General features: G+C 63.1%; 47 protein-coding genes, 1 other RNA gene and 1 riboswitch. Of the genes, 30 read left to right on the top strand and 18 right to left on the bottom strand.

Going from position 1 to position 46841, the window contains the following annotated elements:
* The 3 genes from PHX69_RS01645 to PHX69_RS01655 form a co-directional block, all read left to right on the top strand.
* Positions 1-870: efflux RND transporter periplasmic adaptor subunit (locus PHX69_RS01645; protein WP_288042061.1), on the top strand; the 870-nt coding region annotated here is incomplete at its 5' end.
* A gap of 29 nt (positions 871-899) precedes the next feature.
* Entirely contained in the window at positions 900-4037 is a 3138-nt protein-coding gene (locus PHX69_RS01650) for an efflux RND transporter permease subunit (protein ID WP_288042062.1), read from the top strand.
* Between the two features lie 34 nt (positions 4038-4071).
* Entirely contained in the window at positions 4072-4533 is a 462-nt protein-coding gene (locus tag PHX69_RS01655; RefSeq protein ID WP_119013290.1) for a LapA family protein, read from the top strand.
* 91 nt (positions 4534-4624) lie between these two features.
* On the opposite strand, the gene PHX69_RS01660 is transcribed toward PHX69_RS01655, so the two are convergent.
* Positions 4625-4930 carry a c-type cytochrome gene (locus PHX69_RS01660; protein WP_119013344.1) on the bottom strand — a complete coding sequence of 102 codons (306 nt, stop codon included), beginning with the start codon at positions 4928-4930 and terminating at the stop codon, positions 4625-4627.
* Between the two features lie 100 nt (positions 4931-5030).
* Here PHX69_RS01660 and PHX69_RS01665 point away from each other — a divergent pair, with 100 nt between their 5' ends.
* The 6 genes from PHX69_RS01665 (at position 5031) to PHX69_RS01690 (ending at position 12275) form a co-directional block, all read left to right on the top strand.
* Positions 5031-5273, top strand: coding sequence for a TIGR04438 family Trp-rich protein (locus PHX69_RS01665; RefSeq protein ID WP_119013291.1), 243 nt, complete (start codon positions 5031-5033; stop codon positions 5271-5273).
* A 96-nt stretch (positions 5274-5369) separates the two neighbouring features.
* Positions 5370-7229, top strand: a complete 1860-nt coding sequence (ilvD, locus tag PHX69_RS01670; protein WP_119013292.1) for a dihydroxy-acid dehydratase — start codon at positions 5370-5372, stop codon at positions 7227-7229.
* 199 nt (positions 7230-7428) lie between these two features.
* Complete coding sequence (lgt, locus tag PHX69_RS01675; RefSeq protein WP_288042064.1) at positions 7429-8244, top strand: prolipoprotein diacylglyceryl transferase; 816 nt, start codon at positions 7429-7431, stop codon at positions 8242-8244.
* Between the two features lie 151 nt (positions 8245-8395).
* Positions 8396-9850, top strand: coding sequence for a malonyl-CoA decarboxylase (locus PHX69_RS01680; protein WP_288042067.1), 1455 nt, complete (start codon positions 8396-8398; stop codon positions 9848-9850).
* Positions 9851-9894: 44 nt separating this feature from the next.
* Entirely contained in the window at positions 9895-10716 is an 822-nt protein-coding gene (locus PHX69_RS01685; RefSeq protein WP_288042069.1) for an enoyl-CoA hydratase/isomerase family protein, read from the top strand.
* Between the two features lie 5 nt (positions 10717-10721).
* On the top strand, positions 10722-12275 hold the full coding sequence (locus tag PHX69_RS01690) for a malonate--CoA ligase (protein ID WP_288042071.1): 1554 nt from the start codon (positions 10722-10724) through the stop codon (positions 12273-12275).
* A 145-nt stretch (positions 12276-12420) separates the two neighbouring features.
* On the opposite strand, the gene PHX69_RS01695 is transcribed toward PHX69_RS01690, so the two are convergent.
* Positions 12421-12864 carry a universal stress protein gene (locus PHX69_RS01695; RefSeq protein WP_119013297.1) on the bottom strand — a complete coding sequence of 148 codons (444 nt, stop codon included), beginning with the start codon at positions 12862-12864 and terminating at the stop codon, positions 12421-12423.
* 105 nt (positions 12865-12969) lie between these two features.
* On the opposite strand from PHX69_RS01695, the gene PHX69_RS01700 reads away from it, so the two are divergent.
* The 9 genes from PHX69_RS01700 (at position 12970) to rlmD (ending at position 22158) form a co-directional block, all read left to right on the top strand.
* Positions 12970-15372, top strand: a complete 2403-nt coding sequence (locus PHX69_RS01700; RefSeq protein WP_288042101.1) for a heavy metal translocating P-type ATPase — start codon at positions 12970-12972, stop codon at positions 15370-15372.
* A gap of 18 nt (positions 15373-15390) precedes the next feature.
* Entirely contained in the window at positions 15391-15528 is a 138-nt protein-coding gene (gene ccoS / locus PHX69_RS01705) for a cbb3-type cytochrome oxidase assembly protein CcoS (protein ID WP_119013299.1), read from the top strand.
* A gap of 62 nt (positions 15529-15590) precedes the next feature.
* Positions 15591-17033, top strand: a complete 1443-nt coding sequence (ccoN, locus tag PHX69_RS01710; protein WP_288042103.1) for a cytochrome-c oxidase, cbb3-type subunit I — start codon at positions 15591-15593, stop codon at positions 17031-17033.
* 20 nt (positions 17034-17053) lie between these two features.
* Positions 17054-17686, top strand: coding sequence for a cytochrome-c oxidase, cbb3-type subunit II (gene ccoO, locus PHX69_RS01715; protein WP_119013301.1), 633 nt, complete (start codon positions 17054-17056; stop codon positions 17684-17686).
* 14 nt (positions 17687-17700) lie between these two features.
* Entirely contained in the window at positions 17701-17838 is a 138-nt protein-coding gene (locus tag PHX69_RS01720) for a cbb3-type cytochrome oxidase subunit 3 (protein ID WP_119013302.1), read from the top strand.
* Between the two features lie 24 nt (positions 17839-17862).
* Entirely contained in the window at positions 17863-18777 is a 915-nt protein-coding gene (gene ccoP / locus PHX69_RS01725) for a cytochrome-c oxidase, cbb3-type subunit III (RefSeq protein WP_119013303.1), read from the top strand.
* 80 nt (positions 18778-18857) lie between these two features.
* On the top strand, positions 18858-20303 hold the full coding sequence (gene ccoG / locus PHX69_RS01730; protein ID WP_119013304.1) for a cytochrome c oxidase accessory protein CcoG: 1446 nt from the start codon (positions 18858-18860) through the stop codon (positions 20301-20303).
* Between the two features lie 54 nt (positions 20304-20357).
* Positions 20358-20627 (top strand): FixH family protein, encoded by a 270-nt coding sequence (locus PHX69_RS01735; protein WP_288042105.1) that lies wholly within the window; start codon positions 20358-20360, stop codon positions 20625-20627.
* Positions 20628-20727: 100 nt separating this feature from the next.
* The gene (gene rlmD / locus PHX69_RS01740; protein WP_288042076.1) at positions 20728-22158 is read left to right on the top strand and encodes a 23S rRNA (uracil(1939)-C(5))-methyltransferase RlmD; all 1431 of its coding nucleotides are present in this window, start codon (positions 20728-20730) and stop codon (positions 22156-22158) included.
* A gap of 53 nt (positions 22159-22211) precedes the next feature.
* Here rlmD and PHX69_RS01745 read toward each other — a convergent pair whose 3' ends face one another.
* The 12 genes from PHX69_RS01745 to fnr form a co-directional block, all read right to left on the bottom strand.
* Positions 22212-22577, bottom strand: coding sequence for a hypothetical protein (locus PHX69_RS01745; RefSeq protein ID WP_193552688.1), 366 nt, complete (start codon positions 22575-22577; stop codon positions 22212-22214).
* Between the two features lie 101 nt (positions 22578-22678).
* The gene (locus tag PHX69_RS01750; protein WP_119013308.1) at positions 22679-23380 is read right to left on the bottom strand and encodes a Bax inhibitor-1/YccA family protein; all 702 of its coding nucleotides are present in this window, start codon (positions 23378-23380) and stop codon (positions 22679-22681) included.
* Positions 23381-23624: 244 nt separating this feature from the next.
* Positions 23625-23774 carry a hemin uptake protein HemP gene (gene hemP, locus PHX69_RS01755; RefSeq protein ID WP_374761679.1) on the bottom strand — a complete coding sequence of 50 codons (150 nt, stop codon included), beginning with the start codon at positions 23772-23774 and terminating at the stop codon, positions 23625-23627.
* Between the two features lie 86 nt (positions 23775-23860).
* A complete protein-coding gene (locus PHX69_RS01760) occupies positions 23861-24271 on the bottom strand; it encodes an ExbD/TolR family protein (protein WP_119013309.1) in 411 nt (136 codons plus the stop codon).
* 2 nt (positions 24272-24273) lie between these two features.
* Positions 24274-24993, bottom strand: a complete 720-nt coding sequence (locus PHX69_RS01765) for a MotA/TolQ/ExbB proton channel family protein (protein WP_119013310.1) — start codon at positions 24991-24993, stop codon at positions 24274-24276.
* A 15-nt stretch (positions 24994-25008) separates the two neighbouring features.
* Complete coding sequence (locus PHX69_RS01770) at positions 25009-25722, bottom strand: energy transducer TonB (protein WP_288042077.1); 714 nt, start codon at positions 25720-25722, stop codon at positions 25009-25011.
* 137 nt (positions 25723-25859) lie between these two features.
* Positions 25860-26084 carry a (2Fe-2S)-binding protein gene (locus tag PHX69_RS01775; RefSeq protein ID WP_119013312.1) on the bottom strand — a complete coding sequence of 75 codons (225 nt, stop codon included), beginning with the start codon at positions 26082-26084 and terminating at the stop codon, positions 25860-25862.
* Positions 26085-26169: 85 nt separating this feature from the next.
* A complete protein-coding gene (locus PHX69_RS01780) occupies positions 26170-27315 on the bottom strand; it encodes an alpha-hydroxy acid oxidase (RefSeq protein WP_288042106.1) in 1146 nt (381 codons plus the stop codon).
* 77 nt (positions 27316-27392) lie between these two features.
* Positions 27393-28082, bottom strand: coding sequence for a Fe2+-dependent dioxygenase (locus tag PHX69_RS01785; protein ID WP_288042079.1), 690 nt, complete (start codon positions 28080-28082; stop codon positions 27393-27395).
* Positions 28083-28131: 49 nt separating this feature from the next.
* Positions 28132-30318 (bottom strand): TonB-dependent receptor, encoded by a 2187-nt coding sequence (locus tag PHX69_RS01790; protein WP_288042080.1) that lies wholly within the window; start codon positions 30316-30318, stop codon positions 28132-28134.
* 274 nt (positions 30319-30592) lie between these two features.
* Positions 30593-30928, bottom strand: a complete 336-nt coding sequence (locus tag PHX69_RS01795; RefSeq protein WP_119013314.1) for an SWIB/MDM2 domain-containing protein — start codon at positions 30926-30928, stop codon at positions 30593-30595.
* A gap of 167 nt (positions 30929-31095) precedes the next feature.
* Positions 31096-31818: a fumarate/nitrate reduction transcriptional regulator Fnr gene (gene fnr, locus PHX69_RS01800; RefSeq protein ID WP_119013315.1), complete on the bottom strand. Its 723-nt coding sequence runs from the start codon at positions 31816-31818 to the stop codon at positions 31096-31098.
* Between the two features lie 218 nt (positions 31819-32036).
* On the opposite strand from fnr, the gene hemN reads away from it, so the two are divergent.
* Entirely contained in the window at positions 32037-33419 is a 1383-nt protein-coding gene (gene hemN / locus PHX69_RS01805; RefSeq protein WP_288042082.1) for an oxygen-independent coproporphyrinogen III oxidase, read from the top strand.
* A 5-nt stretch (positions 33420-33424) separates the two neighbouring features.
* Positions 33425-34141, top strand: a complete 717-nt coding sequence (locus tag PHX69_RS01810) for a sulfite exporter TauE/SafE family protein (RefSeq protein WP_288042083.1) — start codon at positions 33425-33427, stop codon at positions 34139-34141.
* Between the two features lie 27 nt (positions 34142-34168).
* Here the strand turns inward: PHX69_RS01810 and PHX69_RS01815 are convergent, their stop codons facing one another.
* The 4 genes from PHX69_RS01815 to PHX69_RS01825 all read right to left on the bottom strand — a co-directional run bounded on the left by PHX69_RS01815 (position 34169) and on the right by PHX69_RS01825 (position 35875).
* Complete coding sequence (locus tag PHX69_RS01815) at positions 34169-34984, bottom strand: sulfite exporter TauE/SafE family protein (RefSeq protein ID WP_288042085.1); 816 nt, start codon at positions 34982-34984, stop codon at positions 34169-34171.
* A 99-nt stretch (positions 34985-35083) separates the two neighbouring features.
* A non-coding RNA gene (gene ssrS / locus PHX69_RS16185) (6S RNA) lies at positions 35084-35263 on the bottom strand.
* 49 nt (positions 35264-35312) lie between these two features.
* Positions 35313-35660 carry a cell division protein ZapA gene (locus PHX69_RS01820; protein WP_288042086.1) on the bottom strand — a complete coding sequence of 116 codons (348 nt, stop codon included), beginning with the start codon at positions 35658-35660 and terminating at the stop codon, positions 35313-35315.
* Positions 35657-35875: a DUF904 domain-containing protein gene (locus PHX69_RS01825; protein ID WP_119013320.1), complete on the bottom strand. Its 219-nt coding sequence runs from the start codon at positions 35873-35875 to the stop codon at positions 35657-35659. The genes PHX69_RS01820 and PHX69_RS01825 overlap by 4 nt, the downstream gene beginning before the upstream one ends.
* Positions 35876-35907: 32 nt before the next feature.
* Positions 35908-36158, top strand: a riboswitch (cobalamin riboswitch).
* 78 nt (positions 36159-36236) lie between these two features.
* On the opposite strand from PHX69_RS01825, the gene PHX69_RS01830 reads away from it, so the two are divergent.
* From PHX69_RS01830 to PHX69_RS01875, 10 genes are all read left to right on the top strand, one after another.
* The gene (locus tag PHX69_RS01830) at positions 36237-38105 is read left to right on the top strand and encodes a TonB-dependent receptor domain-containing protein (RefSeq protein ID WP_288042087.1); all 1869 of its coding nucleotides are present in this window, start codon (positions 36237-36239) and stop codon (positions 38103-38105) included.
* A gap of 27 nt (positions 38106-38132) precedes the next feature.
* Positions 38133-39488 carry a cobyrinic acid a,c-diamide synthase CobB gene (locus tag PHX69_RS01835; RefSeq protein WP_288042089.1) on the top strand — a complete coding sequence of 452 codons (1356 nt, stop codon included), beginning with the start codon at positions 38133-38135 and terminating at the stop codon, positions 39486-39488.
* Positions 39485-40102, top strand: coding sequence for a bifunctional adenosylcobinamide kinase/adenosylcobinamide-phosphate guanylyltransferase (locus PHX69_RS01840; protein ID WP_288042090.1), 618 nt, complete (start codon positions 39485-39487; stop codon positions 40100-40102). The genes PHX69_RS01835 and PHX69_RS01840 overlap by 4 nt, the downstream gene beginning before the upstream one ends.
* A 161-nt stretch (positions 40103-40263) precedes the next feature.
* A complete protein-coding gene (locus tag PHX69_RS01845) occupies positions 40264-41217 on the top strand; it encodes an ABC transporter substrate-binding protein (protein ID WP_288042107.1) in 954 nt (317 codons plus the stop codon).
* Positions 41214-42437, top strand: a complete 1224-nt coding sequence (locus tag PHX69_RS01850) for a FecCD family ABC transporter permease (protein ID WP_288042092.1) — start codon at positions 41214-41216, stop codon at positions 42435-42437. The genes PHX69_RS01845 and PHX69_RS01850 overlap by 4 nt, the downstream gene beginning before the upstream one ends.
* A gap of 106 nt (positions 42438-42543) precedes the next feature.
* Entirely contained in the window at positions 42544-43380 is an 837-nt protein-coding gene (locus PHX69_RS01855) for an ABC transporter ATP-binding protein (RefSeq protein ID WP_288042093.1), read from the top strand.
* 67 nt (positions 43381-43447) lie between these two features.
* Positions 43448-44017, top strand: a complete 570-nt coding sequence (cobO, locus tag PHX69_RS01860; RefSeq protein ID WP_288042095.1) for a cob(I)yrinic acid a,c-diamide adenosyltransferase — start codon at positions 43448-43450, stop codon at positions 44015-44017.
* Positions 44018-44020: 3 nt separating this feature from the next.
* The gene (gene bluB / locus PHX69_RS01865) at positions 44021-44731 is read left to right on the top strand and encodes a 5,6-dimethylbenzimidazole synthase (RefSeq protein WP_288042096.1); all 711 of its coding nucleotides are present in this window, start codon (positions 44021-44023) and stop codon (positions 44729-44731) included.
* Positions 44724-45821 carry an adenosylcobinamide-phosphate synthase CbiB gene (cbiB, locus tag PHX69_RS01870; protein ID WP_502958458.1) on the top strand — a complete coding sequence of 366 codons (1098 nt, stop codon included), beginning with the start codon at positions 44724-44726 and terminating at the stop codon, positions 45819-45821. The genes bluB and cbiB overlap by 8 nt, the downstream gene beginning before the upstream one ends.
* The coding region (locus PHX69_RS01875; RefSeq protein WP_288042098.1) for an aminotransferase class I/II-fold pyridoxal phosphate-dependent enzyme at positions 45814-46841 on the top strand (1028 nt) is incomplete at its 3' end. The genes cbiB and PHX69_RS01875, both read left to right, overlap by 8 nt.

A 46841-nucleotide genomic window follows, 5' to 3' on the forward strand; every position in this document is an offset into this window, starting at 1 on the left:
GCGCGGGTGCGCCAGGGCCAGTTGCTGGTGCAATTGGACGACCAGTTGCCGCGCGCACAGGTGCAGCAGGCGCAGGCAGAACTCTCGATTGCCCGCGCCAACCACCAGCGCAACCAGGAGCTGGTGGCGCAGGGCTTTATCAGCCAACGTTCGGTGGATGAAAGTGCGGCCAATCTGCAAGTGGCGCAGGCCAAACTGGCCCTGGCCCAGGCCACGGCAGCGCGGCTGAAGATCGTGGCGCCCTTTGATGGTATCGCGGGCATCGGCAATGTCCATGTGGGCGACTACCTCAAAGACGGCACCGACATCGTCAACATTGAAGACATTGACAGCGTGTGGGTGGATTTCCGCCTGCCTGAGCGTTACCAGACCCAGGTGCGTGTGGGCCAGGGCGCCCGGGTGGAGCTGGATGCGTTGCCGGGTGCGACGTTCAGTGCCGTGGTGCGCGCCATCGATCCGCAGATTGATGCCAACGGGCGCTCTGTGGCGGTGCGTGGCAGCATTGATAACCGCGATTTACAGTTGCGTCCGGGCATGTTTGCACGCGTCACGGCGGTGTTTGGTGCCCGTGCCGATGCCCGTGTGGTACCTGAGGAGGCCATCGTTCCCCAGGGCAGCAAGCCTTATGTACTCAAGGTGGTGCCGGGCGCAGCGCCGGATAGCCGCATCGCGCAGCGTGTACCAGTCCAACTGGGCCTGCGCCGCGCTGGTCAGGTGGAGGTGTTGCAAGGCCTGGAGCTGGGTGATACGGTCGTCACTGCCGGGCACCAGCGGGTGCAACAGGATGGTGCGCCGGTGCGGGTGGTGGTGCCAGCAGCGCCGGAGCCCGCCTCTGTGCCGACTTCTGCCCCTGCGCGCCAGCCGGCCTGAGTGCGCAGGCGCAACGCACTGTCTTTGCCATGCAAATTGCTGAAATATCCATCCGTCGCCCGGTGTTTGCCACCGTGCTATCGCTGCTGGTGCTGCTGATTGGTGCCGTCAGTTTCACGCGCCTGTCAGTGCGCGAGTACCCCAAGATCGACGAACCCGTGGTTACCGTGAGCGTGGCTTACGCGGGTGCCTCTGCCGAGGTGATTGAGTCCCAGGTGACCAAGCCGCTGGAGGACTCGATTGCCGGCATTGATGGTGTGGACGTCATCACCTCCATCAGCCGGGCTGAGCGCAGCCAGATATCGGTGCGCTTTCGCCTGGAGAAAGACGCCGACAACGCCGCCGCCGAGGTTCGCGACCGTACCGCGCGCGTGCGCAACCGCTTGCCCGATGCCGTCGATGAGCCTGTGATCGCCAAGGTCGAAGCCGACGCCTTCCCGGTGATGTGGCTGGCCTTCAGCAGCGACAGCAAAACGCCGCTGGAGATCAACGATTTGCTCAACCGCATCGTCAAGCCCCGCCTGCAAACCGTCACTGGCGTGGCCGATGTGCCTATTTACGGCGAACGCCGCTACGCCATGCGCGTCTGGCTCGATCCCCAGCGCATGGCCGGCTACCGGCTCACTACGCAGGACGTGGAAGACGCCATTCGCCGCAACAACCTGGAACTGCCCGCCGGGCGCATTGAGTCGCAGCAGCGTGAGTTCAGCGTGACATCGCAGACCAGCCTGCTCACGCCGCTCCAGTTTGCTGACATCGTGGTGCGCACGGTCAATGGCTTTCCGGTGCGCCTGCGCGACGTGGCACGGGTGGAAGAAGGCCCCGCCAGCGACCGCAGCAAGGTGCGCCTGAATGGCCGCGAGGCCATTTCAGTGGGTGTGATCCGCCAGGCTACGGCCAACCCATTGGAGCTGTCTGCCGGTGTGCGTGCCATGCTGCCCACGCTTCAGGCCGATTTGCCCGCCGACGTGGTGGTGGAGGTGGCCAACGACAACTCCATCTTCATCGACCGCTCGGTGAAAAGCGTTTACACCACCATTGCCGAGGCCGTGGTGCTGGTGGCGCTGGTGATTTTTGTGTTCTTGCGCACGTTGCGCGCGTCCATCATTCCCATCATCACCATCCCCGTCAGTCTGGTGGGTACGTTTGCGTTGATGCAGCTTGCCGGTTTTTCCATCAACACCCTGACTTTGCTGGCGCTGGTACTGGCCATTGGTTTGGTAGTGGACGATGCCATCGTCATGCTGGAGAACATTTACCGCCACATTGAAGAGGGGCTAGACCCGTTTTCAGCAGCCATCAAGGGTGCGCGTGAGATTGGTTTTGCCATCGTGGCCATGACCCTCACGTTGGTGGCGGTGTATGCGCCGCTGGCTTTCACGCCGGGGCGCACCGGGCGCCTGTTTGTCGAGTTTGCGCTGGCGCTGGCGGGAGCCGTGCTGGTGTCGGGATTTGTGGCGCTGACGTTATCACCCATGATGTGTTCGCTGCTGCTTAAGCACAATCCCAACCCGCACTGGTTCGATCGCTCCATGGAGCGCTGGCTGACGGCTTTGTCGGATGCGTATGGCCGGCTGCTGCGCTGGCTGGTGACGGCCCGTGCCGCCGGTGGCGGTGTGCGCGGTGCGCTGTTGCAGGCGCGCTGGCTGGTGGTGGGCACCATGGTGCTCAGTGGCGTGGGGCTGGTGATGGTGTACCCGACCATGAAGCAGGAACTATCGCCCCTGGAAGACCGGGGCACTATTTTGGCCAATATCACGGCCCCCGATGGCGCCACCCTGGACTTCACCAACCGCTATGCCCTGGAGCTGGAAAAGATAGGCCGTGACTACCCCGAGTTCGACCGCATTTTTGCCAATATCGGCAACCCCATGGTGTCGCAAGGCAGCGTGGTGTATCGCACCGTAGACTGGGAAAACCGCAGCCGCAGCACGCTCGACATTGCCCGTGAGCTGCAACCTCGGCTGGCCAGTCTGCCGGGGGTGAATGCGTTTCCGATCACGCCACCCTCGTTAGGCCAGGGCTTTCGTTCGCGGCCACTGAACTACGTCATTCAGACCTCCGACAGCTACGAAAATCTCAGTGCCGTGGCCGAGCAGATGCTGGCTGAAATGGCCAAAAACCCTGGCATCACGTCACCCGATGTGGATTTGCGCCTGAACAAGCCCGAGCTGCGTATCGATGTGAACCGCGAGCGCGCTGCCGATCTGGGGGTCAATGTGGATGTCGTCGCCAAAGCGATTGAAACCATGCTGGGCGGACGCACCGTGACCCGCTACAAGCGCGACGCCGAGCAGTACGACGTGATCGTGCAGACCGAGGCCACCGGACGCACTACGCCCGAGGACATTGATGGCATTTACGTCCGGGGGCGCAATGACGCCATGATTCCGCTGTCCAGCCTGGTCACCGTGCGCGAGAGCGTGAGTCCGCGCGAGTTGAATCACTTCGGTCAGCGCCGCTCGGCCACCATCACGGCCAATTTGTCGCCGGATTATTCGCTGGGCGAGGCATTGGTCTTTATGGATGCCACGGCTGCCAAAGTGCTCAAACCGGGTTACACCACCGATCTGAACGGCACCTCGCGCGAGTTCAAAAACTCGCAAGGCGCGCTGGGTATTGTGTTTGTGCTGGCGCTGGTGTTTATTTTTCTGGTGCTGGCGGCGCAGTTCGAGAGCTTCATTGATCCGCTGGTGATCATGCTGTCCGTGCCGCTGTCCATGATTGGTGCGCTATTGGCATTGAAGTGGAGTGGCGGTTCGCTCAATGTGTATTCACAAATTGGTCTGATCACGCTGGTGGGCCTGATCACCAAGCACGGAATTTTGATTGTGGAGTTCACCAACCAGCTGCGTGAGCAGGGGCTGGAGATGGTGGATGCGCTGGTCAAGGCATCGGCCCAGCGGCTGCGGCCCATCTTGATGACCACCGGCGCCATGGTGCTGGGTGCGGTGCCGCTGGCGCTGGCCCAGGGCGCGGGTGCTGAAACCCGCATGCAAATTGGCTGGGTGATTGTGGGTGGCATGAGCCTGGGCACCTTGCTGACCATCTTTGTGGTGCCCACCATGTATGCGCTGCTGGCGCGCAAGTCGGTGCCTGGGGCGCGCATGGAAGCAGAGCAGCCAGACCCGCACCCGGTGCCTCAGGGTTCACCCTTGTCGAAATGAGGCTGCAATTCAACGCTGAAAGGAACTGTGCCTGATGAATCCGAGAACCCTTGTTTTGTTGTTGACCGTAGCACTCATCACCGTGCTGGCCGTATTCAACTGGAATGCGCTGGCAACGCCGTCTGAAGTCTCGCTGGGCTTGCTGTCTTTCGAGGCACCCCTGGGCGTGTTGATGCTGGGCCTGACGGTGTTGTTAGGGATTTTCTTCGTGGCGTATGTGCTGTCATTGCAGGGCTCGGTGCTGCTGGAGACGCGGCGCCACGCCAAAGAAATGCAGGCGCAGCGCGAACTGGCCGACAAGGCCGAGGCTTCGCGCTTTACGGAACTGCGCGCTTTTGTGCAAAGCCAGCAGGTTCAATCCCAAGAGGCCTTTATGGCACGCCTGGACGCCCTGGAGACCCATCTGATGGCGCGTGCCCAAGAGTCAGACAACAGTGCCGCTGCCTACATCGGGCAACTGGAGCAGCAAATCGGCCGCGCTCCCAGGCAGGGTTGAACACCAGAGCCTGCCAGAAACAACTTCGGCCACGGCACAGGAGGAATGTGCGGTGGCCGAACGTACAGGGCGCTTGGGCGCCACTGCCGATTTACTTTTGCGTCAGAACCCAGGTAGCCAGTTTCTTGGCTTCTGCGTCGTTGACCTGGGCGTTGGCCGGCATGGGAACCGGGCCCCACACGCCAGCGCCGCCCTTGATGATTTTGGCAGCCAGCTTGTCCACCGCGTCTTTTTGGCCAGCGTACTTGGCTGCTACGTCTTTGTAAGAGGGGCCGACCAGTTTTTTGTCGATTGCGTGGCAGGCCATGCAGTTTTTGGCAGTGGCCAATGCCTGATCTGCCATGGCAGGGACAGCAGCCGACAGCGTCAGGGCAAGGATAGTCAGGGAGCGTTTCATCATGGTCTTTCCTCTTGGTTGGGGTACATTGCTTTTGATGCCATTGTAGTGATCCGGGTTGACTGCTGCTGGTGATTTGTTTTGTTCGTTGGGGGGCGCCATGTATATGCTGGTTTTGGGAATTGCACTGTCGTTGCTGAAGTATCTGGACATAGCGCCCGTGGCGCAGTGGTCGTGGTGGTGGGTGCTGACGCCTTTTGCCCTCACCATACTGTGGTGGGCCTGGGCTGATTCCACGGGCTACACCAAACGCAAGGCCATGGAAAAAATGGACCAACGCAAAAAAGACCGCCTCGACAAGCAAAAGCAAGCCTTGGGCATGCAACCACGCAAGCCGCGCTGAGCAGGCACGCGGCCATCTTCTGGCTGGCGCTGGGGTGGCAGATCGCTGGGGGATAATTCCTGCGCCCCCCAGTTAACCCCTTTACGAAAAATCACCATGCCTGTTTACCGCTCCAAAACCTCTACCGCCGGTCGCAATATGGCAGGTGCGCGCTCGCTCTGGCGCGCCACTGGCATGAAGGACGATGATTTTCAAAAGCCCATCATTGCCGTCGTCAACTCCTTCACCCAGTTCGTGCCTGGCCACGTTCACCTGAAGGATCTGGGCCAGCTGGTGGCCCGCGAGATTGAGGCCGCTGGCGGCGTGGCCAAAGAATTCAACACCATTGCCGTCGATGACGGCATCGCCATGGGCCATGACGGCATGCTGTATTCGCTGCCCAGCCGCGACATCATTGCCGACTCGGTCGAGTACATGGTGAACGCGCACTGCGCCGATGCCATGGTGTGCATCTCGAACTGCGACAAGATCACACCCGGCATGCTGATGGCTGCCATGCGCCTGAACATCCCGGTCATTTTTGTCTCGGGCGGGCCGATGGAGGCAGGCAAGGTGCGCCTGGCCAACCCGACCACGCAGACCATCGAATTCAAAAAGCTCGACCTGGTGGACGCCATGGTGATGGCCGTGGACAGCAGCGTCAGCGACGCCGATCTGGCCGAGGTCGAGCGCTCGGCCTGCCCCACCTGCGGCAGCTGCTCTGGCATGTTCACTGCCAACTCCATGAACTGCCTGACCGAGGCGCTGGGCCTGTCGCTGCCCGGCAACGGCACCGTGGTGGCTACGCACGCCGACCGCGAAGCCCTGTTCAAGCAGGCCGGGCGCACCATCGTGGAGCTGTGCCGCCGCCATTACGAGCAGGACGACATGGCCGTGCTGCCGCGCGCCATCGGCCTGAAGGCCTTTGAAAACGCCATCACCCTCGACATCGCCATGGGCGGCTCCACCAACACCATCCTGCACCTGCTGGCCATTGCCCAGGAGGCCGAGATCGACTTCACGATGAAGGACATCGACCGCCTCTCGCGCGTGGTGCCGCAGCTGTGCAAGGTGGCGCCCAACACCAACAAGTACCACATCGAAGACGTCCACCGCGCTGGCGGCATCATGGCCATCCTGGGAGAGCTGGATCGCGCTGGCAAGCTGCATACCGACGTGCCCACGGTACACGCCAAGACCATGAAGGATGCGCTCGACCAATGGGATATCGCGCGCAACCCGTCTGAAGCGGTCAAAACCTTCTACATGGCAGGCCCGGCTGGCATCCCCACGCAAGTGGCCTTCAGCCAGGCCACGCGCTGGCCCAGCCTGGATTTGGATCGCGCCGAGGGCTGCATCCGCTCGGCCACGCACGCTTTCTCGCAAGAAGGTGGCCTGGCGGTGTTGCACGGCAACATCGCGGTCGATGGCTGCGTGGTCAAGACGGCGGGTGTGGACGAGTCCATCCTGGTGTTCGAAGGCTCGGCCTTTGTGACCGAGTCGCAGGACGAAGCCGTGGCCGAAATCCTGGCCGACAACGTCAAGGCCGGTGACGTGGTCATCGTGCGCTACGAAGGCCCCAAGGGCGGCCCGGGCATGCAGGAAATGCTCTACCCCACGAGCTACATCAAGTCCAAGGGCCTGGGCAAAGCCTGCGCGCTGCTGACCGATGGGCGTTTTTCGGGCGGCACGTCGGGGCTGTCGATAGGCCACTGCTCGCCGGAGGCTGCTGCCGGTGGCGCCATCGGCCTGGTGCAGCAGGGCGACCGCATCCGCATCGACATCCCCAACCGCACGATCGATGTGCTGGTTTCGGACGAGGAGCTGGCCCGCCGCCGCGCCGAGCAGGATGCCAAAGGCTGGAAGCCGGTGAAGCCGCGTCCGCGCAAGGTGTCGGCTGCGCTCAAGGCCTACGCGCTGCTGGCCACCAGCGCCGACAAGGGCGCAGTGCGCGACCTGTCGCTGCTGGGCGACTGATGCCCCCACCGGGCGCGCAGGCGCCTGGTGCATAAACCCGCTGGACACCCTCCCCAGCGGGTTTTCTTTTAGTCGCTTTGTTTTTGATAGCTGCTAGCGCTTGCTGCGTAAGCGCTGGAGGCACTTTTTGCCTCAAATTCAGTCCATCCAGCCAACCCGGTTTCTTGCGCGGGATTGGGTGCCGGGCACAATCGCCGCCATGCTGATTTATCCCCACATTGATCCCGTTGCGTTGCAGATCGGCCCCTTGGCCATCCACTGGTATGGCCTGACGTATCTGGCGGCGTTTGGCCTGTTCATGTTTCTGGGCACGCGGCGCCTGCGCCATCCGCCCTTTGCGGCCATCACCGGGCCGGGTGCTTGGTCGCGCCGCGATGTGGAGGACATCTTGTTCCTGGGCGTGATGGGCGTCATCGTGGGAGGGCGGCTGGGTTACTGCCTGTTTTACAAGCCCGGTTATTACGCGACCCATCCGCTGGAGATTTTTGCCATCTGGCAGGGCGGCATGAGCTTTCATGGCGGCTTGCTGGGCGTCATCGCTGCGATGGTCTGGTTTGCCCGCTCGCGCCAGCGGCCCTGGTTGCAGGTGGCTGACTTTGTCGCGCCCTGCGTGCCCACCGGGCTGGCGGCAGGGCGTGTGGGCAACTTCATCAATGGCGAGCTGTGGGGCCGCTTTGCCAGCCCCGATTTGCCTTGGGGCATGGTGTTTGCGCACAGCGGCTCCATGCAGCCGCGCCACCCGTCGCAGGTGTACCAGTTTTTGCTCGAAGGGCTGTTGCTGTTCGTGCTGCTGTGGCTGTATGCGCGCCGTGAGCGCCGCCAGGGCCAGGTGGCGGCGGCCTTTTTGCTGGGCTACGGCGTGTTCCGCTTCATTGCCGAGTTCTTCCGCGAGCCCGACAGCTTCCTGGGCCTGTTGCCGCTGGGCATGAGCATGGGCCAGTGGCTGTGCCTGCCGATGGTGGCCGGTGGTGTGGGCCTGTGGCTGTGGGCCCAGCGCCAGCCGGTGCAAAAATAACAAGTCAAATTGGCTTCAAAGCCTTGCATGGCGAGCGCCATAAGCTATTGAATCAATAGCGTTTTGTGTTGCACACATGGCGTGCCATGCCCCACTTTTGGGGCTGTTTTCTGACGCCATGCCGTGGTTTTCCTCTGGTATGGTTAAGTCCATGAAAAACGCCCCCGACTGGATTGCCCGCAGCGTCTCTCGCCTGCGTTCTGCGCCGCCTGACGCGGCCGATAAAACCGTGCCCCCAGCGGCCAGCGCCAAGGCCGCTGCCGCACCGCGCACCACCCATGACCGCTTGCAGGCCACGCTGCGCCGGGGCCAGGAGGCACTGTCGCCGCGCGCACTGCGCCGCGTACTGACCGATCTGCAAGCCGTGATCCAGCCGCGCACCAGCGAGTTGGAGGGCGGACGCCGTGCGCAGGTGGTGGCTGACTGGTACGCCCAGGCCCAACCTGCCGAGCGCCACGACCTGTGGCTGCTGATGTGCGAGCAGTTCGCGCCCGATGCCACGCGTTTCCAATCTGCGCGCCAACGCTACGAGGCCGCCGCAGGCACCGAGGAAGAGGGCCAGGCCGAAATCACGCTGCGCCGCGCTCTGGTGTCGCCGCGCACGCGCCTGTTGCAGCGCTTTGCCGTGTTCCCCGAGGGCATGCGCTTTCTGGTGGACTTGCGCGCCGAGTTGCTACCCCACCTCAAGAGCGACAAGCGCCTGCTGGCGCTGGACGCCGAGCTGGAGCACCTGTTTTCCACCTGGTTTGACGTGGCTTTTCTGGAGCTGCGGCGCCTGTCCTGGGACTCGCCCGCCTCGCTGATCGAAAAGCTCATCAAATACGAGGCCGTGCACGACATCCGCAGCTGGGCCGACCTGAAAAACCGCCTCGACAGCGACCGCCGCTGCTACGGGTTCTTTCACCCGCGCCTGCCCAACGAGCCGCTCATTTTTGTGGAAGTGGCGCTGGTCGACAGCATCTCCAGCAGCATCACGCCGCTGCTGGACGAGGCGGCTGCGCCCACCGACATCAGCCGTGCCTCCACGGCCATTTTCTATTCGATCAGCAACACGCAAACTGGCCTGCGCGGCGTCAGCTTTGGCGATTCGCTCATCAAGCACGTGGTCGAGACGCTGTGCGCCGAGTTTCCGCGCCTGCGCACGTTTGCCACGCTCTCGCCCATTCCGGGCTTTCGCGCCTGGCTGGGCAAAAACGCACAGGCCATGCTGAATCGGTTCAGTGACAAGCAACGCGCCGAGCTGGCCCGCGAAGTGGGCGCCGAGCCGCTCCAGGCCCCCGCACTGCTGGCCGCTGCCGACAAGGCGCTGGCGCTGGAGCCCAAATCGGCGCTGCGCCAGTGGCTGCTGCAATGCGCCGCGCACTACCTGGCGCGCGAGCTGCCAGACGGCAAGCCCATCGACCCGGTGGCGCGCTTCCATTTGGGCAACGGCGCGCGCGTGGAGCGCCTGAACTGGGCGGGCGACCCGTCCTCCAAGGGGCAAAAACAGTCTTACGGGCTGATGGTCAATTACCTCTACGACCTCAAGCGCATCGACAAGCACCGCAGTTTGCTGGCACAAGGCAAGGTGCCCGCCTCCAAAGACATTGAAAGCCTGTGCCCGTGACCCCTCCCGGGGCGCGTTGAAATCCATCCAGAAAAGGGTATTGCATGTCAGGAGAAGTGATTGCTGCGCCGGTGGTCGGCGCAGCCCCGGCGGCGGCCGGTGTGGTGCGCGTCACGTTGCGCCACAGCGGCAGGCTCAACGCCATGTCGCGCGCCATGTGGCGCCAACTGCGCTCTGTTTTTGAGAGCATTCAGCGCAGCCAGGACGTGCGCTGCGTGCTGATTGAGGGCGATGGCGGCGCGTTTTGCGCGGGCGGCGATATTTCGGAATACCCGGCGTTTCGCTTTGATGCGGCGCAGCTGCGCGATTTTCACGAGGGCGATGTGTGGGGCGGCCTGCAAGCCATGCTCGATTGCGATGTGCCCATCGTGGCGCACATTGCGGGCGCCTGCATGGGCGCGGGCGTGGAGATTGCCAGCTGCTGCGATCTGCGCATTGCGGGCACGTCCGCGCGTTTTGGTGCGCCGATTGCCAAACTGGGCTTTCCGATGGCGCCGCGCGAGGCGCAACTGGTGGCTGGTGCGGTCGGTGAACTCACAGCGCGCCAAATGCTGCTGGAGGCGGCCACCTTCAGCGCCAGTGACATGCTGGCGCGTGGCTTTTTGAGCCGGGTGGTGGCAGACGAGCAGCTGGCCGTCGATGCCTTGGGCAGCGCCTGCCGCATCGCCGCGCTGGCGCCCCAAGCCGCACGCATGACCAAACAAACATTTCGGGCATTAAAAGTGCCTCCAGCCCTTGATGGGTGCGCGCTACTAGCTATCGAAACCATAGTAAACGGCAGCGCCGATCCCTACGCCTACGCCGACAGCGCCGAGCACCGCGAAGGCATTACGGCCTTTCTGGCCAAACGTCCCCCTGTTTTTTGAAACCTATGCGCTCACACAACCTGTTTGCCGCCTTGCGCGCGGCCTTTCCCTCTGACCTGGATCTGGTGGCCGTGGAAACCACCGCCCCCGACGGCACCGCGCTGAATTACACCTGGCGCGACCTGGACCACGCAAGCGCCCGCATGGCCAATTTGCTGGCCTCGCTGGCGCTGCCCGAGGGCAGCCGCGTGGCGGTGCAGGTCGAAAAATCCGTCGAGGCCATGGTGCTGTACCTGGCCACACTGCGCGCGGGCTGCGTGTTCTTGCCGCTCAACACCGCCTACCAGAGCAGCGAGATCGAATACTTCATCGGCAACGCCGAGCCTGCTGTGGTGGTGTGTACGCCGGGCAACTTTGGCTGGGTGTCCAAAATCGCCTTCACGGCGGGCACGCAGCATGTGTTCACGCTGGGCGACGACCGCACCGGCTCCTTGCTGGAGCGCGCAGCCCACCACGCCGACCAGCACCAGCCGGTGGCCCGCACGGCGGATGATTTGGCCGCCATCCTTTACACCAGCGGCACCACCGGGCGCAGCAAAGGGGCCATGCTGACGCACGGCAATCTGCTCTCCAACGCGGTCATGCTCAAGGACTACTGGGGCTGGGTGCCAGGCGATGTGCTCATCCACGCGCTGCCGATTTTTCATGTGCACGGGCTGTTTGTGGCCATCCATGCGGCGCTGCTCAATGGCAGCAAGATGATCTGGCTGGCCAAGTTCGAGCCCAAAGCCGCCATTTCCGCCATGGCCCGCGCCACGGTGTTCATGGGCGTGCCCACGCTGTACGTGCGCATGCTGGCCGAGCCCGGCCTGACCTGCGAGGCGGTGCAGAACATGCGCCTGTTCATCTCCGGGTCGGCGCCACTGCTGATCGAAACCTTTACCGCGTGGCAGCAGCGCACCGGCCACACCATCCTGGAGCGCTACGGCATGAGTGAAACCATCATGCTCACCTCCAACCCCTATGCCGCTGACGCTCGCTACGGTGGCCAAGACGAGCGCCGTGGCGCCACCGTCGGCTTTGCGCTGCCCGGCGTGGGCCTGCGCTTGGTCAGCGATGCCAACCAGCCGCTGCCCGTGGGCGAGATCGGCAACATCCAGGTGCAAGGCCCCAATGTGTTCAAAGGCTACTGGCGCATGCCGGAAAAAACCGCCGAAGAATTCACGCCCGATGGCTGGTTCAAGACCGGCGACGTGGGTCTGGTGGACGCGCGCGGTTACGTCAGCATCGTCGGGCGCAGCAAAGACCTGATCATCTCGGGCGGCTACAACGTCTATCCCGCCGAGGTGGAGGCTGCCATCAACGAGCTGTCCGGCGTGGCCGAGAGCGCCGTGGTGGGCGTGCCGCACCCCGATTTTGGCGAGGTGGGCGTGGCCGTGCTGGTGGCCCGGCCCGGTGCCCAGCCCGATGCCGAGGCCATCGTGGCCCAGCTCAAAACCCAGCTGGCCAATTTCAAGATTCCCAAGCGCTGCTTTGTGGTGGCAGAACTGCCGCGCAACACCATGGGCAAGGTGCAAAAGAACCTGTTGCGGGCGCAGTACCAGGGCTTGTTTGCCTGAGTCTGGACGCGGGTAGGGCGCAAAAAAGCGCCTCTGGCTGCGATGGCCGGAGGCGCTTTTTGCTTTTAAACTGATAGCTGCTTGCGCTTACTGCAAAAGGGCTGGAGCCTTATTTGGCTTGATATTGCTACGCTGCACGCAGCGTTCAGCGCAGCACCAGCACGGGGATGTGCGAGTGCGTCAAGACATGCTGTGTTTCGCTGCCCAGCAGCAGGCGCTTGATGCCCTTGCGCCCGTGCGACGCCATGACGATGAGATCGCACTTGTGCTTTTTGGCGGCAGCAATCACGGCTTCGGCCACCAGGTCGGATTTGGCCACCACCGCTTTGACGCTCACGCCCTGGGCGTCGCCTGCGGTCTTGACGCCATCGACCAGCGCCTGGGCGGCCTCGTCCCATTGTTTTTCAATGCGCTGGATGTCGCTGGCCTCAACGGGCATGCCGCCTTCAAAATAGCTGCGCGGGTAGCGCGGCACTACCTTCAGTGCCACCACCGAAGCGCCTGACAAAGCAGCCAGCGACAGGCCACTTTGAACGGCTTTATCGGACAGCTCGGAGCCGTCGGTGGCAATCAGGATGCGCTTGTACATGGGGGTCCTCTCTGGGGAAAAGATCAATGGGGTGGGCGGCATTGTCTGAAAAAAATGCACGCGGGTCAGTATGGCATGCAAAAGCGGTAAGCTTGCCGCATGTCAATGAATTCCACGGTCGATCAGGCCACGGGCCGTCCGGCGGATGCGGTGCCTGCCCCCGGGGCGCCAGAGCTGCTGGATGACCGCCAGGAGTGGGCGGCTTTTGGTCGGCCCTGTACGCCAAATGGTGCGTCTGCCGGGGGCGAGAGCGCCTGGGAGTCGCATGTGGTCATCGAGGGCATGCACTGCGCAGCCTGCGCACTGACCATTGAAGAGGCGCTGTGTGCAGTTCCCGGCGTGGCGCAGGCTGAGGTCAGTGCTGCTACCCAGCGTGCGCGCGTGGTCTGGCAGCCTGGGCTGGTGCTGCCGTCGCAATGGCTGGCGGCGGTGCGCAAAGCCGGTTATGGCGCTTTGCCCGCCATGGATGCCATGGCCCGCGAACAGCGCAAGCGCGAGCACCGGCGCGCGCTGTGGCGCTGGCTGGTAGCAGGCTTTTGCATGATGCAGGTCATGATGTATGCGTGGCCCGCTTACGTGGCCTTGCCCGGCGACCTCACCCCCGAAATGGAGCGCTTGCTGCGCTGGGCCTCGTGGGTTATCAGCTTGCCGGTAGTGCTGTTTGCCTGCGGGCCGTTTTTTTCCAGCGCCTTGCGCGATATCCGCCAGCGGCGGGTGAGCATGGATTTGCCAGTGGCGCTGGGCATGGTGATCACGTTCGTGGTCAGCACGGCGGGCACATTTGACCCCACCGGAATCTTTGGACGGGAGGTGTTTTTTGACTCCCTCACCATGTTTGTTTTCTTTTTGCTGACGGGCCGATGGCTGGAGTTGCGCCTGCGCGACCGCACGGCGGGTGCGCTGGAGTCTGTCATGAACCGACTGCCCGATAGCGTGGAGCGGCGTGCCCCCGACGGCACCTTCGAGCGCGTGGCCGTGCGCCGACTGGTCGCCGGTGACACCGTGCGGGTGCTGCCCGGTGAAGCTTTTCCGGCCGACGGCTGCATCGTCACTGGCCAGACGCTGGCCGATGAAGCACTGTTGACGGGCGAGTCCAAGCCGGTGCTGCGCACACCGGGAAGTCTGGTCACGGCAGGGAGCTACAACCTGCAGTCGTCTGTGGAGGTGCTGGTGCAAGGCACGGGGCCGGCCACCCGTTTTGGTCAGATCGTGGCGCTGATGGAGAGCGCATCGTTGCAAAAACCCCGATTGGCGCAAGTGGCTGATCGCGTAGCACGGCCTTTTTTGATCGCTGTTTTGCTGGCAGCCTTTCTGGCGGCGCTGTGGTGGTGGCCTACCGATCCGGCCCATGCGCTCATGGTGGCAGTGTCGGTATTGATCGTTACCTGCCCCTGCGCTTTGTCGCTGGCGACGCCCGTGGCCATGTTGTCCGCCGCGGGGACGCTGGCACGCCACGGCGTGCTGGTGCGCAACCTCCAGGGCCTGGAGGCGTTGGCTGAAGTGGATACAGTGGTTTTCGACAAAACCGGTACTTTGACCCGTGATGGCATGGTGGTCAGTGCCATCCATGCTGTGGGTGGCGTGCCCGCGCAAGATGCATTGGGTTTGGCGGCAGAGCTGGCGCGCCACTCTCTGCATCCGGTGTCACGCGCTGTGGTCATGGCTGCAGCACGCAACGCCAGCGGCCATGCGCCACGCTGGCAAGTGACGCAAGTGCAGGAGGAAGTGGGCCGTGGGTTGAGCGCCTGGGTGCAGGATTTGCAGGGCGCTTTGCCCGCTGGTCGTGTGCTGCTGGGCTCATCGCGGCATACCGGTGCCGTGCTTGACGAGAGCACCGAAGCGCAACAGGTGTTTCTGGTGCGAGAGGACGGGCATGCCGGACGGGTAGAGCTGGCACGGTTTGATCTGGCGGAAGACCTGCGGGCACAAGCAGCCGGCGCCGTGCGTGCCGTGACCCATGCCGGATTGCAGGTGCAGTTGCTGTCGGGCGACAGATCCAAGTCTGTGGCACGGGTGGCCGGGCAGGCCGGCATTGCCGATTGGCGTGCAGACTGCACACCGCAGGACAAATTGGAAGCGCTGCGGGCCATGCAGGCGCGCGGGCAGCGTGTTGCCATGGTGGGTGACGGGCTGAATGACGGGCCAGTGCTGGCGGGTGCCCACGTGTCGTTCGCTTTTGGCAAGTCGGTAGCGCTGGCACAATCGAAGGCTGATTTTGTAGTGTTGGGCGAAAGCCTGTGGTTGGTGCCGCAAGCGGTGCTGTTGGCGCGTCGCACGTTGCGCGTGGTGCGCCAGAACCTGTGGTGGGCCGCCGGGTACAACGCATTGAGCGTGCCGCTGGCCATCGCAGGCTATATGCCAGCTTGGCTGGCAGGGCTTGGCATGGCCCTGAGTTCGTTGCTGGTGGTGCTCAATGCGGCACGCCTTTCTTTGCCTTTGCCTGCGCTAGAAGGCGAACTGGGCGAGGCAGTCGCTGGTGCGTCTTCCGCTGAACCCGTGGCTGCATAAAAATACAGGAGTCCGCACATGGACATTCTTTATCTGTTGATTCCCTTGTCGGTTGTGCTCGTGCTGATGATTTTGCTGGGCTTGTGGTGGGCCGTCTACCGCGGTCAATTCGAGAACGTGGAGCAAGAAGGCGAGCGCATTCTTCGCGATAATTGACCACTGTCAAAAACACTACCCTTTCTACAGTTAATACTTTCGCTCAAATCAAGAGGTGCCCGATGGATATACCAAAACAAGCAGATGCTGCGCACTACAACGATACCGTTGTACGGCAGTTTTCTATCATGACCGTGGTGTGGGGGGTGGTTGGCATGCTGGTTGGCGTTTTCATCGCCGCCCAGCTGGCTTGGCCTGAACTCAGCTTCGGTATTCCCTGGCTGAGTTACGGCCGTTTGCGACCACTGCATACCAATGCGGTGATTTTTGCGTTTGGTGGTAGCGCACTGTTTGCTACCAGCTACTACGTGGTGCAGCGTACCTGCCAGGTACGTCTGTTTGCTGGCAAGCTGGCATCGTTCACTTTCTGGGGCTGGCAGCTGGTGATTCTGGCTGCCGCCATCAGCTTGCCTCTGGGTTACACCCAAGGCAAAGAATACGCTGAGCTGGAATGGCCCATTGACATCCTCATCGCTTTGGTGTGGGTGGCATATGCTGTTGTGTTTTTCGGTACGGTCGGCACTCGCAAGGTGCGCCACATTTACGTGGCCAACTGGTTCTACGGTGCGTTCATTTTGGCCGTGGCTGTGCTGCACATCGTCAACAGTGCTGCGGTTCCTGCGGGCTTCATGAAGAGCTACTCTGCCTACGCAGGTGTGCAGGATGCCATGGTGCAATGGTGGTACGGTCACAACGCTGTGGGCTTTTTCCTCACGGCAGGCTTTTTGGGCATGATGTACTACTTCATTCCCAAGCAAGCCGGTCGCCCTGTTTACAGCTACCGCCTGTCGATTGTTCACTTTTGGGCACTGATCTTCACTTACATGTGGGCTGGCCCACACCATCTGCACTACACCGCGCTGCCTGACTGGACGCAATCGGTGGGCATGGTGTTCTCGCTTGTTTTGCTGGCTCCCAGCTGGGGTGGCATGATCAACGGCATCATGACCCTGTCGGGTGCTTGGCACAAACTGCGCGATGACCCCATCCTGCGCTTCCTGATCGTTTCGCTGTCTTTCTACGGCATGTCCACTTTTGAAGGCCCGATGATGGCCATCAAGACCGTCAACGCCCTGAGCCATTACACCGATTGGACCGTGGGCCATGTGCATGCTGGTGCTTTGGGTTGGGTGGGTCTGATTACCATGGGCTCCCTTTACTATCTGGTTCCTCGTCTGTTCGGCAAGGAAAAGATGCACTCTGTCAAAGCCATTGAAATTCACTTCTGGCTGGCAACGATCGGCATCGTGCTGTACATCGCCGCTATGTGGATTGCCGGTGTGATGCAGGGCCTGATGTGGCGTGCCATCAATGCAGACGGGACACTGACCTACACCTTTGTGGAAGGTGTAAAGGCTACTTATCCGTTCTACGTGATTCGCTTCACGGGCGGTGTTCTGTACCTGACTGGCATGGTCATGATGGCCTGGAACGTGTGGATGACCAGTATTTCCGGTCGCTCGGTCACTGTGGCCATTCCTGTCGCTAAACCAGCGCACGCCTGAGACCCGAGGAGTCCCATTTCATGTCCCAACATAACAACAATGCTTCGACGGGGTTCTCCCACGAAACGGTGGAAACCAACAACTTCCTGATGATCGTTTTGATCGTTTTGGTAATTGCTGTGGGTGGCCTGGTTGAAATCGTTCCTTTGTTCTTTCAGAAGTCCACCACCGAGCCTGTGAAGGGGGTGGAGCCTTACGCTCCTTTGCAGTTGGCGGGGCGCGATGTCTATTTGCGCGAAGGTTGCTACAACTGCCACTCGCAAATGATTCGCCCCTTCCGGGCAGAAACCCTGCGCTATGGCCACTACTCTGTGGCGGGTGAGTTTGTCTATGACCACCCGTTCCAGTGGGGTAGCAAGCGCACCGGTCCTGACCTGCACCGCGTGGGCGGCAGGTACAGCGATGAATGGCACCGTATTCACTTGAACAATCCCCGTGATGTGGTTCCTGAATCGAACATGCCTGCTTATTCTTGGCTGGAAAAAAATACGCTGGATCCCGCAGTACTTGCACCGCGTATGAAGGCGTTGCGCGCAGTGGGCGTTCCCTATACCGATGAGCAGATCGCTGCTGCGGCAGATGAGGTCAAGGGAAAAACTGAAATGGATGCGCTCGTGGCCTATCTACAGGTCTTGGGCCGTGCGCTTAAGTAAGAAAGGTGGTTGTCATGGATGTCACCGTCATGCGCGTTGTGGTCACGCTGGTTTCTTTCGCATGTTTTGTCGGTATCTGGGTGTGGGCCTACGCTCGCAACAACAGATCTCGGTTTGACGAGGCGGCCCAGCTCCCATTTCAACAAGATTAAATACCACCAGAACGAGAACACCCTATGAGTGACTTCACTAGCAATTTCTGGTCGGTTTATGTAGCCGGTATCACGATCGCTGGCATCGTGGCCTGTTTGCTGCTGCTCTGGATTACGGCACGGAAAAAAGTTGCATCTGATAGCAACAACACTACTGGCCATGTCTGGGACGAAGACCTGACTGAGATGAACAATCCCATGCCACGGTGGTGGATGTGGTTGTTTGTGCTGACCATCATCTTTTCTTTTGCTTATCTGGCCATTTATCCGGGTCTGGGTAAGTTTGCTGGAAAAATGGGATGGAGCCAGTACGGTGCCTACGATGCTGAAATGGCTCAAGCCAAGGCTGAGTTGGAGCCTTTGTACGCGCGGTTTACCTCGATGACTACAGAGCAGGTAGCCCAAGACCCGCAGGCAATGGCCATTGGTGAGCGTTTGTTCATGAACAACTGCGCACAATGCCATGGTTCTGACGCCCGTGGTAGCAAGAGCTTTCCCAATCTGACCGACGGCGATTGGTTGCATGGCGGTACCCCCGAGAAAATTCGTGAAACCCTGGAAAAGGGCCGTATCGGCAACATGCCTCCCATGGCTGCTGCGGTGGGATCGCCTGAGGATGTGCGCAACCTGTCGCATTACGTCCTGAGCCTCTCTGGCAGTCCACACGATTCCCTGCGTGCTTCTTTGGGCAAATCCAAGTTTGTCGCTTGTGCTGCTTGCCATGGTGCCGACGGCAAAGGTATGCAGGCTTTGGGCGCCCCTAACCTGACAGATGACATCTGGCTTCATGGTTGGGGTGAGGCAGCCATCACAGCCATGATCAACAATGGCAAGGTTAATCAGATGCCTGCACAATCTCAGAAACTGACTGAGGCCCAATTGGGTGTGCTGACTGCCTATGTGTGGGGCATGTCAAACAAACCGGGCTCTGCTCGCTAAACTGGAGAGATAAAGATGGCGCTTCGGCGCCATCTTCTTTTGGCTGCCATGTCGGCCACTTTTTGAAAAGCGCTTTCACCATGAACTCACCCGATGGGAAACCCCGCAAGATTATCCCGATTGCGCCTGTAGCTTCAGAGCCTGCGACAGACAAAGACATTGTTTCTCTGTACGAGGCGCAAAAGAAAGTTTACCCGCGCTCCATCAGTGGAATTTTTGCACGCTGGCGCTGGGGAATGGTATTTCTCACGCAGCTGATTTTTTACGGCTTGCCATGGTTGGAGTGGGGACAGCGCCAGATGGTGCTGTTTGACCTTGGGGCAAGGCGTTTTTATATTTTTGGTTTGGTACTTTACCCGCAGGATTTCATTTATCTGACTGGGTTATTGATTATTTCAGCCTTATCGCTGTTCTTGTTCACTGCCGTAGCAGGACGCCTTTGGTGCGGATTTGCCTGTCCGCAAACGGTCTACACCGAGATTTTCATGTGGATCGAGCACAAGGTCGAGGGTGACCGCAGTGCACGGTTGCGTCTGGACAGTAGCAGCTGGACGGCTGAAAAAATATGGAAAAAATCACTTAAGCAATTTCTTTGGATTTTGTTGTCTATCTGGACAGGGTTCACGTTCGTAGGCTATTTTGTTCCTATCCGCGAACTCGGTACTGAGTTGATGGCATTGCAAGGCGGTTGGCAAATTTTCTGGGTGATTTTTTATGGGTTTGCCACGTATGGGAATGCAGGCTTTATGCGCGAGCAGGTTTGCAAATACATGTGTCCTTATGCGCGCTTTCAAAGCGCCATGTTTGACAAAGACACATTGATCGTTACCTACGACCAAGAGCGTGGCGAGCCCCGTGGTCCGCGTACCAAGGCTGCGGATTACAAAGCCAAGGGATTAGGCGATTGCATTGACTGCACTTTGTGTGTCCAGGTGTGCCCAGTAGGTATTGATATACGCAACGGTTTGCAGTATGAGTGCATTGGTTGCGGTTTGTGCGTGGATGCCTGCGATACTGTCATGGACAAAATGCATTACCCCCGTGGCTTGGTTCGGTTTTCTACCCAGAGCGCCGTATCCAAAGGTTGGGGCAGGGCAGAGATATTGCGTCGTGTGCTGCGTCCTCGGGTATTGGTCTATACCGGGATTCTGGTGGCTTTGTGTGTCGCCATGCTCGCCAGTCTGGTAACGCGTACGCCTCTGAAGGTGGATGTGGAGCGAGACCGGGCGGCCTTGTCGCGCATTGTGGCTGGAGGCAAGCTGGAAAATATTTATCGGTTACAGATCATGAATGCAACCGAAGCACCGCAACGTTATCGTATCAGTGCGCGTGGTCTGGATGGTCTGGAGTTAGCTTCTGAGCCGGAGGTTGCCATTGATGCTGCCCAATCACGCTGGGTCGCTGTCAGGTTGCAGATTCCTTACGGGTCTGCGGATGCTGGTTCTCATGCCGTGCAGTTTGATGTGCAAGCGCTCGGCACCAGTGCCCATGTGACTGAAAAGTCTATTTTTCTGGTTCCACGTTAAACCTTTCCGCGCGGACGAGTAGTACATATTATTTTTGGTCAGGATACGCTGATGATGTCGCCCCCTATTCCTAATTCTGCGACTCCACCCTGGTGGAAGTTTGGTTATGTATGGTTGATTATTGCGGGGCCTGCGGTGGTGGTGGTGGCAGGTTTTTATACGCTTTGGTTGGCCATTCGTGCCCCAGATCCTGTGATTGACAATGATTACTACCGCAAGGGAGTCGAAATCAATCAAACGCTGGGTCGCTCTGAGCAGGCCCTTACGCCTGCATTGAAGGGGCGAAACCATGCGGCCACGCCACCTAAAGACCAGCCGCAGTAAGGCGGTGGCAGGCCTTGTTGGTCTGGTTGGCGTGGTTGGGGTTATGAATACCCATTGCTTGCAAGGCATGAATGTGATCCCAGCCTGAGACAATAGGCGTATGAGTGATCTGAACGACAAAAAAAGCCTGTATCCACCCGATTGGCTTGAGGTGGAATCTCTTGATCTGGACGCCCAAGGTGTAGCGCACCGGCCCGATGGCAAGGTGGTCTTCATTGACGGTGCCTTGCCTTTTGAATGGGTGACTGCCAACACCCATCGCAAGAAGAACAATTGGGAGCAGGCCAGCTTGACCGCTGTCCACCGTGAATCGCCCCAGCGCGTTCGTCCGGGATGCCCGCACTTTGGTCTGCATTCTGGTGCTTGTGGCGGCTGCAAAATGCAGCATCTGCACGTGGGTGCCCAAGTGGCTGTGAAGCAGCGCGTTCTGGAGGACAACCTGTGGCATTTGGGCAAGGTCAAGGCAGAAACCTTGCTGCGTCCCATTGAAGGCCCTGCCTGGGGTTATCGTTACCGCGCCCGTTTGTCGGTACGCCATGTCATTAAAAAAGGCACGGTGCTGGTGGGTTTTCATGAGCGCAAAAGCCGCTATGTGGCCGATATGGAGGTCTGTCCTGTGCTGCCACCGCACGTCAGTGCCATGCTGGTACCGTTGCGCGCCCTGATTGCCGCCATGGATGCCCGCGATACTTGCCCGCAAATCGAGCTGGCCTGCGGCGACAGCGTCACGGCGCTGGTGCTGCGTCACCTGGAGCCCTTGTCGAGCGACGATCTGGCCCGTCTGCGTGCGTTTGCCGCTGAGCATGGCGTACAGTGGTGGTTGCAGTCCAAAGGGCCGGATACGGTGAAGTTGCTGGATGAGGGTGGGGCGCAGTTGTCATATGCGCTGCCTGAGTTTGGTATCACCATGCCATTCAAGCCTACCGATTTCACCCAGGTCAATCCCCATATCAATCGGGTGCTGGTGTCGCGCGCATTGCGTCTGCTGGAAGTGCAGAACAACGAGCGTGTTATTGACTGGTTCTGTGGTCTTGGCAACTTTACGCTGCCTTTGGCCACTCAGGCCCGTGAAGTGCTGGGTATCGAAGGTAGCGAGACGCTGGTGGCACGCTCCCGTGAAAACTATGAATCAAATCAGGCTCAAATGCCCGCAGGACGAGCGCTTGCAGCTACAAATTTTGTAGCGCGCAACTTGTTTGAGATGACCCCTGAGATGTTGGTAGCCGATGGCGTGGCCGACAAATGGCTGGTCGATCCACCGCGCGAAGGCGCTTTTGCCCTGGCCAAGGCACTGGCTGACCTGGAGCAGGCCCGTATTGGTGCCGAAGGCGCAGGCCCGCTGCCTGCCGGTGCGGAAGGCTGGACGCCGCCGCAGCGCATTGTCTATGTCAGCTGTAACCCTGCCACGCTGGCGCGTGATGCTGGCTTGTTGGTGCATCTGGCGGGCTACCGTTGTACGGCTGCAGGCATGGTCAACATGTTTCCGCACACGGCGCACGTTGAGAGCATGGCGGTGTTCGAGCGCGCCTGAAGACTTTCCCCAAGGCGCAGACGCCCTAACAGGCCACTCTGTGGGGCGTGCGCTTAGCTGCGGTTGGTGCTGGCTGTGCCCTGTGTTTCGGTTTCGGCGGCCTCATCGCGGGCTGCTTTGGGTGGTGGCGCTTTGCCCAGCACTGAAGGCGCGCCCTCGATTTTGTTTTCACGCATGTACGAATCCATGTCTTTCCAGCCCGCAAAAACAGCGGCTTTGGGGGACTTGGGGTTGAGCGTGTAGCAGTCTTCCAGGCCGCGCAGCGCATGGCGGCAAGCGCCGCCTATGGCTTGGGCCTCGGCCTCACGCTGGACGGCGCGCGGGTCGGGGCCCAGCCCTGGAATGTCGCAGCCTGCAAGCAAAAGCAGCGCAAAAGTGGCAGCGAGGCGTTGCGGCATGGTGGGGTCTTTCTGGAACATGTTCTTCATTATCGGCAACCCGCCACGCGGGTTGAGCTATTCCCTTGGCAATAGGCACAAAAAAGGCTCCTTGCGGAGCCTTCTTGCTGCGGTTGCGCTGCTTATTCGCGCTCGCCACCCATGATTCCCAACAAAGCCAGCAGGCTCTGGAAGACGTTGAAAATGTCCATGTACAGCGACAGTGTGGCGCTGATGTAGTTGGTTTCACCACCATCCAGGATTTGCTTGAGGTCGTACAGCATGTAGGCGCTGAAGATACCAATGGCGGCCACTGAAATTGCCATCATGCCGGCAGTGGAGCCCACAAACACGTTGATGACCGCACCGACCATGAGCACCAGGGCGCCCACCATCAGCCACTTGCCCATGCCCGAGAGGTCACGCTTGATGACGCTGGCCAGGCTGGCCATGACAAAGAACACACCCGCTGTGCCAGCAAAGGCCGTCATGATCAGTTCCGAGCCGTTCTTGAAGCCCAGCACCATGCCGATCAAGCGCGACAGCATCAGACCCATGAAGAACGTGAAGGCCAGCAGAACGGGAACGCCCGCTGCGGAGTTCTTGGTTTTTTCGATGGCATACATGAAGCCAAAGGCGCCGACCATGAACACAATCAGTCCGACGCCGCCGCGCAGCGATTGGGTGATGCCGGTGGCTACGCCCAGCCAGGCGCCCAGTACCGTGGGCAGCAGGCTCAGTGCGAGCAGCCAGTAAGTATTGCGCAGCACCTTGTGGCGCTGCTCCTGCGAGATACCGTAGCCGTAGTCCGCAGAGGAGTGGATGGCCGTTAAACGGTCGTTCATGATGTTGCTCCTGAGTGACCTGCACAGCGCAGGCTGGAAGATTTTAGGTGGTGCCCCTGTGGGGCTTTACAAGACCAGGTGACCGTTACCTAATTTTGGTAGGGGTTTTGGTGCGTGGCTGCTGTGGGTCGCCATTGGGACATGGCGCACAAAAAAAGCCTGGCTACGCGGGTGTGACCCGTTGGCTGGCCAAAACGACCCTGACGGACTGGTGGCCAGTCCGGGAGTCGCCCCACGATGAAAACTATTTGGTCAGTATCAGTTTGCCCATGCGCGTGGCTTGCAGGCGGTAAAGGGTGCCGTTGTGGCTGATGGTGACGCTCTTGTGGCCTTGCAGCAAATCCTGGCTGTGTACCGTGGCTGCCGGGAGCGCGCTGGGGTTGGCAGGCGGCATACCAGGCGCATTGTGTGTTGCGGCGTGTGCAGCAGCGCTGCATGAAAGGGGGGCAGGAGTGCAGGCGGACATGGTCATGGCAGGGCTCACGGCTGCGGTTCTGTCACAAACCCGATCTTGCGTACGCCCGCACGCTGCGCTGCCGCCATGGCCTGGGCTACACGCTCGTAGCGCACGGCTTTGTCCCCGCGGATGTGCAGATCGGGTTGCGGGTCTTTGGCCGCCTCTGTCTGGAGGTTGGCCTCAAGCGCACTGTCGTCGATGGGCATGCCGTTCCAGAAATACTGGCCATCGGCCGCTACGCTCAGGCGCACCGTTTCGGGCTGGATGCGTTCGGGCTGGTTCACGGCGCTGGGCAAATCCACGTTCACCGAGTGCTTCATCACCGGTACGGTGATGATGAAAATAATGAGCAGCACCAACATGACGTCCACCAGCGGTGTCATGTTGATCTCGTTCATCACCTCGTCGGCATCGTCCTGGGTACCGAAGGCCATGCTCAGGCACCTTTCTTCAGGGGGTGTACGTTGGCAGCGGCGGTGCTGCTGGAGACGCGTGCGCCGGTCACAAAGTAAGCGTGCAAGTCGTGCGCAAAGCTGTTGAGGCGAATCAGAATCGATTTGTTGCCTCGCACCAGCGCGTTGTAGCCCAGTACGGCGGGAATAGCCACGGCAAGGCCCAGTGCCGTCATGATGAGTGCCTCTCCGATGGGGCCGGCCACCTTGTCAATGGTCGATTGGCCCGAAGTGCCGATGGCGATCAAGGCGTGGTAAATGCCCCACACGGTGCCAAACAGGCCGATGAACGGTGCTGTCGAGCCCACCGACGCCAGCACAGCCAAGCCCGATTGCAGGCGTGCGGTGAATTCGTCGATGCAGTTGCGCAGGCAGCCCGTGACCCAGTCGCTCACGTCCAGGCTGTCGTGCAGCTGGCCTTTGGTGTTGCGGTGGTGGGCGGTGGCTTCGCGCCCTTCGATGGCCAGTTGGCGAAAGGGGTTGAGCGGATCGGCACCGAGTTTTTCCAGGCCCGCAGCAAAGTCCTCGCTGTGCCAGAAACCCTGTGCGGCGCGGGCGTGTTTTTTGAATTTCACGATGTCCAGCGCCTTGGCGATGATGACGATCCACGAGATCAGCGACATCCCCAGCAGCAAGATGGCCACAAAACGGGTAACAAAGTCGCCCTGCGTCCAGACGTTGGCGATGCCAAATTGCGATTCCATGAGAACTCCTGAAAATTATTCGAGAACAAAATTGATGGGCTGCGCGTACCACATGGCCTCGGGCACACCACCGCGCTTGCCGGGAACGAACCGCCAGCGCATGACGGCCTCCTGGGCCTGACGGTCCAGGCGCTCGTAGCCGCTGGATTGGCTGACTTCGACTTTTTGCGGCAGTCCGTCGGCGCCGATCAGTACGCGCAGCATGACCCGGCCTTGCTCACCCATGCGCTTGCTGATGGCGGGATAGCCGGGAGAGGGGTTGTTGAGGTGCGTAGCGTTGCTGGATGGCAGTTCAATGCGCGGTGGTGCAGGCGGCGCGGGTGCAGCCGGTGCAGCGGTCGGTGCTGCCGCGGGAGCTGATACCGGGGCGGGCTCGGGTGCAGGCGCTGCGGCTGCCACTTGCGGTGCATCGGGGGCAGCATTGGCCACTGCCAGCGGTGCAGGCGTCGGGCGTGGTGCGGGTGCCTTGGCTGCGGCAGGGCGCGGTGTAGGGGGCGACTTGGGGGTGGGTGGGGCAGGTGGTGCCGGTGGCGGCGGAGCCACTTCGGGGGTAGGCGGCGCAATGAATTCTGCAATCACTTCGGCGGGAACGATGGTGGGCGCCGCTGTAGGTACCAGGCCCGTTTGCAATGCCCACAATGCAGCCCCGTGCAGCAGCGCCACGCCGCCAGAGATCAGCGCGTAGCGGCCCCAGGCGCTGGGTGCAGTGAAACGGTCAGTAGAAGGCATAAAAAATGATAGCTGCCAGCGCTTGCCAGCATTGGGTTACAAGCCGATTTGATTGAAATCAGAAGCGAAAAATCCACCACGCGGCCAACGCCACCAGAAACATGCTGCCCACCAGCGCAGAGAGCAGCATAGGCAATTCACACAGCGCAGGCGCCGGAGGCAGACTCTGCTGTCTCTTGGCGCAAGGCCGCGACGGGGCGGGTGGCGTGGCATTGGGCAACCACGTCGCGGGCGCAGCCTTCGCAGCGGCCACACTGCATGGCCACGCCCAGCTCAAACTGGATTTCATCGAAACCCATACCGGCATGGGCATGGCGGGCGATTTCACGGTCGGAAATCCGGCGGCAGACGCAGACGATCATGGGAATTGGGCCGCACAGGGCGGGTAATGGAAGAAGTGTGTGGATTATAAATGAGAATCCGTCGCATTAACAATCGCGTGGAATTTTAGATGCCCATACGGCCTGTGGCGTGGTTTTGCAGCAAAGCCGGTGTGGCTTGCGCCAGCGTGGCGCAGCCCGTCAGGGCCATGGCGATTTCCAGTTCATCACGCAGCAGGCGCAGCACATGTGCCACCCCCATTGCGCCGGCATGGGCCAGCCCCCACAGGGCCGGGCGGCCAATGAGTACCGCACTGGCGCCCAGGGCCAGGGCTTTGAGCACGTCGGTGCCCCGGCGGATGCCCCCATCGACCAGGAGCGGCAAGGCGCCTTGCACCGCGTCGGCAATGTGGGCCAGCGCGTGCGCCGTGGCAGGGGCGGTGTCCAGCGTGCGGCCACCGTGGTTCGACACCACCAGCGCTGCTACGCCCAGCGCGGCGGCTTGGCGTGCGTCATCGGGGTGCAGTACGCCTTTGAGCAGCACCGGCAAGCGGGTGGTGGATTGCAGCCATTGCACATCGTCCCAGGTGGGGGTGTGGTGCAGCAGGCGGTCGAACAAGGCGCTTTCTCCGGGTTGCAACGGGGCTGATGGCGGTGGCGCCAGCCCGGCCAGATTGACGGCGCTGATGCCAGCAGGCAGGTGGAACAGGGCACGCCGCTCGCGGTCGCGGGCGCCGTGGGTGGGTGCGTCCACCGTCAGCACCAGCGCTTCGTAGCCAGCGGCTTCAGCGCGCTGCACCAGTTCGCGGGTAAAGCCCCGGTCGTGTTGCAGGTAGAGCTGGAACCACAGCGGGCCGTGCGCCGGGTCGGCCAGAAAGCGCTGTGCCACGTCTTCCAGTGGCGTGCTGGCCTGGGTGCTGAGCACCAGTCCGGCGCCCAACGCGGCGGCAGCAAAGGCGCTGGCGTGTTCGCCATCAGGGTGTGCCAGGTGCTGGAAAGCCATGGGGGCCAGCAAAATGGGGTGTTCCAGGGTGCGTCCCAGCAGCGTGGTACGGGTGTGCCCGCCCGCCAGGGGGCGCAAGACGCGCGGCTGCAGCACCAGCGTGTCCCATGCCGTACGGTTGGCGCGCAGCGTGATTTCATCGGCAGCACCGCCACTGAAATACGCCCAGGCGTTGTCGTTCAGGTGCTGGCGCGCCAGTGCTTCGTGGTCGGCCAGCGCAGCCGTGCCAGGGGGGATGGCGTGCCGCTGTAGTGGGGGCACGTTTTTTATGGTCAAAATGGCCTCCGTGCCAATACTGGCGTGCGCTAGCAGCTATCTTTTTTGATGGATTTGCAGGGATACGGAATTCAGGCGTCGGCCCACATGCGCAGCAGGTTGTGGTACGTGCCGGTCAACCCGACCACGGGGTCGGCGTGGTCGCCGATGGTGCTGCGCAGGCGCAGCAAATCCATGTCCATGTCAAACAGCAATTGGCGCTGCTCGGTGGAGCGCACCATGCTTTGCACCCAGAAAAAGCTGGCGATGCGCGCGCCGCGCGTGACCGGGGCCACCTGGTGGACGGTCGAACTGGGGTAGAGCACCATGTCGCCCGCAGGCAGTTTGACTGCGCGCTCGCCCTGTGGTTCTTTGATCAGCAGCTCGCCGCCGTCGTAGTCTGCCGGGTCGGCCAGGAACAGGGTGCAGGAGATGTCGCTGCGCACCCATTGGTCAGGATGGCGTGAGCGCAGCACGGCGCCATCGACATGGTTGCCGTAGAAGTTGCTCTCGCCGCTGTAGCGGTTGAACAGCGGATTGAAGATTTTGTGCGGCAGGGCCGCAGAGAAAAACAGCGCATCGCGGTGCAGCGCGGCCAGCACCAGGACGCGCAGTTGCTGCGCCTGGGTGCTGTCTTGCGCCAGCTGTTCGTTGCGCTTGGCGGCCACTGCCTGATCGCCTGCGCTGGTGCGCCCGTCCACCCAGGGTGCATCGTGGCCCAGCAGGCTGCGGGCGCTCCGGACTTCTTCGGGCGTGAGAATGTTTTTGAGGTGCAAGAACATACGGAGTCACCAGCAGGTAGCAGGGCGGGTTTGGTCGTGGACGCTTCGATCAGAAGCGGGTTTTCAGGGTCAGTTGCACGGTACGGGCAGCACCCGGCGCGTAAAAACCACGGTAGAGCGTGTCGGCGTACAGCTTGTTGGTCAGGTTGGTAACGTTGAGTTTGAGCGAGGTGCGCTCGTCCACGCTGTACTCGACCATGGCATCGGCGGTGATGAAGCTGTCTGCCACCACGGCGCGCGAACCCTCGGGGTTTTGCTTGCCACGGTAGTTCAGGCCAGCGCCGATGCGCACTTGCGGGGTCACGGCGTAGGTGCTCCAGAGGCTGCCGCTGTGCTTGGGCGTCAGGCCAGGGCGATCGCCCTTGACCTGCGCGCCACCGCCATTGGCCGCCAGCACGACGTTGCTTTCGTCGATCTTGGCACTGGGAATCCAGGTGTGGTTGTAGAAGATTTCCCAGGCCGGCGTGATGCGGCCCGCCAGGTTGAACTCCATCCCGGCGGCGTGGCGCTTGCCCGACAGCAATTGCTGCTGGGCCGCGGTGTCGGGGTCGGTGTTGCGCTCGTTGTATTTTTCGCTGTAGAACGCGGCCACGCCCAGGCTGGCGCGTTTTTCAAACAGCTCGAATTTGCCGCCGATTTCAAAGTTGCGGCTTTTTTCCGCATCGGTATTGGCGGTTTTCTCGGTGCCTGCGTTTGGGTTGGAGAACTGGTAGGTATCGCCCGAGGTGTTGTACGAAGTGCCGTAAGAGATGTAGTACGAGGCGCTGTCATCGGGCTGGTAAAGCGCACCGATGCGCGGGCTCCACAGGCCATCTGAGCGCGCATGGTTCAGGTCAGCACTGCTGTAGTAGGAGGCCTTGAAATGGTCATAGCGCAGTCCACCCACCAGTTTCAGTGTCGGCGTCAAGGCCACGGTGTCTTGCGCATACAAACCGACGTTGCGTGCCTTGAAAGTGTTGAACGTGGGATTGCCACGGTTGTCGGGGCGCCAGTCACCGTTGTTGGGCGTGCCTACGGTGGTGTCCATGCCGCTGGCCGTGCCAGCAAAGTTCTGGTTGCGCTTGGCATCGTCTTCGTAGATGTCGATGCCAGCGATCAGGTCGTGCTTTTTGCCGCCCCACTGGAAGCTGTTCGTGTAATCGCTTTGTAGCTGTGTCAGGTTACTCACCCCCACACGGCCCTTGGGAGAGCGGGTGACAACGGTGCTGCTGTTGATGTTGTCGATGGTGGTGCCTGCGCCGAAGCGGATCACGCTGGCCCACAGATCGCGCTCGTAGCGTCCATGGCGAAGGCGTGTCTTGAGTTCGCCGTTGTCGTCAAAGCGGTGAATGTGTGACAGCGTGGCGTACTGGGCCGAAGAATTCAGGTAATCGCTGTTGAGACCGTAGTAGTTTTTGGCTGGCAGCGAGGGCACGATCACGCCGTTGCTCTGAAACCAGGGGTGGTTGTAGAGCGGACGGCCCTGGATGTCGAGGTAGTACAGCCCGACCGAGAATTCGTCACGGGTGCCTACGCCCCAGCTGAAGGTGGGTGCGATACCGCGCTTTTTCTGCATGGCGCCGTGGTTGTCAGCGTTGTGCACCATGGCGTTGAGCCGGAAAGCGGCATCTTCACCCGTTTTGAAGTTGAAGTCGCCTGTCAGCCGGTGCTCTTTGCCGCTGCCCAGGGTGTAAGCGGCTTCGTGCTGGTCGATCAGCAAGGGGGCTTTGTTCACCTGGTTGACCACCCCACCCGTAGAGCCCTTGCCAAACAGCATGGAGGCCGAGCCTTTGAGCACTTCCACCCGGTCGTTGTTGAAGGTGTCGCGTTCATACAACGGTGCATCCTTCATGCCGTCGATGTAGATGTCGCCCGCCTGGCCCAGCGAGAAGCCGCGCAGACGCACATCTTCCTCGCCGGTTTCGCCCGCCTGGAAGGTCACGCCCGAGGTGGTGCGCAGGACTTCACGGAAATCGTCCTGGTTGCGGTCGGCCATCAGCCGCTCGGTGAAAACGGTCACGCTTTGCGGAATGTCACGCAGCGCCTGGTTACCTTTGCCGATGGTCGTTTGCTGAACCTGCAAGGTGTCTTTGCTTTGGATTTGCGCTTTTTCACGCACCGTCACCGTCGAAAGCGTTGCACTGGGCGCATCGCTGGTCTGTGCCCAACTTCCAACCGAGGCGGCCAGCATGAGTGCTCCCAGGGGCAGTAGCGCTTTGTCGGACGATGCGTTGACTGCCGGGGTGGTGTGCTGCATGGCGCAGGACAGAGGTTTTTTCGGGGAGTGGGTGCGTTTCTGTGCCAATCTGGCCTCCATCGGTTGGGAATATTGCAACCGACACGGCAAAGCGTGTCGGCAGGGGCGCGAGGCAGTGGCTGTGAAACTGGCTGTGCATCGTCAAGCACGCAATGTTAAATCAAATAATAGGCGTTCTCATTTGCGTTGATGCGTCTCCACAACAAGTTGTTATGGGGCCGAGCAAAAAAAAGACCGGCAAAGCCGGCCTTGAAGTGAAAACACGCGAAAGTGCTTATTTGACGTGCTTGCCGATCAGGCCAGCCATTTCAAACATGGACACCTGGGGCTTGCCAAAAACTTCTTTCAGTTTGGCATCGGCGTTGATCATGCGTTTGTCAGATGCGTCTTGCAGGTTGTTGGCTTTGATATAAACCCACAGCTTGCTGATGATCTCGGTGCGTGGCAATGGCGCTGCACCCACCACGGCGGCCAGTGCTGCACTGGGTGTCAGGGCCTTCATGAAGGCTGCGTTGGGCGCACGCTTTTTGGCGGGAGCTGCGGCTTTTTCAACGGCGACAGTCTTGGCGGCGGGGGCGGCCTTGGCCGGGGCTTTTTTTGCAGTTGCCATCTTGGATTTTCCTTTTTTGGGAGTAGTCGGTGGAACCAGCGAAAACCTGATTCTCCACTGGCATGGTCGATGCTACTGGGAAAAAAACAGCTTTCCAAGCTGTGGATGGCTTTTTTTGTGCGTCACCTTGTCACGTCGGCTGCTGTTGCTGGCCGTGCCGTGCATGGTCAGTGGCAGGCTTGCTGGTTATTGACGATGCCTTTGAGTGCGTCAGTGCTGAGAATGCGCACGTGGCGCTGCTTGACCTCGACGATACCTTCTTCGACAAACTTGGAGAAAGTGCGGCTCACCGTTTCGAGCTTGAGGCCCAGGTAGCTGCCGATTTCTTCGCGCGTCATGCGCAGCACCAACTCTGATTGCGAGAAGCCCCGCGCATGCAGGCGCTGCACCAGATTCAGCAAAAAAGCCGCCAGACGCTCTTCGGCACGCATGCTGCCCAGCAGCAGCATGACGCCGTGTTCGCGCACAATCTCGCGGCTCATGATCTTGTGCACATGGCTTTGCAAGGCTGTGACTTCGCGCGAGAGTTCTTCGATGCGGTCAAACGGCATCACGCAGACTTCGGCATCTTCCAGTGCCACGGCGTCACAAGTGTGGTGGTCATTGACGATGCCATCCAGGCCTATCACCTCGCCGGCCATCTGAAAGCCCGTAACCTGGTCGCGCCCGTCTTCTGTGGCCACGCAGGTTTTGAAAAAACCGGTGCGAATGGCATAAAGCGACGTGAACGACTCACCATTGCGAAACAGCGTGCCCCCACGCTTGACCTTGCGCCGTGTGGCCACGATGTCATCAATGCGTTTGAGTTGATCGTCATTGAGGCCCAGTGGCATGCAAAGCTCTCGCAGATTACAGTTGGAGCAGGCGACTTTGATGGTTTGTGGGGTCATGTGGGCAGACACGTGTCCAGTATCAGGCTGAGGGTCAAGCGCATCAACGGCGCCAAGATGAAGGGCCATGGAAGTGCGGTGGGCGGCTGACATGTATCAAATTATCACCCATCCCTTCGGCGGTGAGTGCCAATCCGCTTTTGGGAGGCTGCTTGATCAAGGTCAAGGAGGCTGGTGGTGGTTTCCGGCACAGTGTTTCAGCACACAAGGACGTTCCAATGACCGCTGTTTCCCCTGAATTGTTGACCCGGTTTGATGTGCCCGGGCCGCGCTACACCTCCTACCCTACGGCTGATCGGTTCGTCGAGGCTTTTGGTGATGGCGATTACGTGCTCGCCCTGCAACAGCGCAGACTGGGAACCGCTGCAAAAGCGCTGCCTTTGTCTATCTATGTGCATATTCCGTTTTGTGAGTCCCTGTGCTACTACTGCGCATGCAACAAGATCATCACCAAGCACCAAGATCGTGCGGATCTGTATTTGCGCTATCTCGCACGCGAAATCGACTTGCACACGGCGCACTGCGGCAAAGGTCAGGTCGTCAGTCAGTTGCACCTGGGCGGTGGCACCCCCACTTTTTTGTCGGACGATGGCCTGCGCGACCTGATGGCGCTGCTCAAAAGCAGCTTCACGCTGGCGCCCGGTGGGGAGTATTCGATTGAAGTCGATCCTCGCACGGTAGACGCACAGCGGCTGGCGTTGCTGGCGCAGTTGGGTTTTAACCGGTTGAGCTTTGGCGTCCAAGATTTTGATCCCGAAGTGCAGAAAGCGGTGCACCGTATCCAGCCTGCTGAGCAGGTGTTTGCGTTGGTAGAGTCAGCGCGTACCTTGGGATTTGAGTCGGTCAATATTGATTTGATTTACGGATTGCCGCGCCAGACCAGCGCCTCGTTTGACCGCACGCTGGCGCAGGTAGCGCAATTGCGTCCAGACCGCATTGCGTTGTATGCCTATGCGCATTTGCCTGATCGCTTCAAGCCACAGCGGCGCATCATCAGCGCTGATTTACCCGTTGCGTCTGCCAAAGTCGGCATGTTGGCCAGTTCGCTCGATGCTTTCAGCCAAGCTGGGTACGTGTATGTGGGCATGGATCACTTTGCGTTGCCCACGGATGCACTTGCTATTGCCAAACGCCAGGGCCGTTTGCACCGCAACTTCCAAGGCTACAGCACCCAGCCCGATTGTGATTTGATTGGCCTGGGGGTGTCCGCTATTGGCCGTGTGGGCGCTACTTACAGCCAGAACGCCAAGACACTGGATGAGTACTACGACCGCTTGAACCAAGGGCGTTTGCCCATCGTGCGTGGGCTGGCCTTGACGCGCGACGATCTGGTGCGCCGCGCAGCCATCATGGCCTTGATGTGCCAGGGTGAGCTGTTGTTCGAGTCCATGGAGCAGGCTTGGTTGATTGATTTCCGGCAGTATTTCTCAGCGGAACTGGCGCAGTTGCAGGACATGGCCGACCAAGGGCTGGTAGTGCTGGATGCCGAGGGTGCACGCGTTACCGATATGGGCTGGTATTTTGTGCGCGGCATTGCCATGGTCTTTGACCGGTATTTGCAGGCTGACCGCAACCGTACACGGTTTTCGCGCATCATCTAGGCCTCATGCTTTTTTCTGTTGCCTGGACTGCTTTGATCATGGGGCTCGTGGGTGGGCCCCATTGTCTTGCCATGTGCGCTGCGCCGTGCAGTGTAGTAACTGGCCAAGGCGGTAGCACAGCGCCAGTAGAGCAGCCTCTGCGCCCACTATCCCGGGGGGGACAGCAACGGCGGCTGTGGGCTTACCACCTGGGCCGCTTGCTGGGATATGCCAGTGTCGGGGCTTTGGCCGCCATGGCCATGCAGAGCCTGGCCTGGTTGACGGTGCAAGCAGCTGCCTTGCGTCCAGCCTGGACGATGTTGCATGTGCTGGTGCTGGCGTGGGGCTTGATGATGGTGGCGCAGGCTCGCCAACCCGCCTGGGTAGAGTCTGCCGGGCGTGCTGTCTGGGGCCGTGTACGCCCAGTGGTGGCAGCGCCAGGGGGGGCTTTTGCTGCTGGTTTTTTGTGGTCGCTGATGCCATGCGGCCTGTTGTATTCGGCTTTGCTGGTTGCCTCGCTCAGCGGCGGAGCGCTCCAGGGTGCAGTCACCATGGCCTTGTTTGCTGTGGGCAGCGGGTTGTGGCTGTTGGCGGGGCCTTGGGTCTGGTTACGGATTCGTGACCGTCTGAATGCCAAATACGATGGTGGAGGCACGCGCCTGGCAGGGGCTTTGCTGTGCGGTGTGGCAGTGTGGGCCCTGTGGTTGGGCGCCGTCCACGGCCCCGAGCTGTGGTGCCAATGAGCGTGGGTTGGCCCACGTGCATGGTATTCAGGCTGCTGCGTAGCCTTTCCACAACATGTAAGCCGCCAGGCACAGCAGCAGGCTGGCAAAAACCCGTTTGAGTTGGCGAACTGGCAGGCGGTGCGCTGCCCGTGCGCCCAGTGGAGCCGTCAAGATGCTGCCTGTGGCAATCGCAGCCAATGCGGGGAGCCAGACATACCCCAAAGCATGATCAGCCAGCCCGGGTACCGATTGCCCCGCTACCACGTAGCCCAGCACGTTGAAAAGCGCAATCGGAAAACCCAGCGCAGCGCTGGTCGCTACGGCGTTGTGGATGGGCACGTTGCACCAGGTCATGTAGGGCACGCTGACAAAGCCCCCGCCCGCGCCCACCAGGCCCGACAGAAAACCGATGCCACTGCCTGCGGCCAATTGGCCAGCGGTGCCGGGCATTTGGCGTGAGGGCGCAGGCTTGCGGTCCTTGAACATCTGCAACGCAGAAAACCCCACAAACAGGCCAAAGAAAATTGCCAGAAAAGAGCCTTTGAGCCAGGCAAAAACCCCCAGGCTGGCAGCCAGACTGCCCAGCATGATGCCTGGCGCCAGGCGCAGCGCCAGATCCCAGCGCACGGCGCCGCGCCGGTGGTGGGCATGTACGCTCGACAAGGAGGTAAACATGATGGTAGCCATGGAGGTGGCGATCGCCATCTTGACCGCCAAATCGGGTGCCACTTGGTGCTGGCCCAAAAAGTAGGTCAGAAACGGCACCATCAACATGCCGCCGCCAATACCCAGCAGGCCTGCCAGAAAACCGGTAGCCAGACCCAGCGCCACGAGTTGGGCTATCAAAACAGAGCTGAGCATGGAGCAAGGGCCACACAGGGGCCTGAAGAAGATGCTGGGGAGGAAGTTTTGGCCCGTGGGACGTGGCGGCCCAATAGCGGCGCCAGCCCAGCGGTAAATCAGGTGTCTGCAAGTGCCACCGGACCGGCATCCTGAACCGGGGGTTCAGGTGGGCGAGGGCAGGCTGGCGTTGGGTTCATCTGACGCGAGATGATCACGCTCACCAGCCGATGTACCAAGCCCGGGCTCAATGAGCATTGGTTCAAGGAAATATAAAGCCCGGCAGCACCGCAGACGCCGCCATTGTAGGGGTTTGGCGCGGTGTTGCAGGCGTGCAGCCGTGCCGTCGTCAGGGGTTCTGGGGTGTACCGCCCAGCGCATCGTCCAGGCGTTGTAGCAATGCGGCTATCTGCTGTTGGTGCTCTGGTGGATCGGCGGGGGGCTGTTGTGCATGTTCGGCGGCAGCGGCCTGCGCGGCGGCGCTCAGGTCGTTGGCTTCGCGGTCGGCCAGATCGAAGGCGATGTTCAGTGCCGTTAGTACCGCAATGCGCTCACGCGAGCGCACCTTGCCTGCGTCCCGGATGCGCGTCATGGCGGTGTCCACCCGTTCTACGGCCTCAAGCAGGCGCGCTTCGCGCCCTTCGGGGCAGCCCAGCAAGTAGCTTTGCTGCATGATCTGCACCTCGATTTGCTTCATTCGGCGTCGTCTTTCGGGACAGGGGTTGCGGGCGGTGTCAGGGCCTGTACGCGCGCACGCGCCGTTTGCAGCCGCGACTTGAGGGAATCACGCTCTTGCGTGAGTGCGGCCACCTGCTGTGCCAGTTGTGCGTTGGTGCGCTGCAGCTCTGCCAGGCGCAGTAGCAGCCGCTCTACACGCTCGGCGATTTGTTCAATGGGGGGCAAAGAGGCCATGGCCGCAATTGTAGGGTTGCAGGCCAAAGCGCCGTAGAATCCGCGCCGTTGGTGCTCGCGGCGTGGTTCACAGGCCGCAGTTCAACGGGAAGCAGGGACGCGGTGCCAGTGCCAGCCACAGTCACAGTCACCGTCCAGCCTGCGCTGCCCCCGCAACGGTCAGCGGCCGAATCCTTTGATTCACTCTCCATCACACAGTCACTGGGTGCCTTGAACAAGCGCCTGGGAAGGCTTTGGAGAGCGCGCCGCCAGCCCGGATACCGGCCAACACGGTGGTGGTGCGTGCCCTTGGGGGCCGTGCTGTCGTATTGCCCAATGTCGGCGGGGAAGCCGGCACGGGTCATTCTCTGCTCTGACTCCCATGAAGAATTTTCCACTTCCCGCACGCCTGGCCGTGCCCTTGAACTTGCGCCTTGGCGTGCTGGCACTGGCGGCCCTGACCGCCAGCACTGTCCACGCGCAAGAGGGCAGCGCAACCTTGCTGGCGCAGAACCTGCGCGCACCGTCTCTGGCCGATGTGGTGGTGGCTGCCACGCGCACGCCCCAGCCCCTGGCCGATCTGGTGGCCGATGTGTCCATCGTGGACCGCGAAACCATCGAGGCCAGCGGCGCCACCGGCCTGGCCGATGTGCTGGCGCGCTTGCCCGGCGTGGAAATCTCGCGCAATGGCGGCCCTGGAACCACTACCAGCGTGTTTTTGCGCGGTGCCGAGTCGCGCTTCACGGCGGTGTATATCGACGGCGTGCGGATCGATTCGCAGTCCACGGGTGGTGCTGGCTGGGAGGCCATTCCGCTGTCGCTGATCGAACGCATTGAAGTGCTGCGCGGCCCGGCAGGCGCGGTGTATGGCTCGGACGCGCTGGGCGGTGTGGTACAGATTTTCACGCGCCGGGGCGAAGCGGGTGTAGCGCCCTACGTGGGCGTGGGCGTGGGCAGCCGGGGCACGTACAAGATGGATGCTGGCATCAGCGGCGCCAACGGCACGCTGGACTACGCCCTGGGCATTGCACGGGATGAAAGCGATGGCTTCAACGCCCGCCCCATCGCCGGGCAAAACCCCGATGCCGATGGTTACCGCTCCACCTCCGGCAACGCGCGCCTGGGGCTGCAAATCAATGCTGCCCACCGCATCGAGGGCACGCTGCTGGCCAACGACATCAACAGCGGTTACGACAACGGCCTGGGCAAGGACGACCGCAACCAGCACCGGCTGCATGCCCTGGGCCTGCACTGGCAGGCGCAGTGGAGTGCCAACTACAAAACCCGCCTGTCCGTCACCGATGGGCGTGACCAGTATGAAACCTCGCCCTCGTCCTACCTGACCGAAACCAAGCTGCGCGGCTACCTGCTCCAGAACGAATGGCGCTATGGCGCGCACCAGTTCACCGCTGCGCTGGAACGGCGCGAAGACCACCTCACCAACGCCCCCATTGACCGCAGCCGATCGCAAGACGCGCTGGCCCTGGGATATGGCTACCAGGCCGGTGCGCACACGGTGCAGCTCAACGCGCGCCACGACTCCGACAGCGAATTCGGTGGCAAAGGCACGGGCAGCGTCTCGTATGGCTATGCCATCACGCCACAGTGGCGCGCTACGGCCTCGGTGGGCACGGCGTTCCGGGCGCCCACGCTCTACCACCGTTTCAGTGACTACGGCCTGGCATCGCTGCAACCCGAAACCAGCCGCAACGCTGAAATCGGCCTGCGCTGGGCCCAGGGCAGCAACACCTTCTCGGTGGTGGCTTACCGCAACCGCGTGCGCAACCTGATTGCCTACGGTGCTGCGGGCAGCTGCGTTTCCCCCTGGGGCTGCTACGGCAACACCGCCCGTGCCGTTTATGAAGGCGTGACGCTGGCGGGCGCCTACCGCATCGCTGGGGTGAACCTGCGCGGCTCCATCGACCTGCAAAACCCGCGCGATACCGCCACCGGCAAGCAACTGGCCCGCCGCGCCAAGCGCCACGCCACGCTGGGCGCCGACACGCAATGGGCTGGCTGGACGCTGGGCGCCGAGGTGCAGGCATCGGGCCAGCGCTTTGACGAAGCGGCCAATACCCGGGTGCTGGGAGGCTATGGGCTGGTCAACCTGTACGCCAGTACCCGCCTGGCGCGCGACTACACCGTGCTGGTGCGCCTGGACAACCTGGCCGACAAGGACTACCAGCTGGCGCGCACCTACGCCACCGCAGGCCGCACGTTCTATGTGGGCCTGAAGTGGGCGCCCCAGTGACCTGAACCCGCAAAGCACCGCCGCACCATGACCGCCACCCCCCGCTGTCCCGCCCTGCTGATTGCCGCCCCGGCATCGGGCCAGGGTAAAACCACCGTCACGGCTGCCTTGGCACGCCTGCATACCCGCCAGGGGCGGCGCGTGCGCGTGTTCAAGTGCGGGCCGGATTTTCTGGATCCGCACTGGCACCAGCTGGCCAGCGGTGCGCCGGTTCACCAGCTCGACGGCTGGATGACCGGCCCCGCCGACATGGCCGCGCGCCTGCACGCCGCCGCGCAAGAGTCCGACCTGATCCTCATCGAAGGCGTGATGGGCCTGTTCGATGGCACGCCCAGCGCCGCCGATCTGGCCGCGCGCCTGGGTGTGCCGGTGCTGGCGGTGGTCGATGCGGCGGCCATGGCGGGAACGTTTGGCGCGCTGGTCTATGGGCTGGTGCACTACCAGCCGGGCCTGCGCTGGGCCGGTGTGCTGGCCAACCGCGTGGCCAGCCAGCACCACGCTGATTTGCTGCGCGCTGGCCTGCGTGAGCCCGCGCTGTGGCAAGGCGCGCTGGCGCGGGTGGAGCAGGGCCCGGACAAATCCCTGCTGCCCGAGCGCCACCTGGGCCTGGTGGCCGCACACGAGCTGCACGATGCCCTAGAGCGCCTGGACGCTGCCGCCGATGCGCTGGCCGCCACCGCGCTGGGCCAGCGCTCCTGGGCCGACTGGCAGGATTGGGCCGTGGAGTTTCCCGCGCCCGGCCCCGACATCGCCGCCGACGAGCCCCCCGGCCCCTGGCTGCAAGGGCGCACCGTGGCCGTGGCGCGCGATGCCGCCTTCAGCTTCATCTACCCGGCCAACCTCGATTGCCTGGAGGCCATGGGCGCGCGGCTGGCATTTTTCTCGCCGCTGGCGGGCGATGCCTTGCCAGTGTGCGATGCCGTCTGGTTGCCCGGCGGCTACCCTGAACTGCACGCGCCAGCCCTGCGCGCCAACCAGACGCTGCAAGACGGCCTGCGTGCGCACATCGCCGCTGGCCTGCCCGTTTGGGCCGAATGCGGTGGCATGGTGGCGCTGTGCGAAGGCATTACCGACCGCGACGGCCAGTTCCAGCCGCTGTGGGGCCTGTTGCCCGGGCGCGCCACCTTGCAGCCGCGCCTGGCCGGGCTGGGCATGCAGCAGCTGGCCACCGACCAGGGCTTGCTGCGCGGCCACACCTTCCATTACTCGCGGCTGGACAGCGCCATGCCCGAGCTGGCGCGCAGCAGCCGCCCGGGCCAGCCCGCGCAGGCCGACAAGGGCGAAGCGCTGTACCGCCACGCCAGCGTGCAGGCCAGCTACTTCCACGCCTGGTTTGCCTCCCACCCGCGCGCCGTGGCCGCGCTGCTGGGCGCATTTGCATGACGGCCACCCCCAGCCCCATTGCCCGCAGCGAGCTGATTCTGGGCGGGCAAAAAAGCGGTAAATCGCGCCGTGCCGAGTTGCTGGCGCGCGATTGGTTGGCCCAGTCGCCGCAGCACAGTGCGCTGTTGATTGCCACCGCCCAGCCCTGGGACGACGAGATGCGCGCGCGCATCCAGCGCCACCAGCGCGACCGCGCCGCGCGCGTGCCCGGTCTGGCCACCTTGGAGGAGCCGCTCGACCTGGCCGCCGTGCTCCAGCGCGAGAGCACACCGCATACCCTGATCGTGGTGGACTGCCTGACGCTGTGGCTGACCAACTGGCTGATGCCCGCCGATAGCGCAGCGCTGCCGCTGGCAGAAAATTCAGAGCCAAATCCGACTCCAGTCCCCGCGTGGAAAGCGCAAGCAGCTCTCTTTTCAGGAGCGATTGCGCAGGCTCCCGGCCCCGTGGTGCTGGTGGGCAACGAGATTGGCCTGGGCGTCATCCCCCTGGGCCGGGAGGTGCGCGCTTTTGTCGATGCGCTGGGCCAGCTCAACCAGCAGATGGCCCAGGTGTGCGCGCGCGTCACCCTGATGGCGGCGGGCCTGCCGCTGACCCTGAAAGACACCGCATGAAGCCCACCCCGCCCAAGCGCATCCTGATCGTGGTGGCCGTGCTGCTGGGTCTGTTGCTGCTGATGTTCAGCCTGGCCAACGCGCAGCCGCTGCCGCCAGCGCAGTCGGGCCAGCCCAGGCAGGCCAGCCAGTCACCGCAGCCCGGCCAGTCGGTGCAGCAGATGCAGCAGGTCCCGTCTGCCCCGCCAGCACCGCTTGCCCAGGCGCCTGCTTCGCAGCCGGTGCGCGTCATCGACGACCGGGGGCGCACCGTGGTGCTGCCGCGCGCGCCCCAGCGCATCGTCAGTCTGCTGCCCTCGCTGAGCGAAACCGTGTGCGCGCTGGAGCAATGCCAGCGCCTGGTGGGCGTGGACCGCTACTCCAACTGGCCCGCCCACCTGACCCAACTGCCCCAGGTGGGCGGTGGCCTCGACCCCAACATCGAGGCCATCGTGGCCCTGCGCCCCGAGGTGGTGCTGATGGCCACCTCCTCGCGCGCAGCGGCGCGGCTCGAAGCCCTGGGCGTGCCCGTGGTGGCGCTGGAGCCCAAAAGCCATGCCGATGTGCAGCGCGTGCTGGGCAAGGTCGGCCAGGTGCTGGGTGTGCCCGATGCCCAGCGCGTCTGGCGCGTGATCGATGCCGGGGTGCAGGCGGCGGCGCAATCGGTGCCGCCAGAAGCGCGCGGCGCGCGGGTGTACTTTGAGGTGAACCGGGGGCCTTACGGCGCGGGCGCCAGCTCGTTCATTGGCGAGACGCTCACCCGCCTGGGCGCGCGCAACATCCTGCCTGCCGCGCTGGGGCCGTTTCCCAAGCTCAACCCCGAGTTTGTGGTGCGCGCCAACCCCGACATCATCATGGTGGGCGCGCGCAGCGTGGAGGGCCTGGCCGAGCGCCCCGGCTGGCATGCCCTCACGGCCCTGCGCCAAGAGCGCCTGTGCGTGTTCACGCCCACCGAATCCGACGTGCTGGTGCGCCCCGGCCCGCGCATGGCCGAAGGCGCCCGCCTGATGGCCCGCTGCCTCAGTGACAAGGCGCCGCGGCCGCAGGCGCTGCGTGCCGGTGCAGCGGTGCAAGCGGGGCAGGGTGCATCCGCTGCGGCTTCTGCCAGCACGGCCCCGGGTGTGCCTGCGCGATGAGCCAGCCTCTTTCCTTGGGCGAGGGCGCCCGTGCCGAGGCCACTTCGGGCGCTAGCGCTGGTTCAGGCGCAACGTCCCGTGGTGCCAGTGCGCGTGCGCATCTGGCAAGTACGGGCGCACCGGGTGTTTCCGTCCACCCCGTGATCGTGCGCGGGCGCTGGCTGGTGTGGGTGTTGCTCGGCGCCAGCGCCTTGCTGATTCCTTTGGGCACCGCGGTGGGCAGCATGGGGCTGGAAAACCTCTGGCCTTGGCTGTGGCCGCACAGCCTGGATGCCGCTGATCCCACCGCCAGCGCCCAGCGCGCCATGGCCTGGCAAATCGTCACCGATATCCGCCTGCCGCGCACCCTGGGCGCGTGGATGGCGGGCGCGCTGCTGGGGCTGGCGGGCGCGGTGGCGCAGGGGCTGTTTCGCAACCCGCTGGCCGATCCGTACCTGCTGGGCAGCGCCTCGGGCGCCTCGCTGGGCGTGGCGGCGGCGCTGGCGCTGATGGGTGGGGGCAACGCGCTGGTGGGCGGCGCAGGGGCGGCGGTGGCCGTGTCGGTGTTTTCCAGCCACTGGCTGGTGCGCCTGGGGCTGACCGGGGCGGCGTTTGTGGGCGCCGTCCTGGCCGTGCTGCTCACGCTGGTGCTGGCGCGCGGCGTGCAGCACACGCTGCGCCTGCTGCTGGCGGGCGTCATCGTGGGCGTGGTGCTGGGGGCGTTCACGTCGCTGATTTTGCTGCTCTCGCCCGATGCCATGCAGGCCATGCAGGCGTTTTTGCTCGGCTCCACAGGCTTTGTGGGCTGGACATCGTGCCTGCTGATGGCGGGCGTGTGGCTGCTGTGCCTGCTGGCGGCGCTGGCGCTGTCGCGCGTGCTCGATGGGCTGGCGCTGGGCGAATCCACCGCCCACAGCCTGGGCCTGCCGCTGGCGCCGCTGCGTGCCGCGCTGGTGGCCGTGCTGGCGCTGGCCACCGGCACTGCCGTGGCGCAGACCGGATTGATCGCTTTTGTCGGCCTGGCCGCGCCGCACCTGGTGCGCGCCGTGGCCCCTGTACCGCACCAGCGCCTGATGGTGCTGGCCAGCCTGATGGGCGCCGTGCTGCTGGCCAGCGCCGATTTGCTGGCGCGCGGCCTCATCGCCCCGCAGGAGCTGCCCGTGGGCGTGCTCACGGCGGTGCTGGGCGGCGGCTATTTGCTCTGGCTGATGCACCGGCGCACCGGGGCAGGGGGCTTGTAATGCACACCACGACTATGATTTTGATAGCTGCTAGCGCCCGCCACACAAGGGCTATAGGTCAAAAAAGCCAAAAATTTGGCGCGGCGATGTACCTGCGGTGGCGCCCATGGTGAGCAGCCCCTCTGCTGCGCCCGCCAGCGCCCTCAGCGCCCACGCCATCACGGCCCACATGGGGCCGTGCGCCATCCTGCACGACATCCACCTGGCGCTGGCGCCGGGGCGCTGGACGAGCATCGTCGGCCCCAACGGCGCGGGCAAATCCACCCTGCTGCGCGTGCTGGCCGGGCTGCAATCCTGCACCGGCAGCGTGCAGCTGCTGGGCCGCGCGCTGGCCGACTGGCCCCGCCGCGAGCGCGCGCGCACGCTGTCGTGGCTGGGGCAAAACGAAAGCGCCGCCGACGACCTGACCGTGTACGACGTGGCCATGCTCGGGCGCCTGCCGCACCAGGCCTGGCTGGCCCCGCCCAGCAGCGCCGACCACGCCGCCGTCGAGCAGGCCCTGCGCGCCACCCAGGCCTGGGACTGGCGCACGCGGGCGCTGGGTCAGCTCTCGGGTGGCGAGCGCCAGCGCGTGCTGCTGGCGCGCGCCCTGGCCGTGCAGGCGCAGGTGCTGCTGATGGACGAGCCCCTGGCCAACCTCGACCCGCCCCACCAGGCCGACTGGCTGCTGCTGGTGCGCGAGCTGGTGGCGCACGGCCACACCGTGGTCAGCGTGCTGCACGAAGTCTCTTTTGCCCTGCAAGCCGACGACGTGGCCGTGCTGGCCGCCGGGCGCCTGCGCCACCACGGCAGCACGCAAGACGCCGCCACCCACCGCGCGCTGGAGCAGGTGTTTGACCAGCGCATCGCCATCACCCAGGCCGCCGGCATGTGGCTGGCGCTGCCCCGGCTGGAGCGGCCAGCAGCGCCCGCGCCCAGCGCCGCAGCGCCTGTGTCGGCCTGAATCGACACGCACCCGCATCGCATTGCACTGAACCGCACACGCACACGCACCTATTTTTGGAGTCCCCATGCAGATCGAAACCCCACCCCAAGACAAGCCCTACGACAAACCCGAAGGCGAGCGCCGGGGCCTGGTCATCGTCAACACCGGCGACGGCAAAGGCAAAAGCACAGCCGCGTTTGGTCTGGCGCTGCGCGCGCACGGGCGCGGCAAGGCCGTGAAGATTTACCAGTTCATGAAAGTGCCCACCGCACGCTTTGGCGAACACCGCATGTTCGAAAAAATCGGCATCCCCATCGAGGGCCTGGGCGACGGCTTCAGTTGGAAAAGCCAAGACCTCGAACACTCAGCCCAGCTGGCCCGCGACGGCTGGGAAAAAGCCCGCGCCGCCATCCTCTCGGGCGAGTATTTTCTGGTGGTGCTGGACGAAATCACCTACCCGCTGATTTACGGCTGGCTGGCGCTGGACGGCGTGCTCGACACGCTGCGCAACCGCCCCAAAGACGTGCATGTGGTGTTCACGGGCCGGCGCTGCCCGCCCGAAATCATCGAACTGGCCGACACCGTGACCGAGATGACGCTGGTCAAGCACGCCTTCAAAGCGGGCATTCCGGCACAGCGCGGTATTGAGGATTGAGGCATGGCCTGCCCTGAGCCCGAACCGCCCGCGCACGCCTTCCCCGAGGCCGAGCAGCGCGGCGTGTACCGCGCCATCCACGAGCGCCGCGACATGCGCCACTTCAGCGGTGGCAGCGTCGCGCCCGAGGTGCTGCGCCGCCTGCTCGAGGCGGCCCACCACGCGCCCAGCGTCGGCTTCATGCAGCCCTGGCGCTTTATCCGCATCACCGATGCCGCCTTGCGCGCGCCGCTGCACGCGCTGGTCGAGCAAGAGCGCATCCGCACCGCGCAGGCGCTGGGCCAGCGCCAGGAAGAATTCATGCGCCTGAAAGTGCAGGGCGTGCTGGAGGCCGCCGAGTTGCTGGTGGTGGCCCTGGCCGATGGCCGCGAGCAGCATGTGTTTGGCCGCCGCACCCTGCCGCAGATGGATGTGGCATCGGCCAGCTGCGCCATCCAGAACCTGTGGCTGGCCGCGCGCGCCGAAGGGCTGGGCATGGGCTGGGTGTCGATTTTTGACCCGCTGGCGCTGGCGCAGCTGCTGGGCCTGCCCGCAGGTGCCGAGCCCATCGCCCTGCTGTGCCTGGGGCCGGTGCAGGCGTTTTACGACCAGCCGATGTTGCAGCGCGAGCGCTGGGCGCAGCGCGCGCCGTTGGAATCACTGGTGTTTGACAACACCTGGGGCCATGCCAGCGCGCTGTGGGCCGAGCCACCCGCCGGAGCCGCCGGTGTCTGAGTGGCTGGGCTGGTGCGCCCCCCCGTGGGCGCTGGGCGGGGCCACCGTGCCCCTGGCGCTGCTGGTGGCGCTGGTGGCCGACCGCCTGCTGGGCGAGCCGCCCGTGCGCTGGCACCCGGTGGTGTGGATGGGGCAGGCGCTGGGCTGGGCAGGCCAGCGCGTGGCCCCAGTTGCCGACACCGGACGAGATTGGAAGTCTTTTTGGCTTGGAGCGCTGGCGTGGTGCGCGCTTGCAGCTATTATTTTGATAGCTTTTGTGGCGCTGCAAGCGGCGGTGCTGGCCGCGTTGCCCGCCGCACCCGGCCTGGCCCTGATGGCTTGCACGCGCGACACGCTGGAAGGCCCCGGCGTGGGACTGCTGGGCGCCACGCTGGTGCGGGACGTGCTGCGCCTGCTGCTGGCCAGCGTGCTGCTGGGCCTGCTGCTCAAGCCGCTGATGGCGCTGGCGCTGCTGCAAAGCGAGGTGCGCGCCGTCGAGGCCGCGCTGGCCGAATCGCTGGACGCGGGCCGTGCGCGCCTGGCCTGGCTGGTCAGCCGCGATGTCACGCAGCTCAGCGCCGACGAAGTGCGCCAGAGCGCCATCGAATCGCTGGCCGAGAACTTGAACGACTCGGTGGTGGCGCCGCTGTTCTGGTTTGTGGTGGCTGGTTTGCCCGGTGCTGCGCTGTACCGCCTGGCCAATACGGCCGATGCGATGTGGGGCTACCGCAGCCAGCGCGATGGCCGCTACTGGGAATGGGCGGGCAAATGGGCCGCCCGCGCCGACGATGTGCTGTCGTGGTTGCCCGCGCGCATCACGGCGCTGCTGCTGGCGCTGGTGGCGGGCGGCGTGCCGCTGCGCGCGCTGGCGCAGGAGGCGCGCAAAACGCCATCGCCCAACAGCGGCTGGCCCATGGCCGCTATGGCGCTGGCGCTGGGCGTGCGCCTGTCCAAGCCGGGCACCTACTGCCTGCACGCCGAGGGCCGCGCGCCCACGCCGCAGGATGCGCAGCGGGCACAGAAAATGGTATCTAAAGTGGCTCTGGCCCTGGCGGGGTGCGCGCTGGCAGCTCTTGTTTTGATAGCTATGAACGGAATGCGCCATGCTTGATGGTTTGCCCGTCCACGGCGGCACGGATGCGCAGGGCGCGGCGCGCTACGACTTTTCCACCAACAGCAACGCGTGCGGCCCGTGCCCGCACGCGCTGGCCGCTGTGCAGCAGGCCGACGCCAGCCGCTACCCCGACCCGGCCTACACCGCGCTGCGCCAGCGGCTGGCCGCCTTCCACGGCGTGGCGCCCGCGCGCATTGCCCTGGCCGCCAGTGCCAGTGAATTCATCTTCCGCATCACCGCCTGGGCTGCGCGCCAGGGCGTGCGCCAGGTGCTGCTGCCGCCCCATGCCTACGGCGACTACCGCCAGGCCGCGCAAGCCTGGGGGCTGGAGGTGCGGCTGCAACCAGCCGATAGCGTTGCATCTGCTGCGCTGGCCGATGGCGTTGCGCCCGCCGCCCCGCGCTTGCTCTGGGCCTGCGATCCGGCCAGCCCGCTGGGCCACGCGCCGCAGGGCTTGTCAGCGTGGGCGGGGCCATGCGGGCCAGCGCCAGGGCAGGCCGTGGGCGTGCTCGACTGCGCCTATGCGCCGCTGCGCCTGTTGGGCCAGCCTGCGCTGACCAGCGCCGAGCGCGAGTGTGTCTGGCAGCTTTTCAGCCCCAACAAGGCCCTGGGGCTGACGGGCGTGCGCGGCGCCTACGCCATCGCCCCTGTGGGCGCCGAGGCGGCGGTGCAGGCGCTGCAAGCGCTGTGTCCCTCGTGGCCGCTGGGCGCACACGGCGCCGCCATGCTGCACGCCTGGTGCGACGACGCCAGCCAGCACTGGATGGCCAGCGCGCTGCACACCCTGCGCGCCTGGAAAGCCGAGCAGATCGCCCTGTGCCAGCAACTGGGCTGGACGGTGCTGCCCAGCGTGGCCAACTTCTTGTGCGTGCGCGATGTGCTAGCGCCCGTGGCCCGCGACCTGGCCTGTGCAGAGGCTGGCACGGAAGCCTCCTCCCCAGCTTGGCCCGCGCTGCTGGCGCACCTGCGCGCGCAGGGCATCAAGGTGCGCGACTGTGCCTCGTTCGGTTTGCCCGG

This window comes from Simplicispira sp. (genome assembly GCF_028687295.1).
Classification (GTDB): Bacteria; Pseudomonadota; Gammaproteobacteria; order Burkholderiales; family Burkholderiaceae_C; genus Simplicispira; species Simplicispira metamorpha.

Bases quoted from the DNA above. Each gene is read 5' to 3' on its own strand.
- PHX69_RS01680 (WP_288042067.1), top strand. From the start codon at position 8,396: ATGAAAAACGCCCCCGACTGGATTGCCCGCAGCGTCTCTCGCCTGCGT.
- ccoS (WP_119013299.1), top strand. From the start codon at position 15,391: ATGGACATTCTTTATCTGTTGATTCCCTTGTCGGTTGTGCTCGTGCTG.
- PHX69_RS01820 (WP_288042086.1), bottom strand. From the start codon at position 35,660: ATGAAGCAAATCGAGGTGCAGATCATGCAGCAAAGCTACTTGCTGGGC.
- PHX69_RS01690 (WP_288042071.1), top strand. From the start codon at position 10,722: ATGCGCTCACACAACCTGTTTGCCGCCTTGCGCGCGGCCTTTCCCTCT.
- bluB (WP_288042096.1), top strand. From the start codon at position 44,021: ATGGCCTGCCCTGAGCCCGAACCGCCCGCGCACGCCTTCCCCGAGGCC.
- ilvD (WP_119013292.1), top strand. From the start codon at position 5,370: ATGCCTGTTTACCGCTCCAAAACCTCTACCGCCGGTCGCAATATGGCA.
- PHX69_RS01845 (WP_288042107.1), top strand. From the start codon at position 40,264: ATGCAGCAGGTCCCGTCTGCCCCGCCAGCACCGCTTGCCCAGGCGCCT.
- lgt (WP_288042064.1), top strand. From the start codon at position 7,429: ATGCTGATTTATCCCCACATTGATCCCGTTGCGTTGCAGATCGGCCCC.
- PHX69_RS01720 (WP_119013302.1), top strand. From the start codon at position 17,701: ATGGATGTCACCGTCATGCGCGTTGTGGTCACGCTGGTTTCTTTCGCA.
- PHX69_RS01825 (WP_119013320.1), bottom strand. From the start codon at position 35,875: ATGGCCTCTTTGCCCCCCATTGAACAAATCGCCGAGCGTGTAGAGCGG.
- ccoG (WP_119013304.1), top strand. From the start codon at position 18,858: ATGAACTCACCCGATGGGAAACCCCGCAAGATTATCCCGATTGCGCCT.
- PHX69_RS01665 (WP_119013291.1), top strand. From the start codon at position 5,031: ATGTATATGCTGGTTTTGGGAATTGCACTGTCGTTGCTGAAGTATCTG.
- PHX69_RS01685 (WP_288042069.1), top strand. From the start codon at position 9,895: ATGTCAGGAGAAGTGATTGCTGCGCCGGTGGTCGGCGCAGCCCCGGCG.
- PHX69_RS01735 (WP_288042105.1), top strand. From the start codon at position 20,358: ATGTCGCCCCCTATTCCTAATTCTGCGACTCCACCCTGGTGGAAGTTT.
- ccoO (WP_119013301.1), top strand. From the start codon at position 17,054: ATGTCCCAACATAACAACAATGCTTCGACGGGGTTCTCCCACGAAACG.
- rlmD (WP_288042076.1), top strand. From the start codon at position 20,728: ATGAGTGATCTGAACGACAAAAAAAGCCTGTATCCACCCGATTGGCTT.
- hemN (WP_288042082.1), top strand. From the start codon at position 32,037: ATGACCGCTGTTTCCCCTGAATTGTTGACCCGGTTTGATGTGCCCGGG.
- hemP (WP_374761679.1), bottom strand. From the start codon at position 23,774: ATGCCGCCTGCCAACCCCAGCGCGCTCCCGGCAGCCACGGTACACAGC.
- cobO (WP_288042095.1), top strand. From the start codon at position 43,448: ATGCAGATCGAAACCCCACCCCAAGACAAGCCCTACGACAAACCCGAA.
- PHX69_RS01745 (WP_193552688.1), bottom strand. From the start codon at position 22,577: ATGTTCCAGAAAGACCCCACCATGCCGCAACGCCTCGCTGCCACTTTT.
- PHX69_RS01760 (WP_119013309.1), bottom strand. From the start codon at position 24,271: ATGGCCTTCGGTACCCAGGACGATGCCGACGAGGTGATGAACGAGATC.
- PHX69_RS01855 (WP_288042093.1), top strand. From the start codon at position 42,544: ATGGTGAGCAGCCCCTCTGCTGCGCCCGCCAGCGCCCTCAGCGCCCAC.
- PHX69_RS01655 (WP_119013290.1), top strand. From the start codon at position 4,072: ATGAATCCGAGAACCCTTGTTTTGTTGTTGACCGTAGCACTCATCACC.
- PHX69_RS01770 (WP_288042077.1), bottom strand. From the start codon at position 25,722: ATGCCTTCTACTGACCGTTTCACTGCACCCAGCGCCTGGGGCCGCTAC.
- PHX69_RS01660 (WP_119013344.1), bottom strand. From the start codon at position 4,930: ATGAAACGCTCCCTGACTATCCTTGCCCTGACGCTGTCGGCTGCTGTC.
- PHX69_RS01790 (WP_288042080.1), bottom strand. From the start codon at position 30,318: ATGCAGCACACCACCCCGGCAGTCAACGCATCGTCCGACAAAGCGCTA.
- PHX69_RS01850 (WP_288042092.1), top strand. From the start codon at position 41,214: ATGAGCCAGCCTCTTTCCTTGGGCGAGGGCGCCCGTGCCGAGGCCACT.
- PHX69_RS01840 (WP_288042090.1), top strand. From the start codon at position 39,485: ATGACGGCCACCCCCAGCCCCATTGCCCGCAGCGAGCTGATTCTGGGC.
- PHX69_RS01785 (WP_288042079.1), bottom strand. From the start codon at position 28,082: ATGTTCTTGCACCTCAAAAACATTCTCACGCCCGAAGAAGTCCGGAGC.
- fnr (WP_119013315.1), bottom strand. From the start codon at position 31,818: ATGACCCCACAAACCATCAAAGTCGCCTGCTCCAACTGTAATCTGCGA.
- PHX69_RS01750 (WP_119013308.1), bottom strand. From the start codon at position 23,380: ATGAACGACCGTTTAACGGCCATCCACTCCTCTGCGGACTACGGCTAC.
- PHX69_RS01775 (WP_119013312.1), bottom strand. From the start codon at position 26,084: ATGATCGTCTGCGTCTGCCGCCGGATTTCCGACCGTGAAATCGCCCGC.
- PHX69_RS01835 (WP_288042089.1), top strand. From the start codon at position 38,133: ATGACCGCCACCCCCCGCTGTCCCGCCCTGCTGATTGCCGCCCCGGCA.
- PHX69_RS01700 (WP_288042101.1), top strand. From the start codon at position 12,970: ATGAATTCCACGGTCGATCAGGCCACGGGCCGTCCGGCGGATGCGGTG.
- PHX69_RS01830 (WP_288042087.1), top strand. From the start codon at position 36,237: ATGAAGAATTTTCCACTTCCCGCACGCCTGGCCGTGCCCTTGAACTTG.
- PHX69_RS01765 (WP_119013310.1), bottom strand. From the start codon at position 24,993: ATGGAATCGCAATTTGGCATCGCCAACGTCTGGACGCAGGGCGACTTT.
- ccoN (WP_288042103.1), top strand. From the start codon at position 15,591: ATGGATATACCAAAACAAGCAGATGCTGCGCACTACAACGATACCGTT.
- PHX69_RS01650 (WP_288042062.1), top strand. From the start codon at position 900: ATGCAAATTGCTGAAATATCCATCCGTCGCCCGGTGTTTGCCACCGTG.
- PHX69_RS01810 (WP_288042083.1), top strand. From the start codon at position 33,425: ATGCTTTTTTCTGTTGCCTGGACTGCTTTGATCATGGGGCTCGTGGGT.
- ccoP (WP_119013303.1), top strand. From the start codon at position 17,863: ATGAGTGACTTCACTAGCAATTTCTGGTCGGTTTATGTAGCCGGTATC.
- PHX69_RS01695 (WP_119013297.1), bottom strand. From the start codon at position 12,864: ATGTACAAGCGCATCCTGATTGCCACCGACGGCTCCGAGCTGTCCGAT.
- PHX69_RS01815 (WP_288042085.1), bottom strand. From the start codon at position 34,984: ATGCTCAGCTCTGTTTTGATAGCCCAACTCGTGGCGCTGGGTCTGGCT.
- PHX69_RS01795 (WP_119013314.1), bottom strand. From the start codon at position 30,928: ATGGCAACTGCAAAAAAAGCCCCGGCCAAGGCCGCCCCCGCCGCCAAG.